This is a genomic window from Pantoea sp. (assembly GCF_039594315.1).
In the GTDB taxonomy this organism is placed as follows: domain Bacteria; phylum Pseudomonadota; class Gammaproteobacteria; order Enterobacterales; family Enterobacteriaceae; genus Pantoea.
The window spans coordinates 1-45,263 of sequence record NZ_JBCNNP010000033.1 but is presented as its reverse complement, the minus strand read 5'-3'; the positions used below and the strand labels follow the sequence as shown (position 1 = coordinate 45,263).

Here is a 45,263-nt window from a genome sequence, read left to right as displayed (position 1 = left end):
CACCACATCCAAATATGTGGAACGAGGATTATTGAATGAAACGTGCAGTGATTACTGGCCTGGGTATTGTTTCCAGCATTGGTAATAACCAGCAAGAAGTGCTGGCTTCTCTGCGTGAAGGCCGTTCAGGTATCACTTTCTCTGAAGAGATGAGAGATGCCGGTATGCGCAGTCACGTATGGGGCAACGTCAAACTGGATACCAACGGGCTCATCGATCGCAAAATCGTGCGTTTCATGAGTGATGCCTCTATTTATGCTTACCTCTCCATGGCCGAAGCGATCAAAGATTCTGGCCTGACTGACGAGCAGTATCAGCAAAATCCTCGTGTTGGCCTGATTGCCGGTTCCGGCGGTGGTTCTCCGCGTTATCAGGTGTTTGGTGCTGACGCGATGCGTAGCCCACGCGGCCTTAAAGCGGTAGGTCCATATGTTGTGACCAAAGCCATGGGTTCTGGCGTTTCAGCTTGTCTGGCAACCCCCTTCAAAATCCACGGTGTGAACTACTCAATCAGTTCAGCTTGTGCGACTTCTGCACACTGCATCGGTAACGCGGTTGAGCAGATCCAACTGGGCAAGCAGGACATCGTGTTTGCTGGCGGCGGCGAAGAGCTGAGTTGGGAAATGGCCTGTGAGTTCGATGCGATGGGCGCACTGTCCACCAAATACAACGAAACGCCAGAAAAAGCCTCACGTACTTACGATGCTAACCGTGATGGTTTCGTCATCGCTGGCGGCGGCGGTATGGTGGTGGTCGAGGAGCTGGAACACGCTCTGGCACGTGGTGCACACATCTACGCTGAAATCGTCGGTTACGGCGCAACGTCAGACGGCGCAGACATGGTTGCTCCTTCAGGCGAAGGCGCAGTGCGCTGCATGAAGATGGCAATGCAAGGTCTTGATACCCCAATCGATTACCTCAACACCCACGGTACTTCTACGCCAGTCGGTGATGTGAAAGAGCTGGGTGCGATTCGCGAAGTGTTTGGCGACAACTGCCCATCCATATCTGCTACCAAAGCGATGACCGGTCACTCACTGGGTGCGGCAGGCGTGCAGGAAGCGATTTACACCTTGCTGATGCTGGAACACGGCTTTATCGCGCCAAGCATCAACGTGGAAGAGCTGGATGAAGCAGGTAAAGGTCTGAACATCGTGACCAAGCCAACTGAAAAAGCGCTGACCACCGTGATGTCAAACAGCTTCGGCTTTGGCGGAACTAACGCGACTTTAACTATGCGTAAACTGCCAGCGTAATTGCCCGTAGGGTCGCCATTTATGGTGACCTGGCAATGCTGATTATCAAGGGCCGGTTAATCCGGCCCTTGTTGTTTTTGACAATTCCCCCTTCGCTTACCTACACTCATCCTCCTCGACTTACGAAATAAAATTATCAATTCCATCTTGATGTGAACCAAATATCCCGTTTCTGTGTTATCGCAGCAAGCGCGCGTGTCTGGTGATTACAAGGAGTTTGACCGATCATGACCACCACTGCTGATGCGCAGACGCCATCCGTTTTGCCGCTCGCCTGCACTTCCTTTGCGGTATTCCTGACCTATTTAACCGCAGGTCTGGCGCTGCCGGTGATTCCGCTGTATGTCCATCAGGAATTGGGCATGAGCAACGTGATGGTGGGCGTAGCGGTCGGCATTCAGTTCTTTGCCACGCTATTAACGCGCAGTTTCGCCGGGCGTCGTGCCGATCAACACGGTGCCAAACTCACCACGCAACATGGCATGATCGCCATCGCGCTGGTGGGCGTGGCTTATCTCGCCGCTGCGCTGTTGCCGGTTTCACCTTGGGCCAAATTTGGTTTGCTGGCAGTCGGGCGCTTATTGCTCGGTTTTGGCGAAAGCTTGCTGCTGACCGGCAATCTGACGTGGGGCATGGGATTGGTCGGCAGCAAACGTTCCGGCTTGGTGATGTCGTGGAACGGCATGGCGATATATGGATCGCTGGCCGCCGGTGCGCCATTGGGTTTGTTGATAAATCAGCACGGCGGATTTGCCGCACTCGGCGCGGTCGCCATGTTGCTGCCGTTGCTGGCACTGGCGCTCAATAGTTGGATCAGCAAAGTGCCGGTGGCAGGAGGCGAACGCCCATCCCTGTTCAGCGTAGTGAAAATCATCTTCCAGCCAGGGTTGGCACTGGCGCTGCAAGGCACCGGTTTCGCTGTTATCGGCACGTTTACGTCGCTCTATTTCGCCGCAGAAAACTGGGGCAATGCCGGTTTCGCACTCACCGCCTTTGGCTGTGCTTTTGTTATGGTGCGGGTGTTTTTTGGCGGTTTGCCGGATCGCCATGGCGGCGTAAAAGTGGCGATGGTTTCGCTGCTGGTGGAGAGCGCCGGTTTACTGACGCTGGCCTTTGCCAGTTCTGGCGGGATGGCGCTGATTGGCGCAGCGTTGACCGGCTGTGGCTGTTCGCTGATATTCCCGGCGCTGGGCGTTGAGGTGATCAAGCGCGTCTCGCCACAGATTCGTGGCACCGCACTTGGCGGCTTCTCGGCGTTTCAGGATATCGCTTACGGTACCAGCGGCCCGTTAACCGGTTTGCTGGCGACCGCGCTCGGTTACGGTTCAGTCTATTTGGCCGGAGCATGCTGCGCCGCGCTGGGAATTTTGGTTACCTGGACGTTTGCACGTCACGTGACAACAGCATAACCAGCTTATCGCAGGCGCTGACGATTTCTCCGGGCGTCAGCGCGGCGAATCCCAACAACCATCCCGCTTGTCGCGGGTTATCCGCATACAACGGCGACAGGCGCGGCAATAACAATCCCATTTCGCCAGCTTGCTGGGTTAATTGCGCTTCATCGCCGTGCAGCAGTTGCACCGTTAACTGCAAACCACCTGCCGCAGGCAAAGGTTTGAGCCATGCTGGCAAGCGCGTTTCGATCTGCTCCAGTAAGCAATCACGCCGACTGCGATACAACTGGCGCATCAAGCGCAAATGACTGGCGAAATGACCTTGTTGCATGAACTCGGCGGTAATCGCTTGCGGCAGTAAAGCGCTGTGACCATCCATTACGCTGCGCGCGCGACCCAACGCATCGACCAATTGCGGCGGCACCACCATCCAGGCCAGGCGTAGCGACGGGAATAAGGTTTTGGAGAAGGTGCCGAGGCAAATTACCCGCGCATCCGCTTCTAATCCTTGCAGCGCCGGAGCAGGGCGATCGTCGTAGTGAAATTCGCTGTCGTAATCGTCCTCGATCAGCCAGCTATCATGCTGTTTTGCCCACGCCAGCCACTGTAATCGTCGCGCCAAACTCATCGGCGAGCCGCTCGGATAGTGATGCGCCGGGGTTAAATACACCAGTTTTGCGCTGCCATCGAGCGGCACCGCACCTTCAGCATCCAGCGGCATGGCGCGACAGCGCGCCCCAGCGGCAAGAAACGCATTGCGCGCCCCGGGATAACCTGGCTCCTCCAGCCACACATCGTCTTGCGCATCGAGAAACATCAGCGCCAGCAATTGCAGCGCCTGTTGCGAACTGGTCAACATTACAATTTGTTCAGCCGAACAGCGCACACCCCGCGACAGCGCCAGATAATCCGCCACCGCTTGGCGCAAAGCGGGTAATCCCAGTGGATCGCCATAACCCATCACTTTACTGCCTTGCGTGCGCTGCACCTGCGCGCTGATGCGGCGCCACTGCGCGTGGGGAAAAGCGCGCAATTCCGGCGAACCGGCAGCAAAAGCATGTGGAAAAGGCGGATCCTGGCAGCCACCGGTTGCCAGCACTTGTTGACCGCGCTGCGAAAAGCGCGGCGAACGATCTACGCTCACTTTTGGCGTGGAGAGTGACATCTGAATCGACACAAAGGTACCGCGCCCGCTGTGACGTTGCAGATAGCCTTCGCTCTCCAGCTGCGCATAAGCCGCTTCCACCGTAACGCGTGACAGCGACAAATCCGCCGCCAACTGGCGACTGGAAGGTAACTTTTGTTGATGGCGCAGATGTCCTTTGGCAATGGCCTGGCGCAGGGTGGCGCACAGACGATCGCGCAGGCCACCTTGGGTTTGATGACTAAACAGCGATAAAAACGAAGTGCGCATAATGGTCTTATCATCATAATGAAAGTGGTCTCAGTATGCAGACCACTTTGCCGTAAACTGGCGGAAAATCACAGCAGGAGAATACGATGTCAGCGGTATTAAAATTTGCGCCAGCGAGCGCCGAACAGAGCGTGGCTTATCTGCAACATAAACTGGCGTATTACACCGATGCGTGGGATTTAGCCGAAGATATGGCGCAAGGTATTAGTGAGATTGTGGTGATTGATGCGCGTTCCAGCGAGGTCTATCAAGCCGGGCACATTTGTGGCGCATTGTCGTTCCCGCATCGCACCATGAATGCGGAATCCACCGCGCATCTTGATCGCCGCAAAGTCTACATCACCTATTGCGACGGCATTGGTTGCAACGGCTCAACCAAAGCGGCGCTGAAGCTGGCAGAGTTGGGCTTTCAGGTAAAGGAACTGATTGGCGGGTTAGATTTCTGGAAACGCGACGGTCATCCGATGGCGTGGGGCACAGCAGCGGGCGAATGGCCCAATGCCACGCCCGCTGCCAACTGCGGCTGCTAGATAAACAGCCACAGCAGGAAGATGAACAGGAAAAGCCCGGCGATTAGCGTGAATGCCGGGCGTTGCGCTAACGGCTCTGGCAGCATCTGGATGAACGGCGACCAAATCGGCTGCGGGCGAATTTCGCTATCCGCCAGCGGCTGTTCATGCAGTTTCTCGGCGCGACGGCTAAACAGCAGATTAAGCAAATCCTGCGTCTGGGTAGGCGTCAATACCGTTTGCGGCGTCGCCTGGAAACGCTGCTGGCTGTAATCTTCCAGCAAACGCTGCTCATCATGGGTCAGTGGCTGACGCAATGAGGTTTCCAGCATCTGCAAGGTGGGCGCACTGTGCTGCGCTAGCGTCTGGCGCACCTGCAAATATTGCGTCAGCAACGGGAAATGGCGGGAAGGGATCGGATCGCCACTTTTCAAATTCACCAGTTTCAAGGTATCAGCCAGCAGTTTCACCGGCGATTCACCGGTTTTCGCCGCCAGTCGCGTAACCTGCTGATTCAGTGATTGCTGCTCGGCGGGTAGCAACGAACGATCCGAGACGCGCGTTTGCTGCGGCTGCGGGATCGCCATCTGCCCGTTTTGCAACATCGTCAATACCTGACGCAGTTGATCCTGCGACAGCGCACTTAACACCGTTTGATTAAACTGCTGACGAATAAACTCGCTCACCGCCTGGCGATTGTTGCCCTGCGGCAATTTTTCCAGCAGCTGTTGCAATAACTGACGCGTGGCAAGGCTGTTTTGTACCTGAGTCAGGCGACCATTCAGATGCTGTTCTGCCGCCGGGAAATGACGTGATTGCAGCTCTGCTTCATTCTTTACGCCAACTTCATGACGCACGCCCGCCCACAACTCGGGTGCTTTCAGCGTGCTCAACGACATGATGCGCACAATCAGGCGCTCCAGCGTTGTACGCTGGGCAGGAGATAACGGCTGTTCACCGGCAGGACCGCCAGGACGCGCAGGGCCAGTCGCTGGCGTTAAAGAGGAACGATCGCCCGCGGGCACACCGGGACCGCTGATAGGTTGCATGGCGGAATCCTTGAAAAACGGGTCAGATCCGGGTGCGCCGGAAAAACGAGGCCATATGATAGCAAAAGCCCCCAGGAAATCCACGGGGGCTGCGGCCTTTCCAGATAATAAAATCAGGCGGCGGGATCCGCCAGGCTGGCGTTACGTGGCTTACGAAGCGGTGTTTTCAGACGTTGCGCCAGGATCACGCCCACTAATGTCATGCCGCCGCCAATCCAGTGATAGGCATGCAACTGCTCGTGCAGGAACATGACTGCGATAATTGCAGTAAAGGCCGGTACGAAGTTCATGAAAATACTGGTGGTGCTGGCACCGAGTCGCTGCACACCGAGGATCCACAAGAACGGCGCAATGATTGAGGCAAACAATCCGGCATACAATACCAACGGCAGGTTGTGCGGATTGAGCGACACATCCGGCGCGCGCAGGAATCCTGGCAACAGCAGCAGGACGCCAAAGAAAATCTGCACATACAGGCTTTGCCAGGTCGGCAGCGGAATTGCCCAGCGCTTCGTTAACACGCCGTATAGCGCGTAAGAGGTTGATGCTGCCAGCATCATCAATTCACCATTGCCGAGACGTTGATTGAGCAACTGCGCAGGATTGCCTGCGCTGACCAGCCACACCAAACCGACAAACGATAAAATCCCGCCAATCAGGATGCCGCGCGTTGGCGCAAGGCGCAGCACCACGATGCTTAACAAAATGGTCAGCAGCGGAATGGTCGCGCCAAGAATGCCCATCATCACCGCCGACACGCTGTGCGCCGCGTAGTACGCCAGGCTTTGATACAGCACCATGCCGAGCAGGCCAAGCGTCAATAAACGCCAGCCGTTGGCTTTAATGGTGAGACGATGACGCCATACGCCTGGCAGGCAAAACGGCGTTAACACCAGCAAAGCCAGCAACCAGCGATAGAAGGAGATCGCCGCCGGATCGATGCTGCCCGCCGAGAGTTTGCTGACAATCGTATTGATCGACCAGATCAGTACCGCGATCAGCGGAAACAGTAAATTCATGATACAGCTCCTCAGATAATCGCGAATAGTTTACGTTTGACCGGTTTAAACTAGATAGTTAAAATCGGACAATATTTGTTAGTGACCGGACAGAATGAATCTTCAAGTCGAATATCAACCGCCAATTGATGCGCCGTTATTACGCTTCTTCATGCGCTACGACGAGGTCAATGCCAAAACTGAATATCTGCCGCATGCGCACGATTGGGGGCAGGCGATATTCGTCACCAGCCATGTGTTGGAGATGGAAGTGGAAGGTGAACGTCTGCTGACGCCCGCCGATATGCCGATCTGGATCCCGCCCGGCCATCGCCACAGTAGCTACAACCACAATTACGCGCGTTTTTGCACCTTCAATCTTGCCGCCGATCTTTGCACCGATATGCCGGATAAAGCCTGCTTGCTGCATGTTGATGGCATTGTGCATGCGATCATGAGCGAGTTTGCATCCCGTGAACTGGAGCAACCGCAAACGCAAGCCGATTGGCGTTTATGTGAAGTGCTGATTGATCGGCTGCGCGTGGCGCCGGTGCACAACAGCTATTTGCCGATGTCGGATGACAAATTTCTCGCGCCGATTTTGCGCGCGCTGGAAGCGCATCCTGGCGACAACACCACACTGGCACAATGGGCGAAGCGGGTGTTCACCACTGAGCGTACGCTGGCGCGGCGCTGTCAGCAGCAGTTGAATATGTCATTCAGCGAATGGCGGCAGCGTTTACGTTTTTTGCGCGCTATCGCCTTGCTGGAACAGGGTTGCAGCGTGCAAGGCATCGCGCATGAACTGGGTTACAGTTCGGCGTCGGCGCTGATTGTGATGTTTCAGCAACAGGCCGGCACCACGCCCGATCGCTATCGCAGCCGGTTAGGTTAATCTCCGGCTTTATGGCAAAATACGCGCCTCAAAATTCTTCGCAGACAGGACCGCCGCAGTGAAAATTCTCGTCGATGAAAATATGCCTTATGCCCGTGAACTGTTCAGCCGCACTGGCGATGTTGTCGCCGTGCCGGGACGTCCGCTGCCAGAAGCCGAGCTGCAAGATGCCGACGGCCTGATGGTGCGCTCGGTCACCAAAGTGAACGCGGCGCTGTTAGCGGGAACGCCAGTGAAATTTGTCGGCACCGCGACGGCGGGCACCGATCACGTTGACGATGCCTCGCTGGCGGCGGCCGGTATCAGCTTCTCGGCGGCGCCCGGCTGTAACGCGATTGCGGTGGTGGAATATGTGTTCTCTTCACTGCTGCTGCTGGCCGAGCGCGATGGCTTTGCGCTGCGTGATCGTACCGTTGGCATTGTTGGCGTCGGCAATGTCGGTGGCAGATTGCAGAAGCGGCTTGAAGCGTGGGGCGTGAAAACCCTGCTGTGCGATCCACCGCGCGCCGATCGTGGCGATCAGGAAGCATTCCATTCACTGGATGAGCTGGTCGCACAGGCCGATATCCTCACTTTCCACACGCCGCTGTTTAAAGATGGCCGGTATAAAAGCTGGCATCTGGCTGATGCGGCGCTGCTGATGGCGCTGAAACCCAATACCATTCTGATCAACGCCTGTCGCGGTGCGGTGGTGGATAACGCCGCGCTGCTGGAAGTGCTGAAAATGCGTCACGATCTCAGCGTAGTGCTGGATGTGTGGGAGCCGGAACCGGAACTGTCACTGGATCTGCTGGATAAAGTCGATATCGCCACTGCGCACATTGCCGGTTACACGCTGGAGGGCAAAGCGCGCGGCACCACGCAAGTATTCGAAGCCTGGTGTGAATTTATCGGTCAGCCGCAGCAGGTCTCTCTGGATAGCCTGTTGCCTGCGCCAGAATTCGGCTCCGTTACGTTACGCGGCAAACTCGATCAGCCAACGCTAAAACGCCTGGTGCATCTGGTGTATGATGTGCGCCGCGATGATGCGCCGCTGCGTAAAGTGGCCGCGCAGCCGGGCGAGTTTGATCGCCTGCGCAAACAATATGAAGAGCGTCGTGAATGGTCATCGTTGCAGGTAAATTGCGATGATGCCGAGACGGCGGCGATGCTCAATCAACTCGGCTTTCGCGCCAGTTTGTAAAGTTAATTCAATCACCTGCGATAATGTGCGGGAAAAATCCTAAATCTCGGGCGGTGTTTTCACCGCCTTCTGTTTTTGTGTCATTGTCTGGAGTAAACCAACATGTCTGACGGCTGGAATATCGCGCTTTTAGGCGCAACAGGCGCAGTAGGGAACGCTGTACTGGAACTGCTGGCTGAACGCCAGTTCCCGGTTGGTGAGTTGTATTTGCTGGCAAGTGAAAACGGTGCTGGTGAAAACAAACGTTTTGAGGGACGTACCGTAATCGTGCAAGACGCGGCAGAATTTGACTGGACGCAGGTACAACTGGCGTTCTTTACTGCCGGACGTGAAGCGTCGGCGCGCTATGCCGAAGAAGCTGCCAGCCAGGGTTGTTTGGTGATCGACAGCAGCGATCTGTTCGCGCTGGAGCCGGATGTGCCGCTGGTGGTGCCAGACGTCAATCCGCAAGTGCTGGCTGATTATCGTAATCGCAACATCATCACCGTTGCGGATAGCCTGGTAAGCCAGCTGCTGTGCGCCATCAAACCGCTGGTGGATCTGGCCGGTTTGAGCCGTTTGCAGGTAACTAACCTGATCGCCGCTTCCAGCCATGGTAAAGCCGCGGTAGATGGTTTGGCGGGCGAAAGCGCGCGTTTACTCAATGGTGTTCCGGCGGAAACCCACTATTTTGGCCGCCAGTTGGCGTTCAACATGTTGCCGCTGTTAGCTGACAGCAACGGCAGCGTTGAGAGCGAGCGCCGCGTGGTTGAACAGGTGCGTAAAGTGTTGCAGGACGAAGGTTTGCCGATTGCTGTGACCAGCATTCAAGCGCCGGTGTTTTATGGCAATGCGCAGATCGTGCACGTTGAGAATCTGCGTCCGCTGTCAGCGGAAGAAGCGCGTGATGAGCTGGGCCGCGGCGGTGATATCAATCTGACTGAAGAGAGCGATTATCCAACGCAAGTGGGTGATGCTTCCGGTAGCGACGTGCTGAGCATTGGCTGCGTGCGCAACGATTATGGCATGCCAGAACAGCTGCAATTCTGGTCGGTCTCCGACAACGTCCGCTTCGGCGGTGCACTGATGGCAGTGAAAACCGCCGAGAAGCTGGTGCAGGAGTATTTCTATTAATGTTACCTGAAGGTAAGACGCTTAAGCTGGCGTTGGGTATTGAATACGATGGCAGCCGTTATTATGGCTGGCAGCGGCAAAACGAAGTGCGCAGCGTGCAGGAAAAGTTGGAAAAAGCGCTGTCGAAAGTGGCGGATCATCCGGTGGTGGTGTTTTGTGCCGGCCGCACCGATGCCGGTGTGCATGGCACTGGACAAGTGGTGCATTTTGAAACCACTTCGCCACGCGCCGATGCTGCATGGACGTTAGGCGTGAATGCCAATTTGCCGGCGGATATTGCGGTGCGTTGGGTGAAAGCGGTGCCGGAAGAGTTTCATGCGCGTTTTAGCGCCACCGCACGGCGTTATCGTTATGTGATTTACAACCATCGGCTGCGTCCGGCGATTCTGGCGCAAGGCATTACCCATTTTTACCATCCGCTGGATGTGGAAAAAATGCAGCGCGCCGGTCAGGTGTTGATTGGCGAGAACGACTTTACCTCGTTCCGCGCGGTGCAGTGCCAATCACGTACGCCGTGGCGCAACGTGATGCATCTGAATGTGACGCGTCATGGTCCGTATGTGGTGGTGGATATTAAAGCCAACGCCTTTGTACATCACATGGTGCGCAACATTGTTGGCAGCCTGATGGAAATAGGTTGCGGCAATCAGCCCGAAGAGTGGATGGCGACGCTGTTAGCCGCGAAAGATCGTACGTTGGCGGCGGCGACCGCCAAAGCCGAGGGGCTCTATTTGGTGGCGGTGGATTATCCATCCCACTTTGCATTACCTCAGCCTGCGTTGGGACCGTTGTTCCTTGCAGATTAACCGTTAATTAATGGACGTCGGGGAGACGTATGGAATTCATCCACTTTCTAATCGATTTTATTCTGCATATTGATGTGCATTTGGCGGAGTTGGTGGCGCAGTACGGCGTGTGGATCTACGCCATACTGTTCCTGATTCTGTTCTGTGAAACCGGTTTGGTGGTTACCCCGTTCTTGCCGGGCGACTCTCTGCTGTTTGTGGCGGGCGCGCTAGCGGCGTTGCCTGGCAACGATCTCAACGTGCATGTGATGGTGACATTGCTGGTGATCGCCGCCATCCTCGGCGATGCGGTGAACTACACTATTGGTCGTCTGTTCGGTGAGAAGCTATTTAGTAATCCGAACTCAAAAATTTTCCGTCGCAGCTATCTGGATAAGACCCACGCGTTCTACGATCGCCACGGCGGCAAAACCATTATACTTGCGCGCTTTGTGCCAATCGTGCGAACCTTTGCCCCCTTTGTGGCAGGGATGGGGCACATGTCTTATCGCCACTTTGCGCTCTTTAACGTTACGGGCGCGCTGCTGTGGGTGCTGTTGTTCTCTTATGCCGGCTACCTGTTTGGTGATTTGCCAGTAGTACAAGAGAACCTCAAGTTGCTGATTGTTGGCATTATCGTGGTTTCGATACTGCCAGGCGTCATTGAAGTGTGGCGTCATCGTCGCCAGGCGCGTCAGCAGAAGTCACAGTAACGCCGTAACCAGATTTTTATCCACAGCGTGAACGGGTTGTGGTTTAATGAGCGACATTTACGGCCTGCTGAAGGTGATTTCAGCAGTAACGAGAAGACTGGACCAGGTCAGCATTAAATAGAAAGGTCATCAATGAGCTGGATTGAACGCATACTGAATAAAAGCACCACCACACCAACGCGCAAAGCCAGCATCCCGGAAGGGGTGTGGACCAAGTGCGATAGCTGTGGTCAGGTGCTGTACCGCGCCGAACTGGAGCGTAACCTCGAGGTCTGCCCGAAGTGCGACCATCACATGCGCATGCACGCTCGTGAGCGTCTGCATAGCATGCTGGATGAAGGTTCGCTGGTTGAGCTGGGAAGCGAACTGGAGCCAAAGGATCTGCTGAAGTTCCGCGACTCCAAGAAGTACAAAGATCGTCTGGTGGCTGCACAGAAAGACACTGGCGAGAAAGACGCACTGATCACCATGAAAGGCACGCTGCACGGCATGCCGGTTGTGGCAGTGGCTTTTGAGTTCTCCTTTATGGGCGGCTCAATGGGTTCTGTAGTTGGCGCGCGTTTTGTACGCGGTGTTGAGCAGGCGTTGGAAGACAACTGCCCGCTGATCTGCTTCTCCGCTTCTGGCGGTGCGCGTATGCAAGAAGCGCTGCAATCCCTGATGCAGATGGCGAAAACCAGTGCTGCACTGGCGAAAATGCAGGAGCGCGGCTTGCCGTACATCTCGGTATTGACCGACCCAACCATGGGCGGCGTCTCTGCGAGTTTCGCCATGTTGGGCGATCTCAACGTCGCGGAACCGAAAGCGCTGATCGGCTTTGCCGGTCCACGCGTTATCGAACAGACCGTGCGTGAAAAACTGCCGCCGGGCTTCCAGCGCAGTGAGTTCCTGATTGAGAAAGGCGCGATCGACATGATCATCCGTCGTCCGGAAATGCGCTTTAAGCTGGCAAGCCTGCTGGCGAAAATGATGAACCTGCCAGCGCCAGTGCTGGATGGTGATCAGCCTAACGCGGCTGAGCCGGAGAGCAACGAAGCCTGACAGGCAACGGAAAGGCGCAGCGATGCGCCTTTTTACCAATGCACCGTAAATCAGTAAACGGGACACATGGACAATTCTCTTCCTCAAGCCACGTCGCCTTTGGCCACGTGGCTTCATTATCTTGAGCACCTGCATTCTCAGGCCATTGAACTCGGCCTGGACCGTATTCAACGCGTCGCTGAACGTCTCGACTTGCTCAAACCCGCTCCGTTTATCTTCACCGTCGCCGGCACCAACGGCAAAGGTACCACTTGCCGCACACTTGAAACGCTGCTGATGGCCGCGGGCTATCGTGTGGGCGTTTACAGTTCGCCGCATCTGGTGCGTTATACCGAGCGGGTGCGCGTGCAAGGCGCTGAACTGGATGAAGCGCTACACAGCGCCAGTTTCGCCAGCATTGAAGCGGGACGGGGTGAAATCTCACTCACCTATTTTGAGTTTGGCACCTTGTCGGCACTGAACCTGTTCCGCGATGCCAATCTTGACGTCGTGATCCTCGAAGTTGGTCTTGGCGGTCGTCTTGATGCCACTAACATCGTCGATGCCGACGTGGCAGTGATTACCAGTATCGCACTCGATCACACCGATTGGCTGGGGCCTGATCGCGAAAGCATTGGCCGTGAAAAAGCCGGTGTGTTCCGTGCAGGAAAACCGGCGGTGGTGGGTGAAGCCGATATGCCGAGTACCATCGCCGATGTGGCAGCCGAGAAGGGCGCGCAACTGTTGCAGCTCAATCGTGATTGGCAGTGGCAGCAAACCGGTGATAGCTGGATGTTGCAGGATGCGCACGGTGAGCTGCGCGATCTGCCGCTACCGCAAGTGCCATTGCCGAATGCGGCAACGGCATTGGCCGCGCTGCGTGCATCGGGTTTGCAGGTGAGTGAGGCGATCATTCGCCAGCATCTGCCGCTGGCGATTTTGCCGGGGCGTTTCCAGTCCGTGAGCGAATCGCCACGCGTGATTCTGGATGTGGCGCACAATCCGCATGCCGCTTATTATCTGGCTCGGCGTTTGGCTGAGTTGCCTCACAACGGCCAGGTGCATGCGGTGGTTGGCATGCTGCATGATAAAGACATCGCCGGAACGTTGGCGGCGCTGGTCCCGCAGGTGAATCATTGGTACTGCGCGCCGCTTGATGGCCCGCGCGGTGCTTCAGCGGATGAGCTGATAGCACATCTGGAAGGTGGCGTAGCATACCGCAATGTGGATGCTGCGTGGCAAGCGGCGCGCCAGCAGGCGCGTCCCGAAGATGTGATTCTGGTCTGTGGATCTTTCCACACCGTAGCGCAAGTTATGGAATCGATGACAGCGGAGAACGGCAGTGGCAAGTAAGTTTCAAAATCGCTTAGTCGGTACGGTCATTCTGGTGGCGATTGGCGTCATCGTGCTGCCGGGCCTGCTGGACGGTAAGAAAAAGCATTATAAAGAAGAGTTCGCCGCGATCCCGCTGGTGCCGAAACCGGACGATCAGCAGGATAGCGAAATGGTGCCACCGGTGACGCAACCTTTACCGTCGCAACCGCCAGAAGGTGCCAGCGCGGCGCAGAATCAGGAAGGTGGCAAAACGGCGACCACGGGCAGCACGCAACCGGCGCAGAATACCGAACCGAGTGTGGTGACGCCGCCGCCGGTACATCAGCAAGTTCAGCAGAAACCGGTAGAACAGCCGAAGCCAAAACCGGTCGAGCAGCCGAAACCGAAGCCGGTGGAACAACCGAAGCCAAAACCGGTTGAACAGCCAAAACCGAAGCCGGTCGAACAACCGAAACCGGTTGAGCAGAGCAAGCCAACTGAAACGCCGAAGCAAAGTGAGCCAGAAGCCCCAGCGGGTCAGGCATTTGTGGTGCAGCTTGGTGCGCTGAAGAACGCGGCGAAAGTGAGCGAGATTGTGGCGCAGCTGCGACTCTCCGGTTATCGTGCCTTTACCGTTCCTTCCACGCCGGTGCAGGGATCGATTACCCGCATTTATGTCGGTCCGGATGCCTCTAAAGCCAAGTTGCAGAGTTCATTAAGTGAGCTGCAAAGCATTTCTGGTCTGGGCGGCGTAGTGAAGCCGTATAGCGCGAGATAATGCGTTGATAAGTCGCGCCGATAGCAGTAAAAGGCGCGACTAAATTGCACATGATTAGCGAAGCGTAATTGAAAAAGTATTTAATATCAGTCAATTAAAAGATTGATATCCCATCGGGCGAGGAAAGTTTTTTTCATCGCCCTTTTTACGGATGCAGAACCGGAAAACCCTACGCAAACGTTTTCTTTTTCTGTTAGAATGCGCCCCGAACTGGATGCAGGGGTGCAATAGCACTGGGCTGGAAGAGTTCATGATCTGGATTGATTACGTCATTATTGCGGTAGTTGGTTTTTCGGCTTTGGTCAGCCTGATTCGTGGGTTTGTCCGTGAAGCCTTATCTCTCGTTACCTGGGGATGCGCGTTCTTTGTCGCCAGTCATTATTACGCCTACCTTGCAGTCTGGTTTACCGGTTTTAGTGACGAACTGGTTCGCAACGGCATCGCCATCGCGGTGCTATTCGTTGCCACCCTTATTGTGGGTGCCATCGTCAACTATGTCATCGGCTCGCTGGTTGAGAAAACTGGCTTGTCGGGAACCGACAGGGTGTTGGGGGTCTGTTTCGGGGCGTTGCGTGGCGTACTGATCGTATCTGCTATGCTCTTTTTCCTCGATACATTCACCGGCTTCTCGAAAAGCCCCGACTGGCAACAGTCGCAACTTATCCCCGAATTCAGTTACATCATCAGGTGGTTCTTTGATTACCTGAAAAGTACGTCGAGTTTTTTACCCCGGTGACACCATCGGGCGTGCGGCTAATGAGGAAAAGACAATATGTGCGGTATTGTTGGTATCACCGGTTTTATGCCAGTAAACCAGTCAATCTATGACGCGTTAACGGTGCTTCAGCACCGCGGGCAGGATGCCGCCGGCATTTGTACCATCGATGCTATTAACTGCTTCCGTTTGCGTAAAGCCAATGGTTTGGTCAGTGATGTGTTCGAAGCGCGCCACATGCAGCGTTTGCAGGGCAACATCGGGATTGGTCACGTGCGTTATCCCACAGCAGGCAGCTCCAGCGCCTCTGAAGCGCAGCCTTTCTATGTGAATTCGCCTTACGGCATCACATTGGCGCACAACGGTAACCTGACCAACGCACACGAGCTGCGTAAGCAACTGTTCGAAACGGGTCGCCGTCACGTTAATACCACCTCAGATTCCGAAATCCTGCTGAACATCTTCGCGCAGGAACTGGATCGTTTTCAGCATTACCCGCTGGAAGCGGACAACATTTTTGCTGCGGTGGCGGCGGTGCATCAGCAGGTGCGCGGCGCTTACGCAGTGGTTTCGATGATCATCGGTCACGGCATGGTGGCGTTCCGCGATCCCAACGGCATTCGTCCGCTGGTGCTGGGCAAGCGCGTGATTGCAGATGGTCGCACTGAATACATGGTGGCCTCGGAAAGCGTGGCGCTGGATACTCTGGGCTTCGAGTTCATTCGTGACGTCGCGCCAGGCGAAGCGGTGTACATCACCGAACAAGGCCAGCTTTCTACCCGTCAGTGTGCCGAGAACCCAAAAACCAATCCGTGTCTTTTCGAGTACGTTTACTTTGCCCGTCCGGATTCTTTCCTCGACAAAATTTCGGTGTACAGCGCACGTGTGCGCATGGGCACCAAGTTGGGCAACAAAATTGCGCGTGAGTGGGAAGATTTGGATATCGACGTGGTGATTCCGATTCCGGAAACTTCCACCGATATCGCGCTGGAAATCGCCCGCATCCTCGACAAGCCGTATCGTCAAGGTTTCGTGAAAAACCGCTATGTCGGCCGCACCTTTATCATGCCGGGCCAGCAGCAGCGCCGCAGCGCGGTTCGCCGTAAGCTGAACGCCAACCGTGCTGAGTTCCGTGATAAAAACGTGTTGCTGGTGGATGATTCCATCGTGCGTGGTACCACCTCAGAGCAGATTATTGAGATGGCACGTGAAGCGGGCGCCAAGAAAGTGTATCTCGCCTCAGCGGCCCCGGAAATCCGTTTCCCGAACGTGTACGGCATCGATATGCCAAGCGCCACCGAGCTGATTGCACACGGTCGTGAAGTTGACGAGATTTGCCAGCTGATCAAAGCGGATGCGCTGATTTTCCAGGATCTTAACGATCTGATTGAAGCGGTGCGCGAAGAGAATCCGGATATCGCCAACTTCGAGTGCTCGGTGTTCAACGGTATTTACGTCACCAAAGATGTCGATCAGCAGTACCTTGAGTATTTGCAGTCGCTGCGTAATGACGATTCCAAAGCCATTGCACGTCAGACCGAAGTCGAAGGTTTGGAGTTGCATAACGAAGGTTAATTCCCACGTTGTGGCATAGCATCAATAGGGCGGGCGCAATCCCGCCCTGTTTGTTTTTGTATTTTTGTTCAGGGAGCCGCTATCATTGCCGCAATCTGAACGGGTAAGGCTGAATTATGAAACGACTGATCATTGGTATTTCCGGCGCCAGCGGCGCGATCTATGGCGTACGCATGTTGCAAGTGCTGCAACCGCTTGCCGATGTGGAAACCCATTTGGTGATCAGTCCTGCGGCTCGACAAACCCTGGCATTGGAAACGGATTACAGCCTGCGCGATGTGCAAGCGATGGCTGATGTGGTGCATGACGTGCGCGATATTGCGGCCAGTATTTCGTCCGGCTCGTTCAAAACGCTCGGCATGGCGATTGCGCCCTGTTCGATGAAAACGCTGTCAGGCATTGTGCACAGCTACAGCGATAGCTTACTGACGCGCGCCGCCGATGTGGTGCTAAAAGAGCAGCGTAAACTGGTGCTATGCGTGCGCGAAACACCGTTGCACTTAGGACATTTGCGCATGATGACCACCGCAGCCGAGTTGGGTGCGCTGATTATGCCGCCGGTACCTGCGTTTTATCACCGCCCTCAATCGATCAGCGATTTGGTCGATCAAACCGTCAATCGCGTGCTCGATCAGTTCGACATCGAATTGCCTGAAGATCTTTTCACTCGCTGGAATGGCGCATAACGGTGCATTAATGCACTGCTTGTGTGCAATTTCGCGTGCGCGATCACTCTTCGTGCATCTTGTGCACCAAAAGTTAACAATGTCGCTTTTTCTTCCTCACACCGCTGTTATATTTCCCTCACAAACTAAGTGCTTGCGCCGCTTATCGGTGCGGTATTTAGTGCGCTTGCGCATGCTTTAGCCGATTCGCATAACTGGCATGAAACGTGCACATCTTTCAGCGCAAACCAACAACACATCACGAACCACATAACAATAAGCACTTCACTTGAGGGTTACCTATGAAAAAGCGAGTTTTGGCTCTTTCTCTGATGCTGGCGATGGCAAGTAGCGCGAGTGTTTTCGCCGCCGTGCCGAAAAATGTGCGCATCGGAACTGACCCGACTTATCCGCCATTCGAATCCAAGAACGCGCAAGGCCAACTGGTTGGCTTTGATATCGATCTGGCAAACGAAATTTGTAAGCGTATCAAGACCCAATGTACTTATGTGGAAAGTGACTTCGATGCGCTGATCCCGTCGCTGAAAGCCAAGAAAATCGACGCCATCATTTCATCCCTCTCGATCACTGAAAAGCGTCAGGAAGAGATCGCCTTCTCCGAGAAGTTGTACGCAGCAAACGCGCGTTTAGTTGCGCCGAAAGGCTCTACGCTGCAACCAACCATTGAATCGCTGAAAGGCAAAAACATCGGCCTGCTACAAGGCACCACGCAAGAAACCTATGCGAAAGAGAACTGGCAGCCAAAAGGTGTCACCGTGACGCCATACGCTAACCAGGATCTGGTGTATCAGGATCTGAATGCCGGCCGTATCGATGCCGCGTTCCAGGACGAAGTGCAGGCGAGCGAAGGCTTCCTGAAACAGCCTGTGGGCAAAAATTATGCATTTGCCGGCCCGGCAGTTAAAGATGACAAAATCTTTGGCGTCGGTACCGGTATGGGCCTGCGTAAAGATGATGCCGATCTGAAAGCAGCCATTGATAAAGCCTTTACCGACATGCGTAAAGACGGCACCTACGACAAGATTGCCAAGAAGTATTTTGATTTTAATGTGTACGGCGACTAACAGTTCTGTTCCTGATCGTGCTGTTTGAATTGCAGGAAGGTGGGTCATAAGTATTCACTCCGGGCGCTTACTTATGTAAACTGCCCGGCTTCATACGCTTGCCGCCATCCATCCTGCGATTCAAATCTCCTGGTTAGGACTGTCCGTCAGTTGGGCAGCGTTTGTTTTTTACCCTCACGACAGGATTGAACCCATGTTGTATGGCTATTCTGATGTAATCCTCAAGGGCACCCTTGTCACACTGGAGCTGGCGCTCAGCTCGGTGTTGCTGGCGGTGGTGCTCGGTTTAATTGGCGCTGGCGCCAAACTCTCCCGCAATCGCCTGCTGGCGATGATTTTTGAAGGCTACACTACGCTGATTCGCGGTGTGCCTGATTTAGTTCTCATGCTGCTGATCTTCTATGGTTTGCAGATCGCCCTGAATACCCTCACCGATGCACTTGGCCTGGCGCAGTTTGATATCGACCCAATGGTCGCCGGTATCATCACGCTCGGTTTCATCTACGGCGCTTACTTTACCGAAACCTTCCGCGGCGCGTTTCTGGCGGTGCCGAGAGGGCAGATCGAAGCGGCCACCGCCTTTGGATTCACCGGTTCGCAAACTTTCCGCCGTATTTTGTTCCCGGCGATGATGCGTTTTGCGCTGCCGGGCATCGGCAACAACTGGCAGGTAATTTTGAAAGCCACCGCGTTGGTATCGCTGCTTGGTCTGGAAGATGTGGTGAAAGCGACTCAGCTAGCCGGGAAAAGTACCTGGCAGCCGTTCTACTTCGCGATTGTCGCGGGAGTGATTTATTTGGTGTTTACCACGCTATCGAATGGCGTGCTGTGGTGGCTTGAACGCCGCTACACCGTAGGTGTGAAAAGGGCAGAGCTATGATCGAGATTATTCAGGAATATTGGAAACAACTGCTCTGGACCGACGGTTATCGTTTCACCGGCATCGCGATTACGCTGTGGTTATTGATTCTTTCCGTGGTGATTGGTGGTTCGCTGGCGGTACTGCTGGCGATTGCGCGCGTATCGTCAAATCGTTTTATCTCCACGCCGGTTTGGCTGTTCACCTATGTGTTTCGCGGCACGCCGCTGTATGTGCAGTTGCTGGTGTTTTACTCCGGCATGTACACGCTGGAAATCGTCAAAGGCACCGAACTGTTAAACGCCTTCTTCCGCAGCGGCCTGAATTGTACGCTGCTGGCGTTCACGCTTAACACCTGCGCCTACACCACCGAAATTTTTGCCGGTGCGATTCGTGCCGTGCCGCACGGTGAAATCGAGGCGGCGCGTGCTTATGGCTTCTCGCCGTTTAAGCTTTATCGCTGCATTATTTTGCCTTCGGCGCTGCGTACCGCGTTGCCGGCTTACAGTAACGAAGTCATTTTGATGCTGCACTCCACCGCGCTGGCGTTTACTGCCACGGTGCCGGATCTGCTGAAAATCGCGCGCGATATTAACTCGGCGACCTATCAGCCGTTTACCGCTTTTGGCATCGCTGCGGTGCTGTATCTGATTATCTCTTACGTGTTGATTAGCCTGTTCCGTAAAGCCGAACGTCGCTTCCTTGCGCACGTAAAACCTTCTTCATCGCATTGAGTATCACTATGGCCGACAATAAATTAAGCGTTACCGAACTGCACAAGCGTTACGGTGAACATGAAGTTCTGAAAGGCGTGTCACTGCAGGCGAATGCCGGCGATGTGATCAGCATTATTGGCTCGTCCGGTTCCGGGAAAAGTACTTTTCTGCGCTGCATTAACTTCCTCGAAAAACCGAGTGAAGGCACGATTAACGTCAACAATCAGCCGATCAATCTGGTGCGCGACACCGATGGCCAGCTGAAAGTCGCTAACAAAGAGCAGCTGCGTATGCTGCGCACGCGTCTGACCATGGTGTTCCAGCACTTCAATTTGTGGAGCCACATGACGGTGCTGGATAACGTCACCGAAGCGCCGATCCAGGTACTGGGCTTGAGTAAAGCCGAAGCGCGCGAGCGTGCGATTAAGTATCTGGATAAAGTGGGTATCGACGAGCGTGCGCGCGCCAAATATCCGGTGCATCTGTCTGGTGGTCAGCAGCAGCGTGTGTCGATTGCACGTGCGTTGGCGATGGAACCCGAAGTGCTGCTGTTTGATGAACCCACCTCTGCGCTCGATCCTGAATTGGTCGGAGAAGTACTGCGCATCATGCAGAAGCTGGCGGAAGAGGGCAAAACCATGGTGGTGGTAACGCACGAGATGGAGTTTGCTCGTCACGTCTCCAATCACGTGATTTTCCTGCATCAGGGGAAGATCGAGGAACAAGGCACGCCGGATGAGCTGTTCGGCAATCCAAAAAGCCCGCGCTTGCAGCAGTTCCTTAAAGGATCGTTGAAGTAATTTTAATCGGGATGGAGAGCGCTGTCTCCCATCCCGGCCTTCCCCCGCAAGCAGGGGAAGGAGTTGTTGGTGGCAGCATCTTCCTCTCCCATTTATGGGAGAGGACCGAGGTGAGGGACAGTGAGCACAATCTAATCTCTTAAAAGCTTCAGCGCCGTATTTTCATCAGTCACCAAACCCGCGACCCAACCGCCCTGTAGCGCAGCAAGAATTGCCGGGTATTTTCGTTCGCTACCGGCAAAACCAATAATCTGTCGCTGCGTCTGGCTTTCCAGTAATACGCTGGTCAGCAACTCATCGGTTTCACTCAACACACGCTCACCTTGCTGATTGAAAAAATGTCCAAGCATCTCACCGACGACACCGCGTGCGTTGAGATCGGCAACTTGTGCATCGGTAATAAAACCTTCGGCATGCAATGGACAGCCGGGCTGCACTTCGCCAATACCGACAAACGCCACATCGGCCTGCAATGCGCGCTGCGTCACGCGCTGATAAACCTGATGCTGAACCCACATCGCTTTATCAGCAGGCGTATCGGCATACAGCGGCGCGGGAATGAAGTAATACTTGCCCTGCATCTTCTCCGCCATTTTCAGCGGCACATCGTAGCGCGTACCTGAATCATCCCGTGCAATCGCGCCAATCATCGAGACGCATTGATGCTGAGGACGTTCAACCCACGGCAGCGCATCGATCATTGAGCGCAAAGTCTTACCGGAACCAATGCCGAATACCTGCGGCTGCTCTTCGTTGATGTATTGCGACATCACCGCCGCGCCTTCCACCGCCAGCATCTGCTGGATCGCCTCATCGTCGAGATTGGCCGATGGCACCACGCGGCACAGATTCAGACCAAACTTTTCTTCAATTTCGCGAGCCAGATGCAAGCAATGCGTAACTGGATGATCGATTTTGACGCTGACCATGCCCATTTCACGTGCGCTGGAAACCAAGCGCTGCGCCACCTGACGCGACAATCCCAATGCGCGCGCAATCTCTTGCTGTGTCACGCCCGCCACGTAATACATCCAGGCCGCACGTGCTGCCAGTTCTTGTTTTTTCTCTTCTCTGCTCATCACGCTGTTCCGCCAAAACCGGTGCGCCATGTTAGCGCGAGAACGTCGGAAAGTGTTAATTGAGCAAAAGCCCTAAAAAAGAGCAAAAGTATTAATTGTGAAGTTGCTCGCAGAATCATCGTCGCCGCACGCACTATGCTACACGTAATCGGGCAAATGCCCTTAATCGTGGCAAATGTTTATTTTGAGGCGACTATGACAAATCAATCAGTGTGGATGCACATCGGCGCAGGATCTTTTCATCGTGCTCATCAGGCGTGGTATCTGCATAAGTTGCGTGAGCAAGGTGACGATAGCTGGAGCATTGCGCTCGGCAACATCCGCAACGATGCGGTGCCGTTGCTCAATCAACTACAAGCACAAAACGGTGAATACGTGTTGGAAACCGTGACACCAGAAGGTGAGCGGGAATATGAAACCATTACTTCACTGCGCAAAATTCTGCCGTGGGATAGTGAGATTAGTGCCTTGGTCGAGCAGGGCGCGAAAGCTGAAACCCGGGTGATTGGTTTTACCGTGACCGAAGCGGGCTATTACTTGACGTCAGAACATCAACTCGACCTGACGCAACGTGACGTGCAGGCCGATATCAACGGTGATATCCGCACCCTTTATGGCGCGTTAGCGCGCATCCTGGCGCAACGTGTGGCAAACGGCGGCGAGCCTGTGACGTTGCTGAACTGCGACAATCTGCGTCATAACGGCGAACGCTTCCGCGACGGATTTCTGGCGTTTCTCGCCGCTAAAGGCGATCGCACGCTAGCGGATTGGGTGCGTGATCACACCACATCACCAAACACTATGGTCGATCGCATTACGCCACGCCCAACGCCAGATGTGGCAGAGCGGGTGAAGGCGGCTACCGGTAAAGATGATGGCGCGGCGGTGATGGCGGAATCCTTTATTCAATGGGTGATTGAGGATGACTTTATTGCTGGCCGCCCGGCGCTGGAGAAGGTGGGCGTCGAGTTGGTTGATTCGGTACTGCCGTGGGAAGAGGCGAAAATTCGCATCCTCAATGCTACACATGCAGCGATTGCCTGGGCCGGCACGCTGATTGGTCTCAATTACATTGACGACAGCACGCGCCAACCGGCGATTTATCAGCTGGCGTATGACTACGTGACGCAGGATGTGATGCCATCACTGTCGCCGAGCCCGCTGGATTTGGCCGACTATCGTGACGTGGTACTGGCGCGCTTTAGTAATCCTTACATCAAAGACACTAACCAGCGCGTCGGCGCGGATGGTTTATCAAAAATTCCCGGCATGGTGACGCCAACGCTGCGCGAATGCTATCAACGCGGTGCAGAACCTCATGCAACGGCGGTGCTGCCTGCGCTGTTCTTCCTGTTCCTGCTACGCTGGGCCAATGACCAATTGCCGTATCAATATCAGGATGGCGCGCTGCAAGCCGATGCTTTGCGCCAGCAGTTTGCCCGCGCCGATGCGTTGGAAGCGTTTCTTAGCGATAGCGCGCTGTTTGGTGAACTGGCGCAGGACAAAGCCTTCCATGCGCTGGTGACGCGTAGCGTGGCCGATTTGCAGCAATGGCTGAAGCAGCCCGAACGCACGCTGGCTGCGGTGTAAGGAGCGCATCATGTATCTCGGCATTGATATCGGCACCTCAGAACTGAAAGCACTGATCATTAACGCGCAGGGCGAAATTGTCGCCTCGAATCACGCCACGCTTACGGTACAGCGTCCACACGCCCATTGGGCGGAGCAAGATCCTGAGCGCTGGTGGCAAGCCTGCGGCGAGGTGATCGCTGCGCTACGTCAACAAGCGGCGTCCGCCTGGAGCGAAATTCGCGCCATCGGTTTGTCGGGGCAGATGCATGGCGCGGTGCTGCTGGATAAGCAAGGCAAGGTGCTGCGTCCGTGCATTTTGTGGAATGACACGCGCAGCGCGCCGCAGTGTGAAGCATTGAGTCAGCAATATCCGCAGATGATGCAGATCAGCGGCAACATGATCATGCCGGGTTTCACCGCGCCGAAACTGCGCTGGGTGGCGGAACAGGAACCCGCCATTTTCCAGCAAATCGACAAAGTGTTGCTGCCGAAAGACTATCTGCGCTGGCGTTTAACCAGGCGTTTTGTCAGTGAACCGTCGGATGCGGCGGGTACGCTGTGGCTTGATGTGGCTCAGCGCGATTGGTCTGACGAACTGCTGGCGATCACCGGGCTGACGCGCGATCAGATGCCGGAACTGGTGGAGGGCAGTGCGATCAGTGCCACGCTGCACGCCGATCTCGCTAGCGAGTGGGGCTTATCGGCATCGGTGTGTGTCGCGGGCGGCGGCGGCGACAATGCCGCTTCGGCGGTGGGCGTTGGCGCGGTAAATCCTGGCGATGCGTTTATTTCGCTCGGCACTTCCGGCGTGATTTTCGTGGTTAACGACCGCTTACTGGCCGATCCGCAATCTGGCGTGCATGCGTTTTGCCATGCGTTGCCAGGCCGCTGGCATCAGATGAGCGTGATGCTCAGCGCCGCCAGTTGTTTGCGCTGGCTGTGTAATCTGCTGTCGGTGACCGAAAGCCAACTGATGGAAGAGATGGCGCAACTCAGTGATGAACAACGCCGCCGCGCACCGGTGTTCCTGCCTTATCTTTCTGGCGAACGCACGCCGCACAACGATCCTGATGCCTCCGGTTCCTTCTTCAACCTGCGCCACGAAACGCCGCGCGCGCTGTTGGGTTACGCGGTAATCGAAGGCGTGACGTTTGGTCTTGCCGATGGCTTCGCGGTGCTGGGCGATGCGCAGCGCCAAATTCAGCAATGCAGTCTGACCGGCGGCGGGGCGCGCAGCACCTTGTGGGCGCAATTGATCGCCGATGTGCTGCAACTGCCGATCGTCACCCATCCCGCCAGCGCTTCGGGCGCATTGGGCGCCGCACGTCTGGCGTGGCTGGCCGCTGGCGGCATGGAGAGCGAAGTGTGCCTGAAACCGCCGGTGCAGGCGCGCTATTTGCCCGATGCCGCGCGTGGCAAAGTGCTGCAACAGCGGTTGCATCTGTTCCGCACGCTCTATGCACAACAACAGCAAGCGCGTGCGCTGCTGCCTGAATAATTCCAAACAGAGGATGAATGAGATGCAATCGAATGATTACTGGTTTGGCTTGCCGAAAAAAATGTTCTGGGGCTTTCTCGCCATCGCCATTTTCATGGCCGGTGATGGCTTCGAAATGGCGTTCCTGTCGCGCCACATCACCGATATGGGTTTCACTCCGGCACAGTCGGCGGTGGTGTTTACCTTTTATGGCTTAGCGGCGGCATTAGCGGCGTGGGCATCGGGTGTGGTGGCGGAACTGATTACGCCGCAGCGCGCGATGATGATTGGTTTCGTGCTGTGGATAGTGATGCACACGCTGTTTATGTCGCTGGGCTTGGGCATGCGCAACTATCCGCTAATGGTACTGTTCTACGGTATTCGCGGGCTGGCCTATCCGCTGTTTATCTACTCGTTCATGATGATGCTGGTGCAAGTGCTGCCGCGTGAAAAACTGGCTGCTGCGACCGGTTGGTTCTGGGCGATGTATTCCGTCGGTATCGGCGTGGTCGGCAGCTATTTGCCAAGTCTGACTATCCCAATGCTCGGCGAAACCGGTACTTTGTGGCTGGCGATCATTTGGGTGGCATGCGGCGGTGTGTTGGCGTATTTCAGCTTGCGCAATGTGCCGGTGGATCGTTCTCGCGTGAATCTGCCGCTGCGCGATAAAATGACCGAGATGTCGCGTGCCGTCACCATTCTCTTTACTAATCAACACGTGTTCTACGCTTGCCTGATTCGCATCATCAATACGCTGTCACTGTTTGGTTTTGCCATCATCATGCCGCTGCTGTTTGTTGATCGCCTCGGCTTTAGTATTTCCGAATGGCTGCAAATTTGGGCGGTGTTCTTCTTCGTCACCATTTTCACCAATATTTTCTGGGGTATCACCGGCGAAAAATTGGGTTGGATTCGTCAGGTGCGTTGGTTTGGTTGCCTTGGTATGGCGATCTCCAGCCTGGCGTTTTACTACCTGCCGCTTTATGCCGGACATAATTTCTGGGTGGCGCTGATTCCGGCGGTGATGTTGGGGATTTTTGTCGCGGCGTTCGTGCCAATGACCGCGGTATTCCCAACGTTGGAGCCGCATCACAAAGGCGCAGCGGTATCGATTTACAATCTGTCGGCCGGGTTAAGTAACTTTGTCGCACCGGCGATTGCTTCTGTACTGTTGCCGTTCTTCGATATCGTCGGCGTGGTGTGGGCGTATACCGCGCTGTATGTGTTTGCCGGCGTGTTGACCTTTATCATTCGCGTGCCGCAGCCGGGGCACACGCATCTGCCTGCGGCAGTAAAATCACGGGTGGCGCAGCAGCGAAGTTAAGTGATAGCCGGGCGCCATTAATGGCGCCCTCTACGCTTAGCTGGCGACATCCTGCAACGCTTCCTGCAAATCGTACCAGCGGAAACCAAAGCCTGATTCCTCTAAGCGCTTCGGCAATACATGTTGTCCACCCAACACCAACACCGCCGATTCACCCATCATCAATTTAATCGCGCTAGCAGGCGTGCGCATAAAGGCCGGGCGATGCATCACGTGGCCCAATGTGGCGGCAAACTGCTCGTTGCGGACCGCATAAGGCGCGACCATATTGAACGGCCCACGCAGTTCTGAGTGATCGATCAGCCACAAAATGGCGTTAACCAGATCATCGACATGAATCCACGGCAAATACTGTTTGCCGCTGCCAATGGGCCCGCCCACGCCGAGTTTGAACGGCAGCTTCATTTTCGCCAGCGCGCCACCTTCTTTGGCTAACACCACGCCGGTGCGCAGCAAGCAGACGCGCGTGCGATCGCTTTGCGCGGTCAACGCCAGCTGCTCCCAACGCGCGCACAGCGCATGGGTAAACTCATCGTGACCCGGATCGTCTTCGGTTAATACCAAATCGCCGGTATCGCCATAAAAGCCAGTGGCTGAACCGGAGATTAAAAATTGCGGGGGTTGGGAGCTAGCATGAATCAGCGATACCAGTTGTTCGGTGATTTGCCAGCGGCTTTCACACAGCCGCTGCTTTTGTTGTTCGGTCCAGCGTTTATCGGCAATCGGTTCGCCCGCTAAATTGATCACACCATCAATGCCATTCAAATCGGTCTGCTGATTAATGCCAGACCAGAGCGCCACGCTGGCATCGAGTTTGTCGCGTGCCGCAGCGACATCGCGCGTTACTACGCTGATTTTATGTCCCAGCAGCAATAAGCGCGGGATCAGATGGCGACCAATCAGGCCGGTGCCGCCGGTGATAAGCAAGTGCATGTTGAGCCTCCTTGTAATTTTTTATCCGCTCAGATTCAGCATAGAAGAGAAGCGTGCGCGCAGCGTGATTGGCCTTACGCTTATGAATAAAAAGGTGCAGTCAGCGTTGGACTTAGTGATCAAAGATCCGACCAGCGCACCATTGCCTTAATAATTAAAAATCGGTAAACATGATGCACACCTGACGTTTACCCGAGGCGCCAATGAATTATCCAACCATTACCTTGTGGTCCGATGCTTCCTTCTTCAGTCCTTACGCCATGTCGGTGTATGTTGCGCTGACCGAAAAGGGTATTCCCTTCACCCTTAAACGCGTGGATTTGTCGCAGAACGCGCAGTGGGAAGATGAATATCGTGCGCTGTCTCTCACCTGCCGCGTGCCAACGCTGCAAATTGAGGACGTGGTCTTGGCGGAATCTTCCGCTATTGCCGAATATTTGGAAGAGCGTTTTCCCGCGCCCGAGTTTGAACGACTCTATCCGCGCGATCGTGAAAAGCGTGCCCACGCGCGTGAAGTGCAGGCGTGGCTGCGCAGTGACTTGATGGCGCTGCGATCGGAACGACCGACCGAAGTGCTGTTTGCCGGTGAACGCTTTGCACCTTTGACGGCGGCAGGTGAACAAGCGGCCAACAAGCTGATTGCCGCTGTGCAGCGTTTGTTGCCGGATGGGCAGCAAAATCTGTTTGGCGAATGGTCGATTGCCGATACCGATTTGGCGGTGATGATCAACCGTTTAGCGCTGCACGGCGATGCGTTACCGGTGAAGTTGCAGCACTATGCTGAGTTCCAGTGGCAGCGTGCATCGGTGCAATTGTGGTTAGCCGAATCGGGCAAAACACGCTAAGCACGATGCGCCTTGCGATGGCGAAAAGAACGCTTTACCTTACCGACAATTCTAATAAAGCATGGCAAACAGGCGCGTGCTGGGCACGCCGAAAACAGAAAAGGGTTACGGATGGTGGATCAAACGGCAGGTGACGGTATCGAATGGGTTGATATCGTTAACGAAGAGAACGAAGTCATTGCGCAGGCCAGCCGTGCGCAGATGCGTGCGCAATGTCTGCGTCATCGCGCTACATACATTGTGGTGCACGATGGCATGGGCAAAATTCTGGTGCAGCGTCGTACTGAAATTAAAGACTTCATGCCGGGCATGCTTGATGCCACAGCCGGTGGCGTGGTGCAGAGCGGTGAAGACCTGCTTGAATCCGCACGTCGTGAAGCGGAAGAGGAACTCGGTATCGCTGCCGTTCCGTTCGCTGAGCACGGCCAGTTCTACTTTGAAGATCAGCATTGTCGCGTTTGGGGCGGGCTGTTCAGCTGCGTCTCACATGGCCCGTTTGCGATGCAGGAAGAAGAAGTGGATGAGATTTTCTGGATGACGCCGGAAGAAATTACCGCGCGTTGTGATGAGTTCACTGATGATTCATTGAAAGCGTTGTCGCTGTGGCTGAGCCGCAATAGTGATGCGGCACGCCGTAAACAGAGCAACGAAGCGTAATCTCGCTGTTGCGCATGAATGCGCGCCCTGTGAATTTGTAGGGGCGCCATTCATGGCGACCAAACTATCGCTAACGTTAATGCTCGCGCAGGATGCGCGTTAGTAAGTCCAAAGCCGCATCAAACTGCGCATCAGGAATGGTTAGCGGATAGAGGAAACGAATCACGTTGCCGTATACGCCGCAGGTCAGCAGAATCAATCCTTGTTCCAGCGCTTGCTGTTGAATGACCTTGGCAATCTCCGCCGACGGTTTTCCCGCCGTATCATTGAATTCTGCCGCGATCATCGAACCGTAGCCGCGCACGTCGACCAACGATTGACAATCTGCACGCTGTAACGCCGCTTTTAATCTGCTGCCCAACTGGTTTGCGCGCTCGCATAACGATTCTTCTTCGATGATATGCAGAACCGCCAACGCCGCAGCAATCGCCGGTGGACTGCCGGCATACGTGCCGCCAAGCCCGCCCGGTTCTGGTGCATCCATCACTTCCGCGCGTCCAGAAACCGCCGAGAGCGGGAAGCCGCCCGCCAGACTTTTCGCCATGGTGATCAGATCGGGCTGCACTGCATAGTATTCGCTGGCGAACAGTTTGCCGGTGCGCGCAAAGCCGGTTTGGATTTCATCGGCGATCAGCAAAATGCCGTGACGATCGCACAACTCACGCAGCGCAACGACAAACTCCGGCGGCGCGCTATAAAAGCCGCCTTCGCCTTGAACCGGTTCGAAGATGATTGCCGCAACTTGCTGTGGGCTGATATCGCTGCGGAAAATGGCTTCCAGACTTTCCAGCGCAGTAGCCACGCTCACGCCATGCAAGATGTTGGGATAGCGCGCATGGAATACCGGGCTGGCAAACGGCCCGAAACCGGTTTTGTATGGCACCACTTTGCCGGTAAGCGACATCGTCATGTTGGTGCGACCATGAAATGCGCCGGTAAAGGCGATAATACCGGGACGACCGGTAGCGGCACGCGCGATTTTCACCGCGTTTTCTACCGCTTCTGCGCCGCTGGAGAAAAAGGTGGTTTTCACGGCACCAGCAATCGGCACCAACGCATTCAGGCGCTCGGCGAGTTGAATGTAGTTTTCATATGGAATGATTTGAAATGCGGTATGGGTGAAGCATTCAAGCTGTTGCTGCACCGCTGCCATCACTTTGGCATGACGATGTCCGGTATTCAGCACCGCAATTCCTGCGGCAAAATCGGTGTAAGCGCGACCCGTTTGATCCCACACGGTGGCGTTTTCGGCTTTGACGGCATAGAAATCACACATTACCCCGACGCCGCGCGGCGTGGCCTGCAAACGGCGGCTGTGTACATCACTGTTCATAATAAACCTCGCAATTGGCCGGAAACTTCAATCAGTGTTAGCGTTGTGCAGGGTTTATGCCAGTGAAATGCCGGGCAAAAAAAAGCATGCACCGAAGTGCATGCTTTTTTATCAGCGGGGGAAGGTTAGCCTTCAGCCTGCTGTGACTGAATCGCCGTCAATGCGATGGTGTAGACAATGTCATCCACTAATGCGCCACGTGACAAATCGTTCACCGGCTTACGCATGCCTTGCAGCATTGGTCCGATGGAGATCAGGTCAGCAGAACGCTGTACCGCTTTGTACGTGGTGTTACCGGTGTTGAGATCCGGGAAGATAAACACGGTAGCGCGACCAGCAACCGCCGAGTTTGGCGCTTTGGACTTAGCCACATCTTCCATAATCGCCGCATCGTATTGCAGTGGGCCATCGATCACCAGATCAGGACGTTTTTCCTGCGCGATGCGCGTGGCTTCACGTACTTTTTCAACGTCGCTACCGGCACCGGAATTACCGGTTGAGTAGGAGATCATCGCAACGCGTGGATCGATACCGAATGCTTTCGCTGAATCCGCCGACTGAATGGCGATCTCGGCCAACTGCTCTGGATTTGGATCTGGGTTGATGGCGCAGTCGCCATAGACCAGTACTTGCTCAGGCAACAGCATGAAGAACACTGATGAAACCAGCGAACTGTTTGGCGCGGTTTTGATCAGCTGCAACGGTGGACGAATGGTGTTGGCGGTGGTGTGAACTGCACCTGAAACCAGGCCATCCACTTCGCCGCTTTCCAACATCATAGTGCCGAGTACCACGTTGTCTTCCAGTTGCTCCTGCGCGACCACTTCGGTCATGCCTTTGCTCTTACGCAGTTCGACTAAACGCGGCACGTAGTTTTCACGCACCACTTCTGGATCGACAATCACAATGCCTTTGCCCAGCTCAACACCTTGCGCTGCGGCGACGCGTTGAATCTCTTCTGGATTACCCAACAGCACACAAGTCGCGATGCCGCGTTCGGCACAAATCGCTGCCGCTTTCACGGTACGTGGCTCGTCGCCTTCTGGCAGCACGATGCGTTTGCCCGCTTTGCGCGCCAGCTCGGTCAACTGATAACGGAATGCTGGCGGCGACAGACGACGGCTGCGTTCCGACGTCGCGGTAAGCGATTCAACCCAATCTTCATTAATGAAGCTAGCAACGTATTCCTGCACTTTCTCGATACGCTGGGTATCATCAGTTGGGACTTCGAGGTTGAAGCTTTGCAGGCTGAGCGAAGTCTGCCAGGTGTTGGTTTTCACCATGAACACCGGCAAGCCAGTCTGGAAGGCACGTTCACACAGACGGGCGATTGGCGCTTCAATCTGATAGCCGCCGGTCAGCAATACCGCACCAATTTCAACGCCATTCATCGCCGCCAGACAAGCAGCAACTAACACATCTGGGCGATCCGCTGAGGTCACCAACAGTGAACCTGGACGGAAATGCTCCAGCATGTGCGGAATACTGCGCGCACAGAAGGTGACGGATTTCACGCGGCGCGTCTGGATTTCGCCTTCGTTGATAATCTCCGCATTCAGGTGGCGGCACATATCGATGGCGCGCGTGGCGATCAGATCAAAACTCCACGGCACGCAACCCAACACCGGCAGCGGGCTGTTAGCAAACAGCTGCTTAGGATCGATGTTCGCGATGCTGGCTTTGGTGGAGTCATCGAAAATCTCTGACAGATCCGGACGCGTGCGGCCTTGCTCATCCACTGGGGCATTCAGTTTGTTGATGATCACGCCAGTAATGTTTTTATTCTTGCTGCCGCCAAAGCTGCTTTGCGTCAGTTCGATACGCTCTTTCAGTTGCGCCGGGGAATCGTTGCCCAGCGACATCACAAACACGATTTCCGCGTTCAGGGTTTTCGCGATTTCGTAGTTCAGCGCAGAGGCGAACTGGTGTTTACGCGTCGGCACTAAGCCTTCTACCAGCACCACTTCGGCATCTTGCGTATTGGCATGGTAATTGGCGATGATCTCTTCCATCAGCACATCTTGCTGATTTGAACCCAGCAAGGATTCAACGCGCGTCATCTGCAGCGGTTCAGCGGCAGGGATCGCGGAGCTTTTACGGATGATGCTGGTGGTTTGGTCTGGTGCATCGCCGCCCGCACGTGGCTGGGCAATCGGCTTGAATACGCTCAGACGCACGCCTTTGCGCTCCATGGCACGGATCACGCCGAGGCTGACGCTGGTCAAGCCGACGCTAGTGCCGGTAGGAATGAGCATAATTGTACGTGACACGATAGAAACCTCTCAGGTGTTGCAGACTGTCTAAAACAACTCCGTCAGCCTAAGCTGACGGAGAGAAGTGTGTTTTATGCGGTGAGACGTGCGGCGTCTTGAGCAATTACCAACTCTTCGTTGGTTGGGATCACCACGGCCGGGCGAGTGCCTTCATTGTTGATGAAGCCAGCTTTGCCGAAGCGTGCTGCCAGGTTGCGTTCGTGATCGACATCGAAGCCCAGCAGGCCCAATTTCGCCAATGCCAGTTCACGAACCATCGCGGCGTTTTCACCAATACCGCCGGTGAACACTACGGCATCCAGACGGCCTTCCATCAGTGCAGTGTAGCTGCCGATGTATTTCGCCAGACGATGGCAGAATACGTCCATTGCGCGTTTGGCATCTTCTTTGGTGGCGTAGTTGTCTTCAACGTAACGGCAATCGCTGGTGACTTCAGTCAGACCCAACAAACCAGACTCTTTGGTCAGCAGCTTGTTAATCGCATCCACGCTCATGCCTAAGGTGTCATGCAGGAAGAAGACGATAGCAGGATCGATATCACCGCTGCGCGTACCCATCACCAAACCTTCCAGCGGCGTAAGACCCATTGAGGTATCAACACACAGGCCGTTACGAATGGCTGAAACTGAACCACCGTTGCCGAGGTGGCAAGTAATGATGTTCAGTTCATTAACCGGCTTGTTGAGCATTTTGGCGGCTTCTTGCGTCACATAGTAGTGACTGGTGCCGTGTGCGCCGTAGCGACGAACGCCGTGCTCTTTGTACAGTTTGTACGGCAGCGCATAAAGATACGACTCTTCCGGCATTGTCTGATGGAATGCCGTATCAAAAACAGCCACATTTTTATCGGAAAGGTGTGGGAAGTTTTTCAGCGCTTCATCAATACCGATCAAATGCGCCGGATTGTGCAGCGGTGCAAAGGAAGACGCATCTTTAATGCCCTGAATGACAGATTCGTCGATAACCACTGATTTTGTCAGCTGCTCGCCACCGTGAACGATGCGATGACCAATTGCAGCGATTTGTGCCGAAAGCTCTGGTTTTTGTGCCAGAATAGTTTTAACCATGAAGTTCAGTGCTTCGCTGTGTGCGGCACCCGCGCCAAGCTGAGCTTCTTGTTTGCTGCCGTCCAGTTTCCACTTAATGCGAGCTTCCGGTAAATGGAAGCATTCAGCCAAACCGGACAGGTATTCGTCGCCGGTAACAGGGTTAAGGATGGCAAACTTAAGTGAAGAACTGCCGCAGTTCAGAACCAGAACTAACTTCGTCGACATGGAAGTACCTATTGTTAAATAGTGGCTAAAAATAACGCAATCAGACTAACAGCGTAGCCCATGAAAGCTGGTAGGTTAATGACAAACATCATGCGCTAGTCAAAAATTTCGTGACGCGCAAAAAATTTTGGTAATTTTACGCTTATTTTTGATAAGCGCTTAGCGAAACATGGCTCTAACCGCTCTTTTATTGAGCTGAAGCTTCCGGTAATGTTGCTAAAACGGCGTCAGAATACTCATTGTCACCCGCAAAGACAAAAAGTTTTGAAGGATGTCACGTAAAGTTGTGTAGTTATCGGTTTATTTTAAATATTGCAGATTTAGTTGAGGTCTATCATGGCGAATGACACAGACAATCCCGGCTGGTTCGGTTTATTCCAGCGCGGACAGCGGTACATGAAGACCTGGCCTGCGGACAAACGCCTGGCGCCGGTGTTTCCGGAAAATCGCGTGGTGAATGCGACGCGTTTTGCCATTCGTTTTATGCCACCGCTGGCGATTTTCACCTTAACGTGGCAGATCGCCATGGGTGGACAACTCGGCCCGGCGATTGCGACAGCGCTGTTTGCCTGCAGCTTGCCGATGCAAGGATTGTGGTGGTTGGGTAAACGCTCAGTGACTCCTTTGCCGCCAACGCTGCTGCAATGGTTTCATGAAGTGCGCACTAAGTTGGAAGAAGCGGGACAAGCCATTGCGCCGGTTGATGGCAAGCCAACGTATCAGGCGCTGGCCGATGTGCTAAAGCGCGCCTTTAAGCAGCTTGATCGCACCTTCCTCGACGATCTTTGATCCGCTGACGCTTTTACCTGCCAGAGAATTTGCGCCAAATCCCGGTTCAAATCAAAGAAAAGTGGTGCTGACGTACACGCATCACTTTCCTTGTGTAATCATTTCCTCATTGTTTAAATCTTAAGCGGCCTTGCTGGCCCAGGAGCAAACCATGGAAATGACCCACGCACAACGACTGATCCTCTCCAATCAATACAAAATGATGGCGATGCTGGAGCCTGATAATGCCGAGCGTTATCGCCGCTATCAAACCATTATTGAACGTGGTTATGGCTTACAGTTGCGCGAACTGGACAAAGAGTTTGGTGAGCTTTCTGAAGCCACCTGCCGCCAGCTGATCGACATTATGGAAATGCATCATGCATTGCATGTTTCCTGGTCGAATCTGAAAGATTCAAGCGCGATTGATGAGCGCCGTTTGGCGTTCCTTGGCTTTGATGCGGCGACCGAAGCGCGTTATCTCGGCTATGTGCGCTTTATGGTGAATATTGAAGGGCGCTATACCCATTTCGATTCCGGCACGCACGGCTTTAATGCACAAACGCCAATGTGGGAAAAATACCAACGTATGCTGACGGTGTGGCAAACTTGTCCGCGTCAGTATCATCTCAGCGCGAATGAGATTGCGCAGATTATTAATGCCTGAATAAGGAGCGACGTGTGAAGTACAGGGGTTTTCTGTTTGATTTAGATGGCACACTGGTTGATTCATTGCCGGTAGTGATTCGTTCATGGTCACTGTGGGGCGAGCGTCACGGTTTGTCGGCGGAAGAGGTCCTGCACTATATCCACGGAAAGCCAGCGATTAATTCGTTACGTCACTTTATGGCTGGCCAATCGGAAGAGGCCATTCAGGCAGAGTTTCTGTGGCTGGAAAAATTAGAAGCGGAAGATACCGAGGGCGTACAGGCGATTCCCGGTGCGTTAGCTTTGTTGAGCACCTTGAATGAACTGCAAATTCCATGGGGAATTGTCACTTCAGGTTCGATTCCAGTGGCACATGCACGCCATAAAGCGGCTTATCTGCCGATGCCGAAAGTGTTTATTACTGCGGAAAACATCCAACAAGGTAAACCCAATCCAGAACCTTATCTACTTGGTGCGGAGCGTTTGGGTTTAGCCGCAACGCAATGCGTGGTGGTTGAAGATGCGCCAGCGGGAATCATCGCCGGTTTAGACGCTGGCAGCGCAGTGGTGGCGATTAATGCGCCGGATGATGCCGCGCGTTTGGGTGAAGTCACATTCCGCGTCTCAACGCTTGAGCCGTTGAAGGTAATAAAAGAGGCAAGTGGCGAGTTTACGCTGTCGCTGAATGCATAAAACGGCGGGCCTGCGTGGCCCGTTTTTTACAAAGGCGTATCTTGCGAGATTTCATCCAGCGACAGGTTGAAGCTGGGAATAAACACCTCAACAAAATAATCCATCTCTGGCGATCGACGTTGTGCCAGCGTTTTCTCCAGACGCGCTTTAGCCAGCAAAAACTCGTTGTTTCCCGCGGATAACTCTTCCAGACATTTAACGTACGCACACAGCGCATCAGCCTGTTTCACTACCGCTTGTTCACTTTCGCTATGCAAATGCTCATCGATCAATGGGCGGTAAGCGTCCTGCAATTCTGGCGGCAGCATATCAATCAGCTTCTGCTGCGCAATCTTCTCAATCTTCTTATATTCGTGCGCGATCTGTGCGTTGTAATACTTCACTGGCGTGGGCAAATCACCGGTCAATACTTCACTGGCATCGTGATACAGCGCTAGCATGGCAATGCGTTCAGCGTTCAGATTGCCGTTAAACTTTTTGTTTTTGATGATAGCGAGGGCATGCGCGACCATCGCCACCTGCAAGCTATGTTCAGAGACGTTTTCGGTGCGCACATTGCGCATCAGCGGCCAGCGGTTGATCAGTTTGAGGCGAGAGAGATGGGCGAAAAAATGGCTACGAGTCATGGATGATTCCTGTTCGCACAACGGGGATGTTTCCCCGAAATGCGAACAGTATACTCATTGAGGTTTACTGGCGGTACCCTTGCAGGAAACGACCAAACTTGCTGACGGCCATTTCCAAATCATCTACGCGTGGCAGGGTTACGATGCGCACGTGATCCGGCCAAGGCCAGTTAAATGCGGTGCCTTGAACCAGCAGAACTTTTTCCTGTAACAGGAAATCCAACACCATTTTCTGGTCGTCAAAGATATTGAATTTCTTGGCATCAATACGCGGGAACATGTAAAGCGCGCCTTGCGGCTTCACGCAGCTCACACCAGGGATATCGTTGATCAATTCCCACGCGCGCTGACGCTGCTCGTACAAACGGCCACCCGGTGCGATGAACTCGCTGATGCTTTGATAGCCGCCGAGCGCAGTTTGGATCGCATGCTGAGCTGGAACGTTGGCGCACAGACGCATCGACGCCAGCATTTCTAAGCCTTCAATATAGCCTTTGGCGTGCTTTTTCGGGCCGTTCAACACCATCCAGCCTTGACGGAAGCCCGCCACGCGATAGGTTTTGGACAAACCGTTAAAGGTCACTGTCAGCAAATCGGGGGCCAACGCGGCGATAGAATGATGCTGCGCTTCGTCGTACAAAATCTTGTCGTAGATTTCATCGGCGAAAATAATCAGGTTGTGCTGGCGAGCAATTTCAACAACTTCTAACAGTAACTCTTTGCTGTAAACCGCACCCGTTGGATTGTTCGGGTTGATAATCACAATGCCACGCGTACGCGGGGTGATTTTGCTGCGAATATCATCCAGGTCTGGGAACCAACCGGCTTCCTCATCGCACAGATAATGCACGGCTTTTCCGCTCGACAGTGACACCGCCGCTGTCCACAGTGGGTAATCCGGCGCGGGCACCAGCATTTCGTCGCCACTGTTCAGTAAGGCTTGCATCGCCTGCACGATCAGTTCCGAAACACCGTTGCCTATATAGATGTCTTCAACCGTAACATCGCGCATGTCACGCGCTTGATAGTGTTGCATGATCGCTTTACGCGCAGAATACAGTCCTTTTGAATCACAATATCCCTGCGAGCTTGGCAAGTTACGAATCACATCAACCAGGATTTCGTCAGGCGCTTCAAATCCAAACGGGGCTGGATTGCCAATGTTGAGTTTGAGAACTTTATTGCCTTCTTCTTCGAGACGTTTTGCTTCTTTCAGTACCGGGCCGCGGATGTCATAACAGACATTTTCCAGCTTGCCGGATTTATCAATTTGAAAATTCATCATTACCGCCTTAATGGGCAGAGTCCTTTAACCTGCCTCGAAAATCAAACTTGCCCAATTTACTCTTCTCACCTCAACAAAAGAAGGGCAGCGCTGCGTTTTGGCGCGTTCAGCAATGTTTCAATCTTCAGGTAGCGTAAAACTGATTAAACATGAAAGAGTCTGGTTCATTAATCCAGTAAACTGATAAACTTCGGTATTAAAAACTGATGCGTTGCGTTTGGGGTGTAAATTGCTGCTTGCACGGGTCAAAGTCATTATTCAGCAATTATTAAGTCATAATTGGCCTAAAAAGAGATTAGCGACCTAACGAAACAGTTAAATAAAATTTGTTTAATGGGTGAAAATCGCACTGCAAAGGTTAAGCAGTGGTTGGCGTCACCTAATAGAGTTCATTCTCATTCGATTTTCAATCGCAGGATTAAGCACCATTAACGGCGCTAACTCAGTGTAAAACGCAGGTTAAATAGCATTTAGGCTGTAACTTTAACGTAAGCACTTAAGTTTCAGAACCTAGAGGGCTTAAAAATCGAGCGGCATTATGGCAGGATGGCGTTGAAAAGGTTTTTGGTCAAAAATTGCGATGTTTTGAACAAAAACATTTCCATTTAAAGCGTAAAAATGATTAAGTATAATTTATTATTTGATGCACTTTATCGCTTCGCATCTGCATAACATGATGTTATCTCTTTTTGACCCGCAGGGATTTTACGCGGGACACATAGACAACTACGCAGCTTCCAGCACCTGTACGACATACGTCTTCGGCCCAGAAGTTCTGCTGTCTATAATGACGCCGCTGCTCTGATCTCAGAGTGGTGCGATCGTCGGCATCCGCCTGACACAATTTTTTCATGGCAGCCTTTACACCGGGCTGTCATTAAGCACCATTACCTCTTATCTCTTTGATAAGTCAGGTAATACACCAGGGTAGTAGTTTTAAAAAATCTTATAAGTGAAGAAAAAACATGACTAATGCAAATCGTCCGATACTGAATCTCGACCTCGATCTGCTGCGTACCTTTGTTGCCGTTGCCGATCTGAATACCTTTGCAGCCGCTGCTGCTGCGGTGTGCAGGACGCAATCAGCAGTGAGCCAGCAGATGCAACGTCTGGAACAATTGGTAGGTAAAGAGCTGTTTGCCAGACATGGACGTAATAAATTGCTGACGGAGCATGGCATTCAACTGCTGGGTTACGCCAGGAAAATCCTTCGTTTTAACGACGAAGCTTGCACTTCTTTAATGTACAGCAACATTCAGGGCGTTCTAACCATCGGCGCTTCTGATGATACCTCCGATACCATTCTGCCGTTCCTGCTTAATCGCGTGACGTCAGTTTATCCGAAGCTGGCCATTGATGTTCGTGTTAAGCGCAACCCGTTCATGATGGAAATGCTGAATCAAGGTGAAGTTGATCTGGTTGTGACCACGTCCAGCCCGGGCAATTTCACGCATCAGGTACTTCGTACTTCACCAACGTTATGGTATTGCGCGGCGGATTACATCTTCCAACGCGGTGAAGCCATTCCATTGGTGCTGTTGGATGAACCAAGCCCATATCGCGATATGGCGATTGATCACCTCAACGAAGCAGGCATTCCGTGGCGCATCTCGTATGTGGCTTCGACGCTGGCTGCGGTGCGTGCTGCGGTTAAAGCTGGACTGGGCGTTACTGCGCGTCCTGTTGAGATGATGAGCCCAGAATTACGTGTGATGGGAGCGGCTGAAGGTTTGCCGGTGCTGCCGGATACGCAGTATTTGCTGTGCCGTAATCCAGACAGTGACAATGAGCTGGCGCTGGCAATTTTCAATGCCATGCAGTCAACCAACGATCCTTACAATCTGAGTGCTAATCCAGACGGCACATTGCTGCTGGACGACGAAGAGTAAGCAGAACAATAGCCGGTAATTCCTCGCAAATGGAATGCCGGTGAATTGTTAAAACTTATACAAATGAGCCTTAGCGTGGTGATTACCGGCTAGGGCTTTTTTTATGCGCTTTTTCTGACGCTTTTTAGCATGATTTGCATAAAATGATTTTCCACTCTTTTTGAAAAATGAAATGTGTTCCATTTTTATTCAAGATGGAATGATTTTATCAATTCGTGCCATCTTTTCACGCGCATTCCTCCATCACTATCGCCGTTTTTTGCAGCATAAAACCCAGTTATGTGCTCTAGATCAAAAAAATACCCCTGATAAGGGGGGGGAATCTCGGTTGAGACCTGTCAAAATATGATTGTTAAATGCACGATCCACGCATGTGAATACCCGCTACACTAAAATTAACCTCACAAACTGAAGCGATTTAGCTGGCGCTGCGGGGCTTGAATGTTAATAATATGATGCAGGTGTAAAATAATGTTTGGATACTTTTGTCAAAGTTGACAAAAGGTTATAGAAAGGAGTAAAAACCCCTATAAAATTGCTGCTTTAATGCTAATGACAGCAAAGTTTATAAGGTTTTTTATCCTTCCCTTGAATCGATGTGGTGAGTTTGCTGCAACAGTGCAGGATGCCATTACCACTTTTGATGAGTAAGCAAAGAGTATGTCGACAACTACAGAAGTGATCGCTCATCACTGGGCATTTATTGTTTTTATCGTTATTGCATTTGGCCTGTGCGCCTTTATGTTGACCGGTGGCTGGTTGTTAGGTGGTCGTGCACGAGCACGACACAAAGACACTCCGTTCGAATCGGGTATTGAGTCTGTTGGTGACACTCATATTCGCCTCTCTGCAAAATTCTATCTGGTTGCGATGTTCTTCGTCATTTTCGACGTCGAAGCCCTCTATTTATACGCATGGTCGACATCTATCCGCGAAAGCGGCTGGGTCGGCTTTGTCGAAGCCGCAATTTTCATTTTGGTGCTCTTGGCAGGCCTGGTTTATCTGGTGCGCATTGGTGCGCTGGATTGGGCTCCTGCGCGTCGTCGCGTAGTAGTTAAATCCGCCCCGGTCAGTCACAGCCACACCAACCCTCATAAGCAGTAAAAGCGAGGCAATAAGATGGACTACACGCTGACACGCGTAGACCCGAACGGAGGCGGCGATAACGATCGTTATCCTCTGCAAAAACAGGAAATTGTTACCGATCCGTTAGAACAGCACGTTCACCGCAGCGTCTACATGGGCAAGCTCGAGCATGCCCTGCATGACATGGTGAACTGGGGGCGTAAAAATTCGCTCTGGCCGTACAACTTCGGCCTTTCCTGCTGTTACGTGGAAATGACCACATCGTTCACCGCGGTGCATGACGTTGCGCGTTTTGGTGCAGAAGTTATGCGCGCCTCGCCACGCCAGGCTGACTTCATGGTGATTGCCGGTACGCCATTTACCAAAATGGCGCCGGTTATTCAGCGTTTGTACGATCAAATGCTGGAGCCGAAGTGGGTGATTTCGATGGGCGCGTGCGCTAACTCAGGTGGCATGTACGACATCTACTCAGTGGTGCAGGGCGTGGATAAATTCCTGCCGGTTGACGTTTACATTCCAGGCTGCCCGCCACGTCCAGAAGCGTACATGCAAGCTTTGCTGCTGCTGCGCGAATCGATTGGCAAAGAGCGTCGCCCATTGTCTTGGGTGGTTGGCGATCAAGGTGTTTACCGCGCCAACATGCAGCCAGAGCGTGAAAGAAAACGTGGTGAGCGTATTGCCGTCACGAACCTGAGAACGCCAGACGAAGTGTAAGCTTCCCGTTCACGGATGGAGCCACGGCCGCAGCAGAACACCACAATTTAATGTGCGCCGCCATCCTGACGCCTTCTTTTGAGTGCCTGATTACAGGCCGGAATGGTGAGTAACGTATGACTGATTTAACCACGCAAGATCTCGCACAGCCTTCATGGCAAACCCGCGATCACCTGGATGATCCAGTGGTCGGCGAGCTGCGTAACCGTTTTGGGCCGGATGCCTTTACCGTTCAGGCCACCCGCACCGGGATTCCGGTCGTTTGGGTGAAGCGTGAACAGCTATTGGAAATCGTTGAGTTCCTGCGCAAGCTGCCAAAACCGTATGTCATGTTGTATGACTTACACGGTTTTGATGAGCGTTTACGCACCAACCGCGCCGGTTTACCCGCCGCGGATTTTTCCGTTTTCTACCACCTGCTTTCCATTGAACGCAATCGCGACATCATGTTGAAAGTCGCGCTGTCTGAAAACGATCTGAATGTTCCAACCATCACCAAAATTTTCGCCAATGCCAACTGGTATGAGCGCGAAACCTGGGAGATGTTTGGCATCACCTTTAATGGTCATCCGCACCTGACGCGCATCATGATGCCGCAGACGTGGGAAGGCCATCCGCTGCGTAAAGATTATCCTGCGCGTGCGACCGAATTCGATCCGTTCGAGCTGACCAAGCAGAAAGAAGATCTGGAAATGGAGGCGCTGACCTTTAAGCCTGAAGATTGGGGCATGAAGCGCAGCACCACTAACGAAGATTTCATGTTCCTCAACCTCGGTCCAAACCACCCTTCTGCGCACGGTGCCTTCCGCATCATTTTGCAGTTGGATGGTGAAGAGATCGTCGATTGCGTTCCCGATGTGGGTTATCACCATCGTGGCGCTGAGAAGATGGGCGAGCGTCAATCCTGGCACAGCTACATTCCGTACACCGACCGCATCGAGTACCTCGGCGGCTGCGTTAACGAAATGCCTTATGTGCTGGCGGTAGAAAAACTGGCGGGCATCACCGTGCCGGATCGCGTTAACGTGATTCGCGTAATGCTCTCCGAGTTGTTCCGCATCAACAGCCATCTGCTCTACATCTCAACGTTCATTCAGGACGTGGGTGCCATGACGCCAGTGTTCTTCGCCTTTACCGATCGTCAGAAAATTTATGACGTAGTTGAAGCGATCACGGGTTTCCGTATGCACCCAGCGTGGTTCCGCATTGGCGGCGTTGCGCATGACCTGCCAAAAGGCTGGGAACGTCTGCTGCGTGATTTCCTCGATTGGATGCCTAAACGTCTGAAAGAGTATGACAAAGCCGCGCTGCGCAATACCGTGTTGATGGGCCGTTCACAAGGCGTTGCGGCTTATAACATGGACGAAGCGCTGGCGTGGGGCACCACCGGCGCAGGTCTGCGTGCCACCGGTTTAGATTTTGACGTGCGTAAATGGCGTCCGTATTCAGGCTACGAAAACTTCGATTTCGAAATCCCAGTTGGCGCAGGCATCAGCGATGCATACACCCGCGTGCAACTGAAAATGGAAGAGATGTGGCAGTCACTGCGCATTCTGGAACAGTGCCTGAACAACATGCCTGAAGGCCCGTTCAAAGCGGATCATCCGCTGACAACGCCGCCGCCGAAAGAGCGCACGCTGCAACATATTGAAACCCTGATCACCCACTTCTTGCAGGTTTCGTGGGGCCCGGTGATGCCGGCTAACGAATCCTTCCAGATGATTGAGGCGACCAAAGGGATCAACAGTTACTACCTGACCAGCGATGGCAGCACCATGAGCTACCGCACCCGCGTGCGTACGCCGAGCTTCCCGCATCTGCAGCAGATTCCTTCGGTAATCCGCGGCAGCCTGGTATCCGACTTGATCGTTTACCTCGGTAGTATCGATTTTGTTATGTCAGACGTGGACCGCTAATTATGCACGATCAAAAAATTGCTATTCACACCATCGACCCAACTGAGGTCTTTGTGCTGAGCGAGGCCGAGCACCACGCTATCGAACACGAAAAGCACCACTATGAAGATGCGCGCGCCGCTTCGATTGAAGCGTTGAAGATCGTGCAGAAACAGCGTGGTTGGGTGCCGGATGGCGCGATCAACGCCATTGCCGATGTGCTTGGTATTCCTGCCAGCGATGTTGAAGGTGTGGCGACTTTCTATAGTCAGATCTACCGCACGCCGGTTGGCCGTCACGTAATTCGTTACTGTGACAGCGTGGTGTGTCACATCACCGGTTATCAGGGCATCCAGGATGCGCTGGAGCAGAAGCTCAACATCAAACCGGGTCAAACCACTGCCGATGGCCGTTTTACCTTGCTGCCAACCTGCTGTTTAGGTAACTGCGATAAAGGCCCAACCATGATGGTGGATGAAGATACCCACGTTCATCTGACGCCAGAAGGCATCGCCAACTTGCTGGAGCAGTATCAATGACCATTAAACAGATCATTCGTGCTGCCGAAACCCATCCACTGACCTGGCGTTTGCGCGACGACAAGCAGCCGGTGTGGATTGATGAATATCGCAGCAAAAACGGCTACGTCGGTGCGCAAAAAGCATTGAAAGAGTTCAGCCAGGACGAGATCGTCGCGGCGGTCAAAGACTCCGGTCTGAAAGGCCGTGGTGGTGCAGGCTTTAACACTGGCCTGAAATGGAGCCTGATGCCGAAAGACGAATCCATGAACATCCGTTACCTACTGTGTAACGCTGATGAAATGGAGCCGGGCACTTACAAAGACCGCTTGTTGATGGAGCAATTGCCGCACCAATTGGTGGAAGGCATGCTGATCAGTGCATTCGCATTGAAAGCCTATCGTGGCTACATCTTCCTGCGTGGCGAGTACATCGAAGCGGCAGTTAATTTGCGTCGCGCGATTGCCGAAGCTACCGAAGCCGGTTTCCTCGGCAAAAATATTCTCGGTACCGGTTTCGATTTTGAACTGATTGTTCACACCGGTGCGGGCCGCTACATCTGCGGTGAAGAAACCGCCCTGATTAACTCACTGGAAGGCCGTCGCGCCAACCCACGTTCCAAGCCGCCATTCCCGGCGAGCGCGGGCGTATGGGGCAAGCCAACCTGCGTCAACAACGTGGAAACGCTGTCGAACGTACCGGCTATCTTCCTGAACGGTGTTGATTGGTACAAAAACATCTCTACCAGCGAAGACACTGGCACCAAGATGATGGGCTTTTCCGGCCGCGTGAAAAATCCTGGTGTGTGGGAGTTGCCGTTTGGTACTACCGCACGTGAAATTCTTGAGGATTATGCCGGTGGCATGCGCGATGGCTTGAAATTCAAAGCCTGGCAGCCAGGCGGTGCAGGCACCGACTTCCTGACCGATCAGCACCTCGATCTGCCGATGGAATTTGCCAGTATTGGTAAAGCCGGTAGCCGTTTAGGTACGGCGTTGGCAATGGCGGTCGATCACGAGATCAACATGGTTTCACTGGTGCGTAATCTGGAAGAGTTCTTTGCGCGTGAATCCTGCGGTTGGTGTACGCCATGCCGCGATGGCTTGCCGTGGAGCGTAAAGATCCTGCGTGCGCTGGAGCAGAAGAAAGGCCAGCCGGGTGACATCGAAACCCTGCAGCAACTTTGCCGCCAGCTCGGTCCAGGTAAAACCTTCTGTGCCCATGCACCGGGCGCGGTTGAGCCATTGCAGAGCGCGATCAAATATTTCCGTGAAGAGTTTGAAGCTGGCATTGCGCCGCAGGTATTTGGCAATACCCGAGCCATCGGCGGTATTCAGCCGAACCTGCTGAAAGCGCGCTGGTAATCAGCCGTCGTACACGGAACTCACCCTGAGCCGAAAAGCTTGGGGGAAAGAATTAGATGTTTAACGCTCGTCTTAGGGCGAGCCTTACGGAAGCATGTTCACTATGGCTACAATCCATGTAGACGGTAAAGAATATGATGTGAACGGAGCGGACAACCTGCTACAGGCGTGTCT

42 protein-coding genes are annotated in these 45,263 nt (G+C 53.8%); 32 read left to right on the top strand and 10 right to left on the bottom strand.

Annotation, left to right across the window (positions count from 1 at the left end; translation table 11 throughout):
* Positions 1 to 35: 35 nt before the first annotated feature.
* Together fabB and ABDW13_RS16750 are read left to right on the top strand one after the other, a co-directional pair.
* Complete coding sequence (gene fabB / locus ABDW13_RS16755) at positions 36 to 1,256, top strand: beta-ketoacyl-ACP synthase I (protein WP_343553683.1); 1,221 nt, start codon at positions 36 to 38, stop codon at positions 1,254 to 1,256.
* Between the two features lie 227 nt (positions 1,257 to 1,483).
* The gene (locus ABDW13_RS16750) at positions 1,484 to 2,665 is read left to right on the top strand and encodes an MFS transporter (RefSeq protein ID WP_343553682.1); all 1,182 of its coding nucleotides are present in this window, start codon (positions 1,484 to 1,486) and stop codon (positions 2,663 to 2,665) included.
* On the opposite strand, the gene ABDW13_RS16745 is transcribed toward ABDW13_RS16750, so the two are convergent.
* The gene (locus ABDW13_RS16745; RefSeq protein WP_343553681.1) at positions 2,628 to 4,064 is read right to left on the bottom strand and encodes a PLP-dependent aminotransferase family protein; all 1,437 of its coding nucleotides are present in this window, start codon (positions 4,062 to 4,064) and stop codon (positions 2,628 to 2,630) included. The two genes, ABDW13_RS16750 and ABDW13_RS16745, sit on opposite strands and share 38 nt — an antisense overlap.
* 86 nt (positions 4,065 to 4,150) lie before the next feature.
* Here ABDW13_RS16745 and ABDW13_RS16740 point away from each other — a divergent pair, with 86 nt between their 5' ends.
* The gene (locus ABDW13_RS16740) at positions 4,151 to 4,594 is read left to right on the top strand and encodes a rhodanese-like domain-containing protein (protein ID WP_343553680.1); all 444 of its coding nucleotides are present in this window, start codon (positions 4,151 to 4,153) and stop codon (positions 4,592 to 4,594) included.
* On the opposite strand, the gene flk is transcribed toward ABDW13_RS16740, so the two are convergent.
* The gene (gene flk, locus ABDW13_RS16735; protein WP_343553679.1) at positions 4,591 to 5,622 is read right to left on the bottom strand and encodes a flagella biosynthesis regulator Flk; all 1,032 of its coding nucleotides are present in this window, start codon (positions 5,620 to 5,622) and stop codon (positions 4,591 to 4,593) included. The genes ABDW13_RS16740 and flk overlap by 4 nt on opposite strands.
* A 113-nt stretch (positions 5,623 to 5,735) precedes the next feature.
* Complete coding sequence (locus ABDW13_RS16730; protein WP_343553678.1) at positions 5,736 to 6,641, bottom strand: DMT family transporter; 906 nt, start codon at positions 6,639 to 6,641, stop codon at positions 5,736 to 5,738.
* Positions 6,642 to 6,735: 94 nt separating this feature from the next.
* Between ABDW13_RS16730 and ABDW13_RS16725 the strand changes: the two genes are divergently transcribed.
* The 15 genes from ABDW13_RS16725 to hisP all read left to right on the top strand — a co-directional run bounded on the left by ABDW13_RS16725 (position 6,736) and on the right by hisP (position 20,836).
* A complete protein-coding gene (locus ABDW13_RS16725; RefSeq protein WP_343553677.1) occupies positions 6,736 to 7,515 on the top strand; it encodes a helix-turn-helix transcriptional regulator in 780 nt (259 codons plus the stop codon).
* A 58-nt stretch (positions 7,516 to 7,573) separates the two neighbouring features.
* Entirely contained in the window at positions 7,574 to 8,698 is a 1,125-nt protein-coding gene (pdxB, locus tag ABDW13_RS16720; protein ID WP_343553676.1) for a 4-phosphoerythronate dehydrogenase PdxB, read from the top strand.
* Between the two features lie 102 nt (positions 8,699 to 8,800).
* Complete coding sequence (locus ABDW13_RS16715; protein WP_343553675.1) at positions 8,801 to 9,811, top strand: aspartate-semialdehyde dehydrogenase; 1,011 nt, start codon at positions 8,801 to 8,803, stop codon at positions 9,809 to 9,811.
* Positions 9,811 to 10,617, top strand: coding sequence for a tRNA pseudouridine(38-40) synthase TruA (gene truA / locus ABDW13_RS16710; protein ID WP_343553674.1), 807 nt, complete (start codon positions 9,811 to 9,813; stop codon positions 10,615 to 10,617). Before ABDW13_RS16715 ends, truA begins: the two co-directional genes overlap by 1 nt.
* Positions 10,618 to 10,646: 29 nt before the next feature.
* A complete protein-coding gene (locus ABDW13_RS16705; RefSeq protein WP_343553673.1) occupies positions 10,647 to 11,309 on the top strand; it encodes a DedA family protein in 663 nt (220 codons plus the stop codon).
* Positions 11,310 to 11,441: 132 nt separating this feature from the next.
* On the top strand, positions 11,442 to 12,350 hold the full coding sequence (accD, locus tag ABDW13_RS16700) for an acetyl-CoA carboxylase, carboxyltransferase subunit beta (RefSeq protein ID WP_343553672.1): 909 nt from the start codon (positions 11,442 to 11,444) through the stop codon (positions 12,348 to 12,350).
* Between the two features lie 66 nt (positions 12,351 to 12,416).
* Positions 12,417 to 13,682, top strand: a complete 1,266-nt coding sequence (gene folC, locus ABDW13_RS16695; protein WP_343553670.1) for a bifunctional tetrahydrofolate synthase/dihydrofolate synthase — start codon at positions 12,417 to 12,419, stop codon at positions 13,680 to 13,682.
* On the top strand, positions 13,672 to 14,421 hold the full coding sequence (gene dedD, locus ABDW13_RS16690) for a cell division protein DedD (protein ID WP_343553669.1): 750 nt from the start codon (positions 13,672 to 13,674) through the stop codon (positions 14,419 to 14,421). Before folC ends, dedD begins: the two co-directional genes overlap by 11 nt.
* Before the next feature lie 250 nt (positions 14,422 to 14,671).
* Positions 14,672 to 15,157, top strand: a complete 486-nt coding sequence (gene cvpA, locus ABDW13_RS16685) for a colicin V production protein (RefSeq protein ID WP_008105200.1) — start codon at positions 14,672 to 14,674, stop codon at positions 15,155 to 15,157.
* A 36-nt stretch (positions 15,158 to 15,193) separates the two neighbouring features.
* Positions 15,194 to 16,711: an amidophosphoribosyltransferase gene (gene purF, locus ABDW13_RS16680; RefSeq protein ID WP_008105199.1), complete on the top strand. Its 1,518-nt coding sequence runs from the start codon at positions 15,194 to 15,196 to the stop codon at positions 16,709 to 16,711.
* A gap of 116 nt (positions 16,712 to 16,827) precedes the next feature.
* A complete protein-coding gene (locus tag ABDW13_RS16675; protein WP_343553668.1) occupies positions 16,828 to 17,397 on the top strand; it encodes a UbiX family flavin prenyltransferase in 570 nt (189 codons plus the stop codon).
* A 281-nt stretch (positions 17,398 to 17,678) separates the two neighbouring features.
* Complete coding sequence (gene argT, locus ABDW13_RS16670; protein WP_343553667.1) at positions 17,679 to 18,461, top strand: lysine/arginine/ornithine ABC transporter substrate-binding protein ArgT; 783 nt, start codon at positions 17,679 to 17,681, stop codon at positions 18,459 to 18,461.
* Between the two features lie 193 nt (positions 18,462 to 18,654).
* Positions 18,655 to 19,341, top strand: coding sequence for a histidine ABC transporter permease HisQ (locus ABDW13_RS16665; protein ID WP_343553666.1), 687 nt, complete (start codon positions 18,655 to 18,657; stop codon positions 19,339 to 19,341).
* A complete protein-coding gene (locus ABDW13_RS16660) occupies positions 19,338 to 20,054 on the top strand; it encodes an ABC transporter permease (RefSeq protein WP_343553665.1) in 717 nt (238 codons plus the stop codon). Before ABDW13_RS16665 ends, ABDW13_RS16660 begins: the two co-directional genes overlap by 4 nt.
* 8 nt (positions 20,055 to 20,062) lie before the next feature.
* A complete protein-coding gene (hisP, locus tag ABDW13_RS16655; RefSeq protein WP_343553664.1) occupies positions 20,063 to 20,836 on the top strand; it encodes a histidine ABC transporter ATP-binding protein HisP in 774 nt (257 codons plus the stop codon).
* Between the two features lie 131 nt (positions 20,837 to 20,967).
* Here the strand turns inward: hisP and ABDW13_RS16650 are convergent, their stop codons facing one another.
* Positions 20,968 to 21,915, bottom strand: a complete 948-nt coding sequence (locus ABDW13_RS16650) for a sugar-binding transcriptional regulator (RefSeq protein WP_343553663.1) — start codon at positions 21,913 to 21,915, stop codon at positions 20,968 to 20,970.
* A 195-nt stretch (positions 21,916 to 22,110) separates the two neighbouring features.
* Here ABDW13_RS16650 and dalD point away from each other — a divergent pair, with 195 nt between their 5' ends.
* The 3 genes from dalD to ABDW13_RS16635 are packed head-to-tail and all read left to right on the top strand — an operon-like array spanning position 22,111 to position 26,288.
* Positions 22,111 to 23,505, top strand: coding sequence for a D-arabinitol 4-dehydrogenase (gene dalD / locus ABDW13_RS16645; protein WP_343553662.1), 1,395 nt, complete (start codon positions 22,111 to 22,113; stop codon positions 23,503 to 23,505).
* A gap of 10 nt (positions 23,506 to 23,515) precedes the next feature.
* On the top strand, positions 23,516 to 24,985 hold the full coding sequence (xylB, locus tag ABDW13_RS16640; protein ID WP_343553661.1) for a xylulokinase: 1,470 nt from the start codon (positions 23,516 to 23,518) through the stop codon (positions 24,983 to 24,985).
* Between the two features lie 22 nt (positions 24,986 to 25,007).
* On the top strand, positions 25,008 to 26,288 hold the full coding sequence (locus ABDW13_RS16635) for an MFS transporter (RefSeq protein ID WP_343553660.1): 1,281 nt from the start codon (positions 25,008 to 25,010) through the stop codon (positions 26,286 to 26,288).
* 36 nt (positions 26,289 to 26,324) lie between these two features.
* On the opposite strand, the gene ABDW13_RS16630 is transcribed toward ABDW13_RS16635, so the two are convergent.
* Complete coding sequence (locus tag ABDW13_RS16630) at positions 26,325 to 27,221, bottom strand: TIGR01777 family oxidoreductase (protein ID WP_343553659.1); 897 nt, start codon at positions 27,219 to 27,221, stop codon at positions 26,325 to 26,327.
* A gap of 203 nt (positions 27,222 to 27,424) precedes the next feature.
* On the opposite strand from ABDW13_RS16630, the gene yfcF reads away from it, so the two are divergent.
* Positions 27,425 to 28,066 carry a glutathione transferase gene (gene yfcF / locus ABDW13_RS16625; protein ID WP_343553658.1) on the top strand — a complete coding sequence of 214 codons (642 nt, stop codon included), beginning with the start codon at positions 27,425 to 27,427 and terminating at the stop codon, positions 28,064 to 28,066.
* 111 nt (positions 28,067 to 28,177) lie between these two features.
* Complete coding sequence (yfcD, locus tag ABDW13_RS16620) at positions 28,178 to 28,723, top strand: NUDIX hydrolase YfcD (protein ID WP_343553657.1); 546 nt, start codon at positions 28,178 to 28,180, stop codon at positions 28,721 to 28,723.
* 76 nt (positions 28,724 to 28,799) lie between these two features.
* Here the strand turns inward: yfcD and ABDW13_RS16615 are convergent, their stop codons facing one another.
* From ABDW13_RS16615 to ackA, 3 genes are all read right to left on the bottom strand, one after another.
* Positions 28,800 to 30,056: a 4-aminobutyrate--2-oxoglutarate transaminase gene (locus tag ABDW13_RS16615; protein ID WP_343553656.1), complete on the bottom strand. Its 1,257-nt coding sequence runs from the start codon at positions 30,054 to 30,056 to the stop codon at positions 28,800 to 28,802.
* 125 nt (positions 30,057 to 30,181) lie between these two features.
* Complete coding sequence (pta, locus tag ABDW13_RS16610) at positions 30,182 to 32,326, bottom strand: phosphate acetyltransferase (RefSeq protein WP_343553655.1); 2,145 nt, start codon at positions 32,324 to 32,326, stop codon at positions 30,182 to 30,184.
* Between the two features lie 74 nt (positions 32,327 to 32,400).
* The gene (gene ackA / locus ABDW13_RS16605; RefSeq protein ID WP_343553654.1) at positions 32,401 to 33,603 is read right to left on the bottom strand and encodes an acetate kinase; all 1,203 of its coding nucleotides are present in this window, start codon (positions 33,601 to 33,603) and stop codon (positions 32,401 to 32,403) included.
* Positions 33,604 to 33,939: 336 nt separating this feature from the next.
* On the opposite strand from ackA, the gene yfbV reads away from it, so the two are divergent.
* From yfbV to ABDW13_RS16590, 3 genes are all read left to right on the top strand, one after another.
* A complete protein-coding gene (gene yfbV / locus ABDW13_RS16600; RefSeq protein WP_343553653.1) occupies positions 33,940 to 34,392 on the top strand; it encodes a terminus macrodomain insulation protein YfbV in 453 nt (150 codons plus the stop codon).
* Between the two features lie 151 nt (positions 34,393 to 34,543).
* Positions 34,544 to 35,038 (top strand): YfbU family protein, encoded by a 495-nt coding sequence (locus tag ABDW13_RS16595; RefSeq protein WP_343553652.1) that lies wholly within the window; start codon positions 34,544 to 34,546, stop codon positions 35,036 to 35,038.
* A 14-nt stretch (positions 35,039 to 35,052) separates the two neighbouring features.
* Positions 35,053 to 35,712 (top strand): sugar phosphatase, encoded by a 660-nt coding sequence (locus ABDW13_RS16590; RefSeq protein ID WP_343553651.1) that lies wholly within the window; start codon positions 35,053 to 35,055, stop codon positions 35,710 to 35,712.
* A 26-nt stretch (positions 35,713 to 35,738) separates the two neighbouring features.
* Here ABDW13_RS16590 and yfbR read toward each other — a convergent pair whose 3' ends face one another.
* Complete coding sequence (gene yfbR / locus ABDW13_RS16585; protein WP_343553650.1) at positions 35,739 to 36,338, bottom strand: 5'-deoxynucleotidase; 600 nt, start codon at positions 36,336 to 36,338, stop codon at positions 35,739 to 35,741.
* 64 nt (positions 36,339 to 36,402) lie between these two features.
* Entirely contained in the window at positions 36,403 to 37,620 is a 1,218-nt protein-coding gene (locus tag ABDW13_RS16580) for a pyridoxal phosphate-dependent aminotransferase (RefSeq protein ID WP_343553649.1), read from the bottom strand.
* 968 nt (positions 37,621 to 38,588) lie between these two features.
* Here ABDW13_RS16580 and lrhA point away from each other — a divergent pair.
* From lrhA to nuoF, 6 genes are all read left to right on the top strand, one after another.
* A complete protein-coding gene (gene lrhA, locus ABDW13_RS16575) occupies positions 38,589 to 39,512 on the top strand; it encodes a transcriptional regulator LrhA (RefSeq protein ID WP_007889314.1) in 924 nt (307 codons plus the stop codon).
* A gap of 660 nt (positions 39,513 to 40,172) precedes the next feature.
* Positions 40,173 to 40,616 (top strand): NADH-quinone oxidoreductase subunit A, encoded by a 444-nt coding sequence (locus ABDW13_RS16570; protein ID WP_343553648.1) that lies wholly within the window; start codon positions 40,173 to 40,175, stop codon positions 40,614 to 40,616.
* 15 nt (positions 40,617 to 40,631) lie between these two features.
* Entirely contained in the window at positions 40,632 to 41,312 is a 681-nt protein-coding gene (locus ABDW13_RS16565) for an NADH-quinone oxidoreductase subunit B (protein ID WP_007889318.1), read from the top strand.
* Positions 41,313 to 41,428: 116 nt separating this feature from the next.
* On the top strand, positions 41,429 to 43,228 hold the full coding sequence (gene nuoC / locus ABDW13_RS16560; protein ID WP_007889320.1) for an NADH-quinone oxidoreductase subunit C/D: 1,800 nt from the start codon (positions 41,429 to 41,431) through the stop codon (positions 43,226 to 43,228).
* 2 nt (positions 43,229 to 43,230) lie between these two features.
* A complete protein-coding gene (gene nuoE / locus ABDW13_RS16555; RefSeq protein WP_008105146.1) occupies positions 43,231 to 43,746 on the top strand; it encodes an NADH-quinone oxidoreductase subunit NuoE in 516 nt (171 codons plus the stop codon).
* Between the two features lie 2 nt (positions 43,747 to 43,748).
* Positions 43,749 to 45,089, top strand: coding sequence for an NADH-quinone oxidoreductase subunit NuoF (gene nuoF, locus ABDW13_RS16550; RefSeq protein WP_343553684.1), 1,341 nt, complete (start codon positions 43,749 to 43,751; stop codon positions 45,087 to 45,089).
* Positions 45,090 to 45,263: the final 174 nt, after the last annotated feature.

Coding starts and splice junctions, on each gene's coding strand:
- fabB (WP_343553683.1), top strand. CDS start 36: ATGAAACGTGCAGTGATTACTGGCCTGGGTATTGTTTCCAGCATTGGT.
- ABDW13_RS16570 (WP_343553648.1), top strand. CDS start 40,173: ATGTCGACAACTACAGAAGTGATCGCTCATCACTGGGCATTTATTGTT.
- yfcD (WP_343553657.1), top strand. CDS start 28,178: ATGGTGGATCAAACGGCAGGTGACGGTATCGAATGGGTTGATATCGTT.
- ABDW13_RS16650 (WP_343553663.1), bottom strand. CDS start 21,915: ATGAGCAGAGAAGAGAAAAAACAAGAACTGGCAGCACGTGCGGCCTGG.
- ackA (WP_343553654.1), bottom strand. CDS start 33,603: ATGTCGACGAAGTTAGTTCTGGTTCTGAACTGCGGCAGTTCTTCACTT.
- dalD (WP_343553662.1), top strand. CDS start 22,111: ATGACAAATCAATCAGTGTGGATGCACATCGGCGCAGGATCTTTTCAT.
- yfbV (WP_343553653.1), top strand. CDS start 33,940: ATGGCGAATGACACAGACAATCCCGGCTGGTTCGGTTTATTCCAGCGC.
- ABDW13_RS16705 (WP_343553673.1), top strand. CDS start 10,647: ATGGAATTCATCCACTTTCTAATCGATTTTATTCTGCATATTGATGTG.
- cvpA (WP_008105200.1), top strand. CDS start 14,672: ATGATCTGGATTGATTACGTCATTATTGCGGTAGTTGGTTTTTCGGCT.
- ABDW13_RS16725 (WP_343553677.1), top strand. CDS start 6,736: ATGAATCTTCAAGTCGAATATCAACCGCCAATTGATGCGCCGTTATTA.
- yfcF (WP_343553658.1), top strand. CDS start 27,425: ATGAATTATCCAACCATTACCTTGTGGTCCGATGCTTCCTTCTTCAGT.
- accD (WP_343553672.1), top strand. CDS start 11,442: ATGAGCTGGATTGAACGCATACTGAATAAAAGCACCACCACACCAACG.
- nuoE (WP_008105146.1), top strand. CDS start 43,231: ATGCACGATCAAAAAATTGCTATTCACACCATCGACCCAACTGAGGTC.
- ABDW13_RS16675 (WP_343553668.1), top strand. CDS start 16,828: ATGAAACGACTGATCATTGGTATTTCCGGCGCCAGCGGCGCGATCTAT.
- yfbR (WP_343553650.1), bottom strand. CDS start 36,338: ATGACTCGTAGCCATTTTTTCGCCCATCTCTCTCGCCTCAAACTGATC.
- nuoC (WP_007889320.1), top strand. CDS start 41,429: ATGACTGATTTAACCACGCAAGATCTCGCACAGCCTTCATGGCAAACC.
- ABDW13_RS16630 (WP_343553659.1), bottom strand. CDS start 27,221: ATGCACTTGCTTATCACCGGCGGCACCGGCCTGATTGGTCGCCATCTG.
- argT (WP_343553667.1), top strand. CDS start 17,679: ATGAAAAAGCGAGTTTTGGCTCTTTCTCTGATGCTGGCGATGGCAAGT.
- truA (WP_343553674.1), top strand. CDS start 9,811: ATGTTACCTGAAGGTAAGACGCTTAAGCTGGCGTTGGGTATTGAATAC.
- ABDW13_RS16580 (WP_343553649.1), bottom strand. CDS start 37,620: ATGAATTTTCAAATTGATAAATCCGGCAAGCTGGAAAATGTCTGTTAT.
- flk (WP_343553679.1), bottom strand. CDS start 5,622: ATGCAACCTATCAGCGGTCCCGGTGTGCCCGCGGGCGATCGTTCCTCT.
- purF (WP_008105199.1), top strand. CDS start 15,194: ATGTGCGGTATTGTTGGTATCACCGGTTTTATGCCAGTAAACCAGTCA.
- ABDW13_RS16750 (WP_343553682.1), top strand. CDS start 1,484: ATGACCACCACTGCTGATGCGCAGACGCCATCCGTTTTGCCGCTCGCC.
- ABDW13_RS16715 (WP_343553675.1), top strand. CDS start 8,801: ATGTCTGACGGCTGGAATATCGCGCTTTTAGGCGCAACAGGCGCAGTA.
- ABDW13_RS16740 (WP_343553680.1), top strand. CDS start 4,151: ATGTCAGCGGTATTAAAATTTGCGCCAGCGAGCGCCGAACAGAGCGTG.
- ABDW13_RS16615 (WP_343553656.1), bottom strand. CDS start 30,056: ATGAACAGTGATGTACACAGCCGCCGTTTGCAGGCCACGCCGCGCGGC.
- hisP (WP_343553664.1), top strand. CDS start 20,063: ATGGCCGACAATAAATTAAGCGTTACCGAACTGCACAAGCGTTACGGT.
- ABDW13_RS16565 (WP_007889318.1), top strand. CDS start 40,632: ATGGACTACACGCTGACACGCGTAGACCCGAACGGAGGCGGCGATAAC.
- ABDW13_RS16665 (WP_343553666.1), top strand. CDS start 18,655: ATGTTGTATGGCTATTCTGATGTAATCCTCAAGGGCACCCTTGTCACA.
- ABDW13_RS16595 (WP_343553652.1), top strand. CDS start 34,544: ATGGAAATGACCCACGCACAACGACTGATCCTCTCCAATCAATACAAA.
- ABDW13_RS16745 (WP_343553681.1), bottom strand. CDS start 4,064: ATGCGCACTTCGTTTTTATCGCTGTTTAGTCATCAAACCCAAGGTGGC.
- ABDW13_RS16660 (WP_343553665.1), top strand. CDS start 19,338: ATGATCGAGATTATTCAGGAATATTGGAAACAACTGCTCTGGACCGAC.
- folC (WP_343553670.1), top strand. CDS start 12,417: ATGGACAATTCTCTTCCTCAAGCCACGTCGCCTTTGGCCACGTGGCTT.
- xylB (WP_343553661.1), top strand. CDS start 23,516: ATGTATCTCGGCATTGATATCGGCACCTCAGAACTGAAAGCACTGATC.
- lrhA (WP_007889314.1), top strand. CDS start 38,589: ATGACTAATGCAAATCGTCCGATACTGAATCTCGACCTCGATCTGCTG.
- ABDW13_RS16635 (WP_343553660.1), top strand. CDS start 25,008: ATGCAATCGAATGATTACTGGTTTGGCTTGCCGAAAAAAATGTTCTGG.
- ABDW13_RS16730 (WP_343553678.1), bottom strand. CDS start 6,641: ATGAATTTACTGTTTCCGCTGATCGCGGTACTGATCTGGTCGATCAAT.